Below are 57671 nucleotides of genomic sequence, written 5' to 3' on the forward strand. Positions count from 1 at the left end.
TAAAAACTTAAAAGCACATTTTGAGTTAGACCAAACGCTAACTGCCCCACTTGCTAAAGGCAGTACTGTAGGTACGCTATTCTTGCAACTAGACGGTGAAGATATTGCTGAATATCCACTCGTCACCCTTGAAGAAATTGAAGAAGGTAGTTTCTTCAGCCGCATTTACGACTACTTACGTTTACAGATCATGCAATAACCCTGTATCTAGTACGTATATAAAGCAACAGCGCCTCTATTTGAGGCGTTTTTTTTTGCCATAAAAATGATAGAATGCCGCCATTATTGAGGTAATGATGCCTAAGTGAAAACAATTCACATTACACAATCATTGCTTAGTATCTGTAGTGAGGAAACCGTCGTGGTAACACCTGTAAAAAACACTAAGTTTGATGAGTACTTAGAATTTCCCTGCCCGTTTACTTTTAAGGTCATGGGCTTGGCTAATGTTGATCTAACCGATCAGATTCTTACCAAAATGCAAGCCATTGCGCCTGGCGATTATGCGCCAAAGGTTAAACCGAGTAGCAAAGGCACATACGAATCTGTCACTTTGGTTGCAACAGTGACGTCAAAAGAGCACATTGAGCAGATATACACTGAGCTAGGTAGTATCGAAGCTGTTCGTTACGTACTGTAGTCAAGGAAGTCCATGAGCAACCATAACGTCATCATTCGCCACCTAGGGCGACAAAGTTACGAGCCTATTTGGCAAAAAATGCAGCACTTTACTGATCAGCGTGATGACTCAGCGGCCGACGAGATTTGGTTAGTTGAACACAGCCCTGTTTTTACGCAAGGGCAAGCTGGCAAAGCGGAGCACGTACTTGCACCGGGTGATATCCCTGTTGTTAAAGTTGACAGAGGCGGTCAGGTGACCTATCACGGACCTGGCCAGCAGATGATGTACGTTTTGTTCAATTTACGCCGCCTGAAAATTGGCGTAAGAGAACTGGTTACTTGGCTTGAAGAGACCATTATTGAATCATTGCAAGAGTACGATATCGATGCCTATGCTAAAGCTGATGCACCAGGTGTTTATGTCAATAATTGCAAAATAGCTTCTTTGGGCTTAAGAGTTAGACGAGGTTGCTCATTCCACGGACTTGCACTCAATGTCAACATGGACCTGAGTCCATTTTTGCGTATTAACCCATGCGGCTATGCAGGCATGGAGATGATACAAACTAGCGATTTAAATGGGCCTGCTACGCTTGAAGAAGCAGGTAACGGGCTTATTAAGCATATGCTTAAGCGTATTAACGCTGAGCATGTTGTTCACACTGAAGGGTTTGAGAACGAATGAGTAAACCAGTCAAAATGGAGCCGGGTGTAAAATTACGCGATGCCGAAAAAATGGCATTAATTCCGGTCAAAGTACTACCAACTGAGCGAGAGCAAATGCTCCGTAAGCCTGAGTGGCTTAAGATCCGCTTACCAAAATCAAGTGAGCGAATTGAAGGCATTAAAAGCGCAATGCGTAAGCATGGCTTACACTCAGTTTGTGAAGAAGCATCTTGCCCTAATTTATCTGAGTGCTTTAACCACGGTACAGCAACATTCATGATTTTAGGCGCTATTTGTACTCGTCGTTGCCCATTCTGTGATGTCGCACACGGTCGCCCATTAAAGCCTGATGCAGCTGAGCCAGAAAAGCTTGCACTGACAATTAAAGACATGAAACTTAAGTACGTGGTGATTACCTCAGTAGACCGCGATGACTTGCGTGATGGCGGCGCACAGCATTTTGCAGACTGTATCAGAGAGATCCGCAAACATAACCCGGGGATCACCATTGAAATCCTAGTCCCTGATTTCCGTGGCCGTATGGATAGAGCACTTGAGATCCTAACCGAAACGCCACCAGATGTGTTTAATCACAACTTGGAAACTGCGCCTAGACTATACAAATTAGCGCGTCCAGGTGCTGATTATAAATGGTCTCTAGAGTTACTTCGCCGCTTCAAAGAAGCACACCCAGAAGTTAAGACAAAATCTGGTTTAATGGTAGGATTAGGTGAAGAAATCTCTGAAATTGAAGAAGTCTTAAGAGACCTACGTGAACATAACGTAGACATGTTAACTGTTGGACAGTACTTGGCGCCTTCGAAGCACCACTTGGCAGTTAAGCGCTACGTGCCACCAGCAGAGTTTGACGCTCTGAAAGACTACGCTGATGAAATTGGCTTTTCACATGCAGCATGTGGCCCGTTTGTTCGCTCAAGTTACCACGCAGACCAACAAGCGGCAGGTAAAGAAGTTGTGAGTTACAACGTTAAGCGCGACTAAACAACGCTATTTTGTACTACAACGATATTTTGTACTGTAAGGAAGAGTAAAGATGTCGCAAGGAATACCTAAAATTAGTGAATTTCCTTGTGACGATCGTTATTGGAGGGTCGATTGGTTCGGCGCTATTGAGCGCAACCCAAACGTGCCCTCTGAGCCTTATTTACAAATCGTAATAAGCCCTCTCATTCAAAATGAAAGCATAGACTCCACAACCAAACATCTCGCTTCCACTCATATTACAAATTATGATGACCAAGCAGTTATAAAGATTGGTGTTGGACAGCTTCCATTTATATCTATCGGTTCGATCTGGTTCAATGGCCAGTGCCAAGCTACAAAGGCAGGTCAAACGAAACTTTTACATAATCTTCATATCGCCGAACACACCACTCAATCCATCCCTGGTAATCATAAAGTTGAGGATAAAAACCTCATTCCGTACGACTCTTATCGAACGGGAAAAGGGTTTATGGCTAACCTTATAGCCATTGAACATGATGAAGACCCCTTTGGAATACTGGTTCCTGTTATGGAGTTAATTCGTTTCTATTACGCCGTTTCGACAGACATGGCGCACATTGTTTTTTCTGGCGATTTAAAACATCAACCTCAGAATGTGATTAATACCGAAAAGTGTGGCTTTGATGAGGGAGAGAGACGCTGCATACTGCATCTAAGGCAACACCTGTCAGACGAAGATGGTTGGGTCATTGGAAGAGCACTCACATGTAAAGAAGCTTGGGAAGGCTTTACGCTGCCACATGACACTATAATGAAACACTCGTTGAATACAAAGTTTCTTCATCCCCAGAGTGCGTTTCCATTCTCAGGTTCAAGTAACCTAAAAGTCAGAGGTAAGTTCATTCCTGCTAAAGATGAACTATCAAAAAGTGGCTGGCGATATCTAGTATTGGCCATAGAGCACTGTAAAGCACCATTTCCTTTTGAGCATCTTACGGCTGATAGAGACAATAACAATAGTCAGGCTGAGGGAGAAAATAAAATCAATGATGGTGATAAGAAACCAGCGTTTCCTCAGCCTAAGCATAAAACATCAAATACTGATAAGCCTTTTCAAAGTCAAAATGAGCCAAATAAAAACAAAACCAATGAACATGTACTCTTACCAACCAACCGATTTGGCGCAATCATGGGCAAAAAAGTCGATAGGCCTAAAAAAGATCAATGTCGCTACATAAGCGCACTACGCTATGCGCCAAAAGAAGATGAACCAAAGCAGCTTGGCACTGGACAAGGTGATTCTGGTGATATAAAGACTGGCCGTGGACACGCAAAACCAATCCGCACACGTCGTCAAGCCCTTCCAGCCAGCTTTGAAACATTTGAAGAGGCGATCCAGCTACTCACTCAAGCCGAGGGCGTAAAAGCCCGTCTACGGCCCATAGAAGAAGCCATTGAGTTTATCCCGCTCACAAAACCTGCCAATAAAAGGCAATGGTCGTACTTAGACTCAAACTCATACTGCCGACGACAAGTAATTATTGCTGACATTCACTATCAAAACCGATGGTATACGCTGATTGAGTTTGAGATGCGTAACAAAGAAAATCGCAGTGTTGCATTAGTTAATGCCGAGAACTTCGAGTATTGCTCTAACCAGAGAATGAACAATTTACTGCATCAGCTTGCAATAAAAAAAGGGATCTGGTTAAACATCCCCTCAATTCCTAACATAACAATTAAAACCATGAAACATACATGGTCAACACCATTAGATTTTAAGAGCTCTATCTTTGATAGGCTTTGAATGTAGACGGGGAAAGAAAAACAGGACTGGCATAAATACACGAAACGTAAGTCAAGGCTGGCTATTATCCTAACCAGCCTGCACATCAGCTTTGATTAAAGCACACTAGCTTCATCTGAGTGATTCGGCTTTACTTCACAGATCACCATTGTCAGCAAAGTTCCACAGCAGAACGCCCATGCTTTTGAAAATAGGGCTATACTAGTCTTTGATTACTTTGTTTTTATATTTTGAGCCTGTACGAAATGATCTCACAATGCCTCGTAGTCCGTAGAAGGCCAATCCTTGCTTTTTAACCGATTCACACTTAGTTCTCCAGCAAAATGTAAGGCTTGACCGAAGCTCCTGACAAACTCCAAAAGCTCTATTATGAAGTCATCACTTAATTTTCATCCAATACAATGAAACAAATGATAATTTTGTGTAACATAAAGATGAATTTAATAATACAAGTGATCGTTATGGCAATTTTACTCCGTCAAGTTGTGATCCATGAGTTAGTCAAGGAGCAACATGAACCTATTCAACCTTCAAATGTGAAAAAGAAAACTCTACCTGCAGATAATCCAACTATCCAAAAGCTTGTGGAGGGCATTGTTGACCTTTACGGGAAAAAGAACAATAGTGCTCAATATGGTGTTTTTGAAACAGGAGATGCGCGTGGAAACTTTCCAGATGCATTTGAGGGTTACAAAGGTGCCGAAGAAAATGAAGATAATTTTATTGAAGCAACGAAAGTGGCGATGACGCAGCTTTATCTCAAGGCTGCTGACAAGCCAACAGCTAGCGGTGGTTATATTTTATTTGCCGACTATGTGCAGAATGATGTTCGTTACTTCTTGTCAGCGATGGTTAAGCAAAAACCAGGTTACAAAATAACCGGCGCACTGAAAGTTGAGGACTTAGAATATATTGATTTAAGTAGGTTACACCAGGCTGCCAAGGTAAATTTTGCTAAGTATGAAGAGTTTGCAGCAGCAGATGAAGTTGAACAGTTAGATATCAACTATTTGAGCTTTGTTAGCCCTCAAAACAATAAGGCGACAGCTGGTTACTTTATTACTGCGTTTGGGTGTAAGGCGGGCGCCCCTTCTGCCAAGGCAACTGAAGCCGTAGTGAAGGAAAGTGTAGCATTTTTTAATGCAAACGATACGCTGTCCGCGCATTCGGCTGAGCTGAGTAAGAAGTTGTATGAATACCTAGATAATAAGCAAGGGGAAAATCAACCTGCAAAATTATCAGAGATTGAGCATATTGCGCGGGAATTCTTTTCTGCAGATGAAGCCGATAACTTAGCTGAAGAGCTTGTGGCACACCTTAACAGTGATGAGATAGGTGTGCCAAGCGAGTTCTCGGTTAACAAGACGCGGCTACACAAGATGACGCACATAGTGTATAAAGGCGATGATTTTCAGCTGACACTAGATAAAGATGACATTGGTCAGGACGCTGGCTCCAGATTTTACTATGATGGTAATAGGCTGGTTATTAATGAGTTGCCTGATGAGTTTAAAGATATGTTAGACGAGCATTTTGGGTAGGAGAGATAACGTGACACTGGATAATGTGGTCGCCATATACAGGGCTTTGGGATGCCCTGACATACAAAAACGCCAGTTTTTTTCTGGGGAATTTGTGGCGACTGAAGAAACCAGTGTAGCCTTTGATGCACTGCTTAGCAATGAAGGGGGTGGGCCTGCTCGCGTAACTGAGGCAGATTGTGATGGCGTTAACTTAATACTTAACAAGTATGACATTACAGTCGGTTCAAAAATTACGGCTAAGATTAGGTTAGCGGGAAACAGCCTTGAAAAATTTTACGCCTCCTATGGTGACTTTTTATCTTCCTCTTCCATCAAGCAAGGTAAGGTACCTGCTAACTTTTATATAATTGAAGGCGATGACTTCTTCAGTCCCGAAGGTAATATAGATAATGAAGCGCGCTTAGAACAGTTTAATGCATTATGTGAGGTTATACGCGGCTTGCAGGAGCTTGCTCATTATCATGATAAAGATGTTGTTGATGCTCAAAACAAGCTGGTGTTCCTAAGCGCTGAAGAAAATAAATCATGTCCAGTGGTCTTAGATATTTGCTTAAGGGAAGAGATGTTGACTGCTGATTTATCGGATATCAGTGTTTTGACATCTTTATTGAGTGATGAAGCGAAGCTGGAAGCGCATTATGAGCCAAGAAAAAGTATTTTTTATTCTTCACTTGTTGAGTTTGTTGCAGGGTTCTCCCCCGAAGTCGCGTTTTGTAAGCTGGTTGAGAACTGGCCGGATTTTACTGACGTTTATCAAAAAAATCATAGCACTTACCTGAGTGGCTTTGCTTTTCATAAAGCAAAGAAAGAGGTCGCGGAATCTGAGATTAAGCTCGCAGAGCAGCTTTCTAAAGTAACAAGTGAGCTGACTGGAAAGCTATTTTCAATCCCAGTGTCGGTTGCAGCTATTGTTGCAATGTTTCATAAAGACAGCTCGCTGGTTACTAATATGCTTGTTGTATTAGGTTTGGTGCTGACTGCCATACTGATTGTAGGGGTAGTGATTAACCAAAGGAATCAGCTGGAATCTGTAAAGCAAGCTAAAGAGATTGTTGAGCAATCGATTGAAGGTAAGAAGAGCAGCTACCCTGATGAGTTAAATGACCATATTGATAAAATGTCTAGACGGTTAGGTGACAATATTGCAACTGCTGGGCGATGGTTGTTTGTATTTCGTACGTTGGCTTGGGTGCCAGCGTTAATTGCGGTGGTGGTGTTTTACGCACAATACTCTAACGGTGCATTGATTCAGAATACGATTCGTTCTTACGGGATTCTTAGCTCTATGGTGAAGACATTCTGGTCATGGGCTGTTTCTTTGCTGTGATTAGGAATATAGTTCATATTAAAACTCTAGGAGAGAAACTTATACATGGCATTTTTTGAATAAGGCATAGACTAATGTGTGTTATATTGCTTTTGAAAACGTAAACAACGATATTTTGGATCGTCAGTAGCCTGTAGTTATGTATTTTCAATACATAAACTGTATTTCTTCAGACAAGATCTGACGTTTCGATAAAATCACCGGCTACGCCAAGATGCTTGGAAAACATCTTCTTAGCTTTCCTTGTGGTAACTTTTTTGCGGCCCCTTTACCTAAACGGTGCGCTATTTTAACCAAATTGAAAAAAGCAAAACTCTTGTCTGGAATTCCTACGTTAAGGATGGCCTGCCTTAATTTACTGAAGAGGACAACTCTTTCTCTCGCTCAATTAGAGTATCTATCATTGTCATGGCTCCTTTGCTTAAAACGTATCGGCTTTGACTAATTCGAAAGGCAAAGCCTCTCTTTTTGATGAACTCAAGTGCATCAATTGGCGTTTTCAATTTTAAAGCTTTAAATATTGCACTTGTTGTTTCTTCGTCTGCCAACGCTGCAACATCATTACCTGTAATTCCCTGCACAGGTTGGCCCAAGAATTCAAGCGGTTGCCCTCGCTGTGTCATGATTCGACTAATGAGTGTTAAGATCGCAATGATTTTTAAAGACGTTTCATCAAACACAGCATCTTCACTTTCGCTCTCAGCTATCAATTTAATAGAAAAAAATTCGCCTTCTTCATCATGAATGAGTTCATACCCCAAATGTCGGTATAGCTGAATGTAATGGTTTTCATGCTGGCGAATTTCAAGATAAATCTTGGACTCCACAAATTGCGCTTGTGAGGTCATATATTCCTTTCGATTAATAACACTACCGGTGTAGAAGGCACGATAAATGGTCTGCGACAATTTCTCATCAACCTCTAAAAATGTATTACGATCCATACTCATTTAACTTCCGTCTGTTGATTGCTTAACGAAACCAGATGACGCACCCTGTACTGGAGTTCGTATACATCATCTACCATCTTTTGATATTCATTTCTCAACTCCAGCTGATAGTTAGGTGAGTTGATAAGTCTAGACTGTACTTCGAATAGATCTGGCAATTTAAAATCCGGCCATTCCTGACTTAGCTCTTTATGAGCCAAGGCAAGGAAGTCTTTGTTTAGCGGCCAGTCAAAATTATCAACCCATCGTGCCAAGCGTTGAGAATACTGCAATTTCTTAGCAGCCTCTTTACTGATGCTTTCGGATAAAAGTACTTTTTCACTGTTTTCAGGGGCATAACTTTGGACACGGGTAGCCAATTCATTGAAAGCGACGTCTAAAAATGAGGGAGATTTTTCTGTCCTGAACGGAGCTATCCTGCCAAGGGCTGGGCACTGAACTGACACTTCCAATGACTTTAAATCAGACATATCAATGAATTTGTTACGCAGATCGCCCCCAAGCGTATTTTCAAAGGCAGCAAGAACTACCGAATATGCACGATCGATCGCGCTGTGCTCATGTAATGATTGTTGTGTTTTTTGCAGGTAGATACTGACCTGATTTGCGACTTGCTTGATTGGTGAAAATAAATCCAAGTACTGTACTTCGTAGCTCAACATCAAATATGCGCGACTCGTATCGTTTATCGTCTGAAAAAAAGAACGAAAATATCCTAGGGTAAGAAAAATACCATCCCCTTCCTCATAACGTGTATGCTTGTCAAGAAACACCTTCAACGGATCTATTTCTCTCTGATATAACTTAGCTGCCATGTTATAAGATTCACGCTTCACTTCCAGTTGTGAATAACCCTGAGGATCTGCTATCGCGGATTTTTCAAATTCAACACCAACATTTTGGAGCTTTGCAATATTTGCTCGGATTTTTCCCAGTAAGTCGCTTACTCGATATACCAAATCGTCCACCCACTCTAGGTAGTCATCAGTTCCTGGTGTCGTACTCAGCTTGCCGCGCTTAACCTGTCGCATCAAAGACCACAACGGTGTCATGGCTGCATTTAACGATACTTTTGTTAATGGACGGTACAGACTTACTCGGCATAATCGAAATACCTCAAACACGCTAGTATTGAATAATAACTTCGTTACTCCATCAACATTGCGGCGGTCATTGATGATCCGCGACTGTAGCAGATTATCCACATCAAACACTAAACTCACTTCATTTGCCTGTTCATCAGAAAGTTGATCCTTCAACGCTATTACAAATGAGTAAAAAACAGTCTCCGGGATAGCACCAGCATGATTAATGTCTGCAAATTCGATGGTTTTGAACATCACTTCACGATAACGCAGCAATCGCTGAAGTGTCTCCAGTGTACTAAACTGTTTATTAGTTATACTGCCTGCCATTTACGCCCCCTCAAAGGCAAGTTGAGTTGAGAGCCTACGGATGAACTCTTGCTCAGGAGAAAAGCACGTTTTAACCCGTTTTGGATCATAAGGTTCTGCTGTACTCATCTCATCCATGAACAGGTATTGCCCGAATGCATCAATTAGATCCGCACTTTTTCCATGAGTAGTCGCACCGATCAGTGTGTGGCCTTTTTCATTGAGAATTCGTGTCAGCGGTGGAATTTGTTCAGCGCTGACGGTGCCCACTTCATCCAGGATAAGTGGAAACGAAATAGCACTGATATCATCGCATAGCCGCTGGATGAATATTTCTGCAAAGTGCATATTAATCAGGATCTGTGTGGAAGTTGACTGTGCCTTTTCATCCCACATTTCCCCCGGCTTTTTAGTCATATAGCTGGCTTGTTTGATAATATTTTCCATGCGTAATTTGCCGTCTAAGCTATTTACCGCGTCGGAATGTAAAAACTCTTGGAGTCTGGCATACCAGCTTGCGGGCAAAGTTACTGCTGTATTCAAATCATCAAATTCTCGCCAACTAAGCACCAAGTCATCAAAGGATCCATTGAGCACAACTTTAAGTTTGACTGCCTCTAAGTCATTTATTGTTGCATTAGCCAGTTCCTCATTAATGCGCTGAACTGTCTGTTCTATTTTGATCTTTGTTTTGTCTAACCGTTCTAAGCGGTTGCGCAAGTAGCTGTTATGCAGGGCTGTATCTTTTTCTAGTTGGCTTTGTGACTGGTCAAGCGTTTGGAATTTTATAGAGAGAGTATCAAAACTCTTGCTAATCGCGGCTTGTGAGCGATTGTTTTCCATGATTCCATGCTCATCTTTTATTATCCCTTTTATACAAAACTGCACTAGCTGGGTATAAACGCTTTCTCTGGCGTCTTTGCTTCGTTCTAGCTTTTGACCATAGGTTTGAAGCTCTTCCGGAAGCGGAAGCTGAATGTTTTCTGGAGAATCTGTGGGCTTTAAAGATACAGTAAGATGCTGTACTCGTGGAAAACGCAAACAGTCGCTCTTGATTCTGTCGTTCAACCGTGAAATTTGTAAGCATAGCTCAGCACCTGTTTTGCGCTCCAACTCAGCTTTTTCATAGGCTTGTTGTGAGTTTTCTAAATCTTTAAGATTTTTTTCTTCCTCAGCCTCCTTCACCACCTTGATTTTATTTAGTTTTTCTAATTCTTCCAGAACTTCTTTTTTTCGTTGAAATGACAATTCAAAGCTTTTTAGCGTGTCCAAATCTGATTTAGTCAGGGTTATTTCTTTTTCTACTTTAGATACTTCCGATGCGTTATGCAGCGTGGAATTATCGTTAAGGCGTAATAACTCCTTTTCTTCACTGATATGGCTAATCAGCTGTGCGTCACAGTCAGAAATTTGCTCACTAATAGAGCACTCTGCAGTGTAAGCCGAAAGAGGAATATTTTCGTCAAAAAATTTAAGATGTGCTGGTTTCAATGTAAATAGTTGAAGGAATTTTGAAATGACTTGGATTTCATCTTCATTGAGCAAGCGCCCTGGGTTTGCGTTAACCAAAAGCGGATTGATCGCATACAGTTTTCTGACTTCGCTTTCGGCCAATTGAACCTTGATTGCTAAGGCTTGGTTAGCCTCTCGTTCTTTTAGCTTTTTGAGGTTGCCAGTTTCCCTCTGGATCAGCTCCTTCAGTTCGTCTAGCCTGATTTGACGTGCGTTGGCATCTTGATACTGAGTTAACTTTTCCATCCTTTCTTGAAGGTGCTCTTCTAAAGCATCGAGTACTTCAGATGTAGAAAGGCCTGGGTATGGCTGACAAATAAGTTCGCATTTTTCTAATATTGACTCACGCCGTTTTAGCTCTCTTTCACAGTTACCAATATCGTGCCGGTTTATCTTGAGTGTCTCTTCGCCCTCCTTTAACACTTTATCTGCTTCTTCATAGGCCGATTTTAACGGCTCCACTTTCTGACAAAGTAAACCGTGCTTCTGCTCATGATACTGTCTCAACGCGTCAACATTTATCATTAGCTGAGCGTAATCCAGTTCGTGTGTTTGTTGTGCTTTTTGAATTTCAAACTCTTTGGTTAATGCTTCAAAAGCAGGAATATTGGCTTTTAGCTGATCCAACTCAACCCGTTCGTTCTCCAGCCTGTCGTGATCATTAATAAGCTGTTTTACATCTACTTCCAGAGTTTGCGAGCCTTGCTCCTGAGAATCAATGGCAGTCGCCGTCATTAGTTGTAGGGATTTTCCGTCTTGGTTAAAGAGTAACTTGACCAACGCACGCAGAGACTCAATTGAGTTTTTTGACAAATCATGCAGCGGGTAAATTACAAATGGACACTCATCCGGATGCAAAACATCGATATTATATAACTGTTTTTTGAGCTCATCTATATTGCGAATAAGCGCCGTTGTTTTGTTGACTTCTTTCAACGCGCTAAACAAATTTTCCCCAGGGGGGGAGTCTGGTCTTCCACCACTTGTTCCTTTTGATTTGTCCCAAAACAAATGCGCGATATCCTCAAATGGAGACGCTATAAAAAGTCGGTTAAGCTTGTAGTTGTTACCAGCAGAAATAATCTGACAATGACGCCGTATTCCCCCCCCAATAAGCTTGTGCTCCACCTCTAGGATTAGCTTGCTATGAACCGACTGGAAGTAATAGTTTTTCACCTCATCCTTAGTGTAATACTCTTGTTCGGTCGTGCTCTCGGGAGTTTTAAAGGCAAATTTTTTATCACAATCATTTAGGTTAAGCTCAGGAAGCAAGAAAAAGCGCACTGCATTTACGATGCTTGTTTTCCCCCAGTTGCCTTTAGCTAATAGGACGAGGTTGCTATCCAGTGGAACCTCGACATAAGCAAAAGAAGCAGAATCAACGGCGATTATTCGTTTTAAATTTACAGAGAACCTATTATTCATATTCTTCTCCTAAGAATATTTCTTGCTCAATAAAACCCAACCCTTTAGAAAACAAAGAAGCTAGTTCGGCAAATTTCCAATGATGTGCCTTATCCAGTGCCTTTATAAATTGCTTCTGCTTGTCAGGTTTCTGGCAATAGCCGTGGTAACAGGCAAGGTTTGAAGGCATTGTGAATATTATTCTGTCGCCGAGTTGCTTCTGCAATGTTTCAAATATCTCTAACCCGGCCAAGTCGTAGTCTGGACAGTAATACACTTTTTCAAATTGTGATAAAAACCGCTGTGTTTGCTTGTGAGTGATAGCGTTACCTGAAGAAAAAATAATTAGCGATTCCACGCCAATATCTTCAAGTTCCATAGCAACAAGGAAGTCTTCACTGAACGTAAAACAGTCACTGTTCTCAATAAGAATAACCGGCGTTAAGTGGTCAAAATTGGACATTTCTTCCGGCGCTTTCTCAGGGGAGCACTCAATGGCAATATGGGTTTGAGCTTTTAGACCAAATTTCGCTGTGAGGTATGCAGAGTGTGCGCTATGACGATGAGAGTTGCCTTGTTTAGCCGCGTGTATGCGTGAGCGACTGGGAGCATACTTTGCCAGTAACTTATCAAATAAATCATGGTTGGAAATGCGTATAAAATATCGTTCCGGTCGAACAAATTCAGCCACGCCCAGAGAATCAAAATTTACATGCTCATTATTGAGTAGCGTTATAAAACGAGTTGCGTTTATAGGCCTACCGGACTCAATCGCTTTCAAATAAGGATACAAGTTCATTTTATGCCTCAGGGAAAAAATATTCGTTGATGTCGTCTGAATTCAAGACAACCAAAGGAAAGGCTTTTCCGGAAACTTTCTCAGGATCTTTAGCTATTCTGTAATACTGAATAGTGTAATCAACCAAAGCCCCGCGAGTACGTATTTTAAATGGTTTGTCATAGCCAAAATCATTGAGTACCAAATTTTGTTCTTCTTGAGTCAGTTCGGGGTGTGGGCCTATTTCAATGTCGACAAAAGTAAACCAAATAATATCTTGCTGAAAGCTGATGCTGGACTTTCCTTTTAGGTCTACCCTCATAATTCGGCCTAGGTTAAAGTCAGCAAAGCATTCCCGAGAATGACAATAAGCTCGGCAATGCCAGCGCAAACCATCATTAGCAATTGCGAATGGCGTTACCAGGCGGTTTTTTCCGAGAGGATTGGTGCGACTGCGATAATCAATCATCACTTCTTTTCCCATCCGGATAGCTTTAAATAGCAGCCTTGTTACTTCTGGGTTAGGAGACTGAATAGGAGTTAGGCCTTTTGAGAATGCCGATGAACCATATGTCTCTGATACGTATTGATTAGCGTTATGAAATATAAAGTCCACGTAGTCAGACCATTTAGGCCGAGTAAACTTTGGAGTGAACTTAGCGGTCGGTATGAATACTTTTTCAGGATCCTTACCATCGAATACAAGATTGTCAGGGTGAGCTTGACGATACAAAAGAATAGCTTTTGAGATCACATTTACATGCACACCGAAAAAACGGGATAAGCGTGTGGCATTTGTCCCGCCCTCCCAGTAAAGCATATACTCTAAAGCTTTAAACCTTTCAGTTTGTTGATTCGTAAATTCCGTCTTTGTATCCATCATTATTGTGTACACATTTTTTGTGTATACGATTTTCCGTTTATTTTGCAAATTTGTAAAGCTCTTTTAAATACCTGCTCAACAGCATGTTATTTTCTTTGGACTTTGCCCTACCTCTGACGGTCATGGAAGATTAAATAACATTGAAAGAATTGCTGTTTGTTTAGCGTACAGCGCAAACAGCAAGAAGGCTTTTGTCGTTCAATTCAATATCTCTGTAAAGCCAATTTCTTCTTATTACTCTAACCCCAATAGCAAGCAATATCCGTCTGGGGTATTTGAGCAGTAACCATTTAGCAAGACTGATAACATAATGCCGTTCAGCTAACGACCTCTGCTCAAAGGCGATTTTAGTTTTAATTAGTTCCCGTTCAGGTTGACCACACAAGTTACATATATAACTCTGTAAGTCTGGCGCTAGGCTTTTAGAGACGATCAAACGACATAATTGATGTAGCAATATCAGCCTATCAAAATCAAACTTCCCGCAGTTAACAAATTGCCTGTCTATCACTCTTAATTGTGCTGCCCAGCGTTCAAAAAGCACTTTGTTCCAAAAGCGTACATGATGGTTTGGAGATTGCCGTAAATCAAAGCCACACTTCCAACAACAAGCCATGTTCGCGTCTTTGTATATCCCGGGCTTTCCAAGTTCGCAACGATGAAAGGAAACACTAGCGCCACATTCAATGCATCGGTCATGCATTATTATTTGGTGATAAGGACAAAAAGTATAAAAGCCGACTCGCCATGAAAGTCGATAGTATGGTTCAGCCCCTTCAGCCAAGCATTTCGGGCAAAACTGCATACCATAACCGTTGTGAAGTCTGTGTTTAATTACTAATGGGCAGAGCCATCTAAGCTGGCCCGATAATGTAAGTTCGGGAAACAGACGTCCTTCAAAAAGTGAAAGCATGTGCTTTTCTAACTCTTCGCAGCTCACGCTCACTTTTTCGCTTATTTTACCCAACAGCCACTGTGGTATATGCCTATCAATGTCTCTGTTCCACAGTTGATAATTTGAGCCAAATTCTAGTCGGCAAAACGTTTGAAGTTTTAATCCATTGCTATGGGCACACCTGACTAGCCAAGAAGAGAGGCACTCTCCATTATAAGGTTTAGGGTGGGCTGGCCATAACTTACCTGACAGCATTTACGATACGCCATCTAGTCTACGTTTCCTTGCTGAGGGCGTGATCCAATCTAAATCATCCAGCACTTTTAAAGTGATTTGTTCTATTTTATTTTCAATCGCATACACCGCAGCGTTATTCAATATTTTGCTTAGCTCTCCGATATACCCCTCTGACATGGCAAATAGACAAGATGCTAGTTTATGCTCGTGTAATACCGATGGCTTTTTGAGTGGCAACATCCTCTCAAAGCTCGCTAACAGCCTTAAATACTCATTATCAAATTCCCACCTAGAAAGCATTACGGGTTCAAACCGATTAGCTAATTGCGGATCTGTTTGCAGTGCTCTAAATGCATCCTTGGTTCCTACCCCAACTATTGTAATTTGAAGCTCATTGCCCAAATATTTGAGAACATTTAAAAAAGCCCGTTGGCGATTAGTATTCCCCGCTAGAATATGATGAATTTCGTCAATCACTAATATCTTTAACCCAACATATCTAAGCAGTTTAATGACTTGAAACTGCTTTTTATCGACTCGCTCACTCGGTTTATAAGGTGCAAATAGCAATTCTAAAATCGAGTTATAAAAGCGGCCTTCGTCAGGAACAGGCGGTGCTTGAACGAACATAACAGGTGCCAATACCCCATCACCTTCGGGGTTGTCTTCGGCTGGGTGGTTTCGACAAAACTTTTTCACCAACATAGTTTTGCCATTATTAGTATCACCCACGATGAGTAAGTTGGGCATTCTTTCTGTTCGAGGATGTACCAGCAAATCCTCAAGCTTGTTTAATATGTTTTTCGCTTTGGAATAACCAATCCAGCGGTCTGAACGTATTTTTTCAATCCTGTGAGCATCATCTAAAGAGAGCATTCCTTTGGCACTGTCATTTAAGTGACTAAAATCGCTCATGACCATTCATCCATATCATCAAAGGGTTCAATATCTAGAGTTGGAACTGCTAGTTCGCTTGGTTGCTCCTGAATTGCTGGCATTGGGTTAGGCTTTTCTGCTTGGGTATGATTCTTTCGTCTCTGCCGTGATCGCTTTGCAGCTTTAGTTTTGTTAACTGCTTCCTGTTCTAGCTCTCGCATTCGCTCGTATGCCTCAAAAATCGTGTGTTCATTGATTTTGCCACCGGATTCTTCAACGCGCTTAAGGGCTTCTCGTAACTCCCAAATACTTATTGCTGGATGAGAGGTATCTCGGTAAGGAATTTGGTAATAAGACTTGAGCTCTGGGTCAAAAAACCAAATTAGGCTAATATCTCTGGGATCACGACGCACCATAAACTTACGCTTTCTCTTTGCATCTTGCGGATCAATCGCATTTATCCAAGGTCTTAAAACATCGTGGTAATAATAAATTTTATCTATCACAATGCCGTAATCTTGCACTGTGCGCATTTCAAAAGGCATTAGATCCAACTTAAGCTTTTCTTCATCTATTATTTTTGCTGGCAAACCTCTGCCTGGCATTTCACTATCGCCCAATATTCCTTGCTTATATCGAGCGAGTGGTGCCATACCTAACATTGAATGCTTCTTTTGGTGATATACATTAACAATGTAATCCGCAAGCCACTTTTCAAATTCAGATAGCGTTAAAGCTGCTGCTTTTTCTGAGTCATAATCACCTTTCTCTTTTGGATTTGCGAATGTAGAACCGGGTAAAGCGTGAACTTCTTTCGATAATGTGCCTAAAGCTCTTTCAACATGGGCCCCATAATTAGGTCTTGCTACCGGCCTCCACTCCAAATCCATCGAGTACTGACTACAAGCTCGTTTTAGCATGTTGCCCCTGAACTCTTTTGCATTGTCCGCGTGAATTTTGTCTGGTAACCCCCAAACAGGCCATTCTCCACTAACACCGAGTTTTGCTAACCATCTTTCTTTTGGCAAAATTGAGTGTGCGAGACATAACCCCGTTGTCATTGCACTCGGGGGATCAAACGATATATAAAACCCAGTCACCAATCTACTAAACACATCAAATGATAAAGTGATCCAAGGTCTTCCTATCGGCGCTCGGTAGTGATCATCCACTAAAATGATGTCTAGCTTTGTGTGGTCTATTTGCACCACCGCAAGTGGCCAATCCGCGCCAGGGAATTTACCCTCTATAGGTTTAAAGTCATTGTCTGATTTTTTACGTCCATGTCGCTTTCTTGACACTAGCTCTAGTGGTAACGCTTTAACTCGGTTCCTAACTGTATTGTCATGAGGTGGCGTAAGCCCTCTTTTTAAACATTGGGCTTTTACGGCATCAATAACCTTTCGAACAATTTTCTTCTGTTTGGTGAGGTATTCTGTTGCTATTGCTTCTTTAATTATCTCTTCTACTATTTGGTCGCCTTTAGTCGCTCCTTTATCACTTCTGGTCTTTGGTAACAACGAGGTAAGTAACCCTGAATCTTCATACAAGCGAAGCCATAAGTATACTGTGTTCACATGTAAGTCATGCGCTTGAGCTCTTTCAATAACGTGGTTTCTCGTACGCCCACCTTTATTAACCAAAGGCTTGATGATCTTGTATCTTTTATTGGCAACTTGCCATGCTTCTTCTGAAATAAGCATGAGCTCTTCGTCGCATTTGCGAGGTTCGACTTCAAGCGGAGGCTGCAATGATTCAGCTTTAGTTTCTAACGTCTCACCCGTTGACTCATCCACTAATACCACTTTAGACAGATTAAACACTTCAGCAATACGGTAGTTTTTACCTTCCCTTGAGACCTTTTTCCCTGGTTCTAATGCTAACGACTTATTCACTTCATCAGCTCCAGATTTCTTGTATCATGGTGATCTTTTGATTCAGGTTCATGCCAATTTGACCCGTTCCAATCAGATACCACAAAGTTGGTAACAACCTGGCTTGATTCCAAGGATCAGAGTATATCTTTTCAAGTAGTCCTGTCGGAGTTGAACGCCCAAGCGTTTTTAAATTTCCAACTAGCAACGCCATATCTGCTTCTTCACTGGCACCTTGTCTTATAAAAGGAAGAAGGAACTTAACTGACTCCAGATAAGGCGTTCTAATTTCCTTTTCAGTGACTATTTTAAACTTCCACTGATTTTCCTTTGCATATTTAATTGCCATGCGGAACTTTGGCCGAAGCTTGCCCCAATTCTCCTTGAGTTCACTTCTATACTTTACTTCATATAAAGTGGGCTTTTCACCTTGTCTGAAAGCAAGTACATCAGGCGTATAACTACGTCGCTTGTCTTCATTATTTAGACAAATAATTTTAACTGGCTGAACCTCAAACCGGCTTACGTGTTTGTCGAATTCAAGAAGACTTATAAAGTCTCGCTCCAGTGTTGACTCAAACATTGCTTGCCCATCAGCTTTACTGTGCGCAGCTATTCCTGTGACATTGCGATAGTTTTTTGGGATGGTTCTTACAGGCATGCGAAGCCCTTTCTTTTATCAATTCTGCTGAACTCAAGTGCAAAACGATGTTCTGCTTTTTTAGCTTGAAAGATTAATACATGCTTCCACTGAGGCAGGCTAAGCATATCATATACTTTTGCTTTATCTTGTTCAGATGTTTTCAAACCGAATGAAACTGATTGAATTGATTGAGCGGAAATATCTTTTAAGCCAAACTCTTGTGATATTAGTCTAGTCTCACGTTCATATCTCCAGTACGAGTATTTCGTTGTTAAAAGAGGAGTAATGACAGCTTCGAGCAGGTTTCCAGAGTTCAACTTCATGCAATCTGGAATACTGTGTAAAGGATGTTTTGACTGATAAATGACGTCTTCAACTGAAACATTTGGTAAAGCACTCAACAAAACGTTCCTATTGAAGCCAATACAAATACCTTTATGGCTATTTGCATAATGAGACCACATAAGCTGGTTTTTCTTGGCTCTGCAAAAGCAACAGATGCCTATATTTGTTAACTTTTTCTTCAGCTGCTTACTCAATATGTCTGTTGAGGCCTTGTTAGCAACTCCTTTTTGCGATAGTACTTCATTTACAGTTCTTTCATATTCCATTTGGCAATCAAAGGGATCATTAAACTGTTCAGGTGTGGAAAAATGAATCTGCTGGTTCTTAAACTCACTTAAAAAGTGATTTTTCTCTGGATCAGAATAGCGAAACAACACATTCTTCAAAACATAAATCCTTCTCTATTACTCTGTTTTTTAATAACTATTTAAAATCACAATGCATTATTCCAGTACAAAATAGCAGTGTAATTATCGAACTTTTTTATACCTTACTCTCTAATAGTAGCCTATAGCGATGTAATTTCGACTCTAGATTGGAGTATTAGTACAAAAAAGCGATGGAACTCACAGAAGTAAAATAACTTTACGTCACGCATAAAAAAGCAAGCGCCTGAGCTTGCTTTTTTTGTGGCTATTCTTCTATTTTACAATTAGTTGGTCTTCCCACAGGTGGATGATATTAGGGTTAGTTAGGTTAAACACTTTAACAACCATTGTTTTTCCCGCCGCATTTTCACATTCAATAATTTGATACAAAACCTGGTGGGCAGGGTTTGTTAACACATCATTTTTAATAAATACATCTGAGTGAAATGGTCCTTTTCGATCTTCGCCATGAAACAGGCCTAATGACACGCCTCGATTCGCTACTGTTGAGCAATAAGATTGTGTGTTTTGATTATTCACACTTAAGCTACTGCGAATACGATATGCTGAGTGGTAGCCGTATGAATATGGCTGATAAATAAACTTACCTTCGGGCTCTAATGTTACCTGCCAATCCACAATTGGAGCGCCTGGCACATTGACCAACACGTTGTAATCGATGCCATCGCCATCAAGACAGTTAATATGCACCGTTTTGGAAGCCTGCAATGCATTTTCATCATGCAGATCTGCCTCTAACGTCAAGCTCTGCGTCGAATCCACGTCCACAGACAAGCTTAAATTAGCGAGGTTATTATGGGTTTCGTTAGAATAAACGTTGGCGTTATAGCAGCGGCTGAACTCATCTCTAAGCTGCACATTGAGCGTTAACTTGTGGGCATGTTCACTGGTGATCAGAACATGACTCACAGGGCCTTCAGTATAGCGTGTTAAACGTTCAAAGCCATCTTCGTCAGCAATATTTTGCGCAAGAGCAACCACATTCAAGCTCGTCATTAACGCACCAAATACAATCGAAAGTTTAGATAAAGACATGACAATTTCCTTTTCATTGAGAGAAATCGGTATAGTCTGTACTACATACTCAGCTATCTGATGACTACAACTTATCAGTCAGTTCCTTCTATTACAAAAAACATGATGGTGGTCGAAATCATTAAAAAAATTGAGAACTTATCTAACCTTTTTAGATGGTTAGGTAAGTCCCTTTTTAAGATAATTAGTTGATAAAAAGTATTTCATAACCCTTCATAATCACACACTAGCATTCCTATGAAACCCACTAGTAATCATCATCAATATTTTACAAATAACTAAGTGTAGCCACTTCATTTAGCCACAAAGTGCACCACCATTTAACAACTTATTATTACGCACCTACTCTAAGTGCGTCATATTTTACGCAACCAACTCAGGATCGTTTCTTACACCTTCAATCACTTGAGTGATGTCCATCAGGTAAACATCTTCAATCAATGAAATCACATCATTCCAACGAGGATTATATTCATTATTTTCCCACCGCCTTAAAGTTCGCTCTTCAATACCATAACAAGCCGCTGATTCAGCCTGCGTATATCCCCTGCACTTTCTTGCATATTTTAGTAACTGTGCACCTTTTGGCGTGCGGATTAACTTAGATGATTGAGGGCTTATATCAGCACTACTTTGAGCAGACACCAAGTGCTGAGATAAACGAGTTTTCATTTGGGTATTGAATGTAAGGTGTTTGGCCATGTTCACTTTCCTTATTTTTTTACGCAAGTGAGTACGTCTGCACCCAGAGGTGCCCTACTAACTGTTATAACTTACCGTAATTAATGCATACTGAACCATTAAAAGGCTCAGGTGCGTAATTTTTTAATAAGTATAGATTAAAATCCTACGCACCACAACCGTAATTGAATTTAATACTGCGTAAAAAATTGCATTGAGTTTACTTTTAAACCTCCCTATAATGTCTGACATGACGCTTAAACAAATGTGATATAGGAAATAAAACCCATTATGGACGGAGTAAGTTACCTCAATACCTTGGCTGAGAGAGTCGAGGAAGCGATTAAACCACATAGTATCAGGGCATTTGCGTCAAAAATTGATGTCTCTGAAGGCACACTGCGTCGTATTTTAAAAGGCGAAGATCCTAAACTGAGCATCATTGAACGAATAGCCAATGAAGCGCAAGTAAACCTGTTGTGGCTTATCACTGGCACAGAAAGCGGCGTCGAGGATGTGGAGTCATTACATCCAGTCGTAAAATTAGATGAATTTAATGACGCCTTTGCTTTAGTTCCTGGTTACCATGTATCTGTAAGCACAGGGCATGGTGCATTTAATGACCAAACTCAAGTTTCAAGGCATCTCGCATTTCGAAAAAAGTGGCTTGAATACAAAAATCTTGAAAAAAGTAAACTAGCCGTTGTTTTTGCCAAAGGTGACTCTATGGAGCCCACCATCCATAACAACAATACAATTTTGGTCGACTTAAGTGACAAAAAGCTCAGTGAAGGCCTAATTTATGTAGTTAGACTCGGAGAAGAGCTATACGCAAAGCGCCTACAACAGTATCTAGATGGGTCAGTAAGGCTTATTAGCGACAACAAAGAATATGTTGAACAAGTCGTGAAGCCTGATGAAATGGAGCAACTTGAAATCATTGGGAAGGTGGTATGGATAGGAAAAGATCTTACTTAAATCTTTTCCTGTGAGTTAATGTGTGGACTGTCAGCCCACACATATATTAATTAAAGTTTTTGCCATGCACTGCTTTTACCTGGCTCATCACCTTTGGTCCACCACAATGCTTTGTAACGTGCACATGAGTTAGCAGCATCACAATGATTCACTTCTGAACCTGCATTGTAAGCAACATCAATGTGCCATGGAAATTCAGCTTGACTGATCAAAGTCCATGCGTCAGCAAAACGCGTTGGCTCCACACCAGAAACCCAGTATTTAGCTTCCCAAACAAGTGTTTGCTTTACTTCTTGATCAAAATGACTCACTCGATCGCCGGTGTTATACACCGCTTGAGCATCATAAGCTGGATGACCACCGGCGCCTTTTGGTGTAACTGTAACGATTACTGTATCAGTATAGTTATCAACACCATTGTCAGATACACTTAACTGGAATACCAATTGCTCTGTTTGCGATACTTGAGGCGCTGCAAAACTAGCTTGATTGGTATCAGCGCCAGTCAGTACAACAGCTGTGCCTGAAACCTGAGACCATGTATATGTTAAAACATCACCATCAGCATCTGACGTTGCGCTACCATCTAACACGACACTCGCTGTTTCTGATTCAACTTGTTTGTCTGCCCCAGCATTCACCACAGGTGGTGTGTTTACAACACTGTCTCGAATCGTGATCACAACTTCGTCACTGGTATTTCCGCCTTTGCCATCGTTAGCACTAAAGCGTAAAGTGACCGTTGCTTCACCTACAACATCGGGCGCGACAAATTCTAGGTTCAATGCGCTAGTGACACCTAAAGTAACTGCAGGACCGGACACTTGCTGCCATTGATAGGTAAGTGCGTCATTATCTGCGTCATTCGCTGTCGCAGCCAGTTTAACCACAGAACCTGATAACACACTTTGATCTGCACCTGCATTAACAACAGGAGCACGATTAGAACCATCCACGAGGGGGTGACCAAGTGACTCATGCATCCAGTTCAAAATATCGCCATTGTCTGTATCGATCTCCCAACCAAACATACCAGCTAGGCCTTCTTGGAATACAAGCTCACCTTTTGCCTTAATAGACTTTTGATCATCGTAAGAGATCAGATCGCCCGTACTAGGTCGATAGATGTAGGGTGCTTGCGCAACCGTATCATAGTGATACTCCCAATCAGGATGTTTTGCCCACTGTGCGATATTGGCATACATCAAGGTACCAGGCTCTAACTTAAATGCATCTGCCGGTGCTGAAGGACCAGTTGCTTTACCTTGCATATGGTGTGTACCAGGCGTATGTTCAACACCAGTCCAACCACGACCATACATGGCAATACCTGCGATCAACTTATTGCCCGGCACGCCTTGTGCTTTAAGTAAATCAATACCAGTCTTAAGGTTGTATTGCGTGGTACGTACATCTGAAGGTTTAAAATCTGAGGGATATACTGCTGTTTGATGACCTAGGCCTTCTAAATCCCATGCGCCGAAGTAGTCGTAGGACATCATTAAAATGTAGTCCATATACTTAATCGCTTCGCCGTAATTCACTTTCTCTAGTTTATCAAAACCGACATTAATCGCCGAAGTAAGTTCATACTTACGGCCTGTGCGCGCTTCCTCTTCATCCAGCATCGCGCGAAGCTCTTTCATCAACTTAATATACGTCGCACCATCACTTGGAGACCCCAAGTTCGGGTTTGCTGCAGCGACGCCTGGGAATTCCCAATCGATATCAATACCATCCCAGAACTGCCATGTTCTTAAATACTGACGGCAAGATTCAACAAATGTTTTACGCTTGGCATCGTCAGCCATAAAATAGAAAGGATCGGAGAGCGTCCAACCACCGATAGATGGAATAATTTTCAGATCAGGATAACGCTGCTTGAGTGCCATCATCTGGCCATAGTTGCCTTTGATTGCATCTTGGTTTACTTGATCGCCAACAGGTTTCATATAAGCCGCCCAAGGATCAGGTGGCGCAAGCTCAAAATCGCTTAAACCAGCAGTAACACGTTGAAAAGTGTCATAACCTGTCGGGTTTTCCTTTTTGAACGACTCGTTAGGTCCTGCAATCGCAACAAACCCATAAAAAATATGCGTCAGATTTTCAGCAGGGATATTATCGATGTAATAATCCATCCCTTCAACACGATAAACAGACCATTCTGCAGCATATGCCGCGACCACTTTACCAGTTGTATTCACGTAAGATCGGTTGGTCATCTCGATTGGAAAACGCGGATCATTCACTTTCATCGGTAGAGGGTCTAAGTGACTGCCCGCAGTGTCCGCCACCACAAGCACTTTATTATTAGTGCTGTCGCTACAACCATCAATATTACAAAGTTGAACCGTTAAGTTGAACTTACCGCCTTTAGTAAATGTTAATGTTTCTACACCCGATTGTGAGCTGCCTACCTCAGTTAACACACGACTGTGGACTACCTGCCCATCAAGTAATACTTTGACTGTTTCACCAGCTTCCCCAGTCCATTTTGACCAAGGCACAGAAACATCAACACTTGGCGCAACCAAAACGTCTTTGTATGCAAGTGAATCTGTGATTGTAACTAAACTGTGTTTTTCAACCATCCATTCTACTTTTGGCGCACCAGGGGTTGCTGCAAGCGTAGAAAGAGAGGTGAAAAAACCAGAGAGAAGCAACGCGTGCTTAACCCGGTTTAATGCCCTTTTGTTTGATGTTTTCATTTTATATCCTTCAACATGTTTTTATTGTTACGCAGGTTTATCTACCTGCTTTTTTAAACTTCAGCGGACCCTTACTTCCCCCTGAAGCATATTCTCCTATCAAATACTGTCCGTCCTCGGACAGCGTCAACGTATGGACACCTTCTGTTGTCCATCCTGGAATTTGTTGCGTTACCTGAACCTTCACCGTGATAGTGTCTTTTTCACGTACACCATTACCATGCTCTACAAACGGTGTCCCTTTAAATTCTAAATAATGAGCAGTAAACACCTCACTCCCTTGCTGTGAAACAATTAAGTGGCCATTGGCAAAATTGCTGTTGTTAACGTCATGCCAAAGACCTGCAATACGTCGCTCAGAAACCTGTTCATTAACGTTTATCGAAGAAGAGACAGCGCTGTCATCAGCGTTAGAATAAAAAGCGCAATTTATTGTCAAAAGCACGCATATTGAACGAAAAGCTTTGTACATTGCTATAGGCCCTCAAATTTTAAGTTAACAAAATCATTAATGTTATTAACACCAATGTACCTAATATAAAGTAAAACACAACCCGCTTTAGGAACTAGAAAATACCAACTAAGCACAATTTAAGGCATAACCTCAGCCTACTTTCGCTTTTTATAAGCGCTATTAGGCTGAATTTATTACTTTTAAAAAAATCACATGAATTACACTCAATGTAATGAAATAGTAAAAATAATGGACTAAAGCGTTTTAGCTATCTGTATTATCATCCAAATACCTGCCGGATGAGCGATTAACTAGCTCCTTATACATAACAAAATCAACTAAAGTCCTTATGATCTGTGCATGTGACTCAACATTAATATTGATCAACTGAATTGAAAACGCACTGACCACGGTCCACATTAGAAGATTAAAACCAACGAATAAAAGGAAAGGTGATGACACAGACTACTTATACACCAGAACGAGTTTGGCAATGGCAAGCAGGTAACGGCGGAAAATTTGCCAATATAAATCGCCCAACAGCAGGGCACAGATTTGACAAGGCTCTGCCAACTGGCAAGCACCCGATCCAACTTTATTCTTTAGCGACCCCTAATGGCGTTAAGGTCACCATTTTACTCGAAGAGCTCCTTGAAAAAGGTATCGTAGGGGCGGAGTACAATGCCTTTTTAATTGATATTATGGAAGGAGATCAGTTCTCCTCTGGGTTTTGTGATATTAATCCCAATTCAAAAATCCCTGCACTCATTGATAACAGTCAAACGCCATCTATTCGAGTATTTGAATCTGGCGCAATCTTGCTCTATCTGGCAGAAAAATTCTCTGAGTTTATTCCTAACTCTCTCGCGCTTCGCACCGAGTGTCTTAACTGGTTATTCTGGCAAATGGGATCAGCACCTATTTTAGGTGGTGGATTTGGACACTTTTATGCTTATGCACCAGAAAAATACCCATACCCAATAGACCGATATACCATGGAAGTAAAGAGACAACTAGATGTGTTAAATAATCACCTACAGAACAATACTTATATGTGTGGCGATGAATACACCATTGCAGACATAGCTATTTGGCCTTGGTATGGGGTACTCGTTGAAGGCGGGCTGTATGAGGCTGCTGAGTTTTTAAATGTACAAGAATACGCTCACGTTCAACGTTGGGCTAAATCAATTTCAAAACGCCCTGCAGTCAAGCGCGGGCGAATGGTCAACCGTACATGGGGTGAGCCCAGTGAACAGCTTCACCAAAGACATGATAGCAGCGATTTTGAATTAAACACCCAAGACAAGCTTAACCAGTAATGCACGCACTGTTAGCCCCTTTTGTGGGGCTTCATTTGATGTTATCACTGCGCTTGCTGTTTAGAGATAAACTCGCTCATCCTCTCTTGTAACTCTGCTTCCGTTAAGTCTTCAATATGAGTTGCAATTGTCCAAACATGTCCAAACGGGTCTTCTAATGTGCCCGCCCTATCACCATAAAACTGATCTTCAACAGCTCTGAGCTCTTTTGCACCCATTGCCAAAGCTTGTGAGAACACAAAGTCGACATCTTCTACATAGTGCATCAAAGAAACCGAAGTGCCTCCCAATTGCTTTGGCCCCTTGAAATGCATATCCGGACATTCATCACTGATCATGATATGCGAGTCGCCAACTTTCAATTCAGCATGTGCGATTAATCCGTCTGGCATGTTTAGCTGCATAACCAATGACGCATTAAATACTTTTTGATAAAAATGAATGGCGTCAGCGCCACCTTGTACAATTAAATAAGGCGTGATCGCATGATACCCTTCGGGAATTCCCTTAACCGCCATGATTGTTGCTCCTAAGCCATGTATGTGAAACTAAAACTAGCCTAATATTTGCAAAGCACAACTTTACCCTGAGCTTCCCCCATGACACAGATTGAAATATGACGCTTTTCTTCCGTCAAAAAAACGCTAAACTATGCGTTTTTATCGCATTTCGGGGTCATTATGCAGCGCAAAAAATTAGTTAACCAACTCACAGAATTACTCAAACCTTTTCAAATAAGTGACTTTTGCCCCAATGGTTTGCAGGTTGAAGGTAAGTCAGAAATCAAAAAGATAATTACCGGTGTTACCGCCAGCCAAGCGCTAATAGATGTTGCGATAGAAAAACAAGCCGATGCCATCTTAGTGCACCATGGTTACTTTTGGAAAGGTGAAGACCAGCCAATTACAGGCATGAAAAAGCGTCGCATCCAAAGTTTACTTGCACACGACATTAATTTGCTGGCTTATCACCTGCCTCTTGATGTGCACCCAGAACTTGGCAACAATGCGCAACTTGGTGAGCTCCTAGATCTGATTGTAGAGCGCCCATTGGAGCCGTGGAATAAGAACAGTGTCGCTGTTAAAGGGAAGCTAAAAACCCCAATGACAGTCGGTGAGTTTGCGCAATTAATAGAACAAAAATTAGATAGACCACCACTGGTAAATCAAGCTGGTGAGCACAAGATTGAAACGATTGCGTGGTGCACAGGCGGCGGTCAAAGCTTTATTGATCTAGCGGCAAGTCAAGGCATTGATGCCTACCTAACAGGTGAAGCATCAGAGCAAACCATCCATAGTTCTAATGAGCAAGGCATCCACTTTTTTGCTGCTGGACACCATGCAACTGAACGTTACGGTGTTAAAGCCTTAGGGGAATATTTGGCTGACAAATACGACCTTGATGTTGAGTTTGTCGATATTAATAACCCGGTTTAAGCCCACATGGCGAAAAAGCAACATAAACCTAGTCCAAAAGATCGTCACTTTTGTGATATCGCTGGCAAGTTTAAGAATAATATCTACGGTACAGCCAAAGGAAAAATTCGTGAAGCCGTGCTCAAGCGAGATTTAGACGAGCTATTGAGCCAGCACTTTACAGACAAAGCGCTCAGGATACTGGATGTTGGTGGAGGTCAAGGCCAACTTGCGCTTTACCTTGCCAAGCGAGGCCATCATGTGACTTTACTGGATGTATCAGAGCCTATGTTAGAACTTGCTAAAGAACGCGCTCAAAATGAAAACCTTATCAATGAGATGAGCTTCATCCATGCTCAGTTACAAGATATCCCAACACTTGAGCTTGGGCAGTTTGATTTAGTGCTTTGTCATGCCGTTTTAGAATGGATAGTTGAGCAGCAACACGCACTAGCCATATTAAAAAATTGCTTAAAGCCTGAAGGCGTATTATCTCTGATGTACTTCAATAAGGCAGCGCAGCGTTTAGCCAACATGGTTTATGGTAACTTCGATTACGTAGCGAGCGGATTGAAAGTTAAACAAAAAGTGGGACTTAGTCCAAACCAGCCACTAGAAAGTGAGCAAGTTGAATATTGGTTAGACGAGCTTTCTTTCAAAACGATGAGTAAAACGGGCGTGCGATGTTTTCACGATTATTTACGCGAGCTGCAAAAAGCAGAAGACCAATTTGACGCGCTTTTAGCGCTTGAATTGCAGTACAACAGAGCAGAACCATATGCATCAATAGGAAGATATACACATCTGCTTTTGCATGCATAAAAGAAAACGGCCTTAACATCTGCAGCACCCACCACGGTACTAATGTTAAGGCCAAGACATTTGCTGTAAGAGAGCAGCAACTAAACGTTGACATAGTTGCATGAATTTGTCCCTTGAATCGCTTTGAAATAAGTTGAAAAGTATATAAATCAAATAATTAATATTTTTCATTAAATTTTTTCATCACTAAAATGCAGCAATACATAATTGTAAAGCTCTTGCTTTTTAGTGGCGACACCCTGGCCACCTGCCGATATGATCACTTCTTTTTGCTTATCAGACTCAACCCAGGTATAGACATAAAATGGGGTTTCATCTCCCACAGCACGCATCGCTCTGAGCAGTTTCAATCCAGCTAAAGGTTCACCATCACGTCCCATATCTGAAATAACGACCGAATATTCGTACATGCTCAATAATAGCAGTGCCTCTTGTGTTGAGGTCGTATTGTAAACGCCTATCTTTTTCTTAAGAAAATACCCTTGCTCTTTTGTATTGTTTTTAGGGTTATCATCGACCCACAGTATTCTCCCTTTAGCATCAACGGGTTCACTGGCCTTAAAACTCGTATTTTGTTCATGCACAAACCCGTGGTTAATCACTAGCCATATGCATACGCAACACATCAACAAAGTGACACCTATCCAAAACTTTAGATGCGCTCCATCAGAATTATGCTCTGCGCGCAGGATTGCTAACTCAAGCTGAGCGGTGCCATTTGCACTGCGAATTGTGACTTCAGGATTAAACTTGTAGCCCTGCCCTCGCACAGTAAAAATCACATCTTGTTTTACACCTAATCTTCGTAACAAACTTCTCGTATCTGAGATTAAGCGAGGCAATGACCATGGGGAAACAACGGAGTCAGGCCATAAGTAGGCGACCAACTCCTCTTGAGAACAAACTTTAGGGTGGGTATCAATTAAATAAGCAAGTAACTTAAAAGTGCGATCTTCAAGTACCGCCTTTTTCCCATCTACTTCGAAGCTTTGACTTCGAGTGTTTAACACTGCATTAGAAAACTGATATTCCATATCTTCATGATTTCCAATTAATTAACTAATAATCATAAGAATTCATAGACTATACCAAAGTCTTCAACAGAGCTAGTCTTTCGAGCTAGTAATAATGTCTAATGGAATGTACCTAAATACGCACTTTCTTTGCCTGATTAGCTGAACACATTTAGTCCATTTATCATACATAAACAGTGTGCACACAGGCTTCCAATGAGGCTGTTAGCGGCAAACATCATGTATTAATTGGTTAGCTAGACTCGCTATGATACTCGCGTCCTTTTGAGCTTGAGAAAATGTCCTAAGTCCATAAATACCAACAATTAAACTTTGTGCACGCTGCTCAGGTAATCGCTCACCAGTTATAACACCTTCTTGTTCTGCTTGCATAAAAATGTCTTTCATAAAACTTTGCCACATGACGCACTGCTGGCTCAAAACAGCCTGTGCCTGCGCATCTGTTTGTGCAATTTCATTAATGGCCTTTTGGCTTAAACAAGATTGAGTGGGATCGCCACTAATACACTCAGCAACAATACTATCTAAGTATGCTTGTAAACCACTTAATGCGCCGTTTTGCTCATGAAAAATAGCACGTAACTCTTCGCTTCTATCCAAGTTGTACTGTTCTAACGACGCAAGTAATAATCCTTTTTTATTCTCAAATGCACAGTAAATCGAACCTGGATGCAGCCCTGTAGCACGCTTTAAATCTTGCATACTGGTTTTATTGTAGCCTTTTTCCATAAATGCATTCATAGCGGCTCTTAGAACAGCTTCTCTATCAAACTCTGCGCTTCTCATTGATAACTCCACGTGGGGATTTAAAGGTATATTAAACAATTTTGAACAAATGTTCAAAAACACTCTTGAATGATCGTTCAAATAAAGCTATCTTGAATAAACATTCAAAATAAAGAGAACCACAACCCATGACAGATATCTTATTTCAGCCCTATAAATTAAACGCCGCAATCTCGTTAAAAAACCGCGTATTAATGGCGCCTTTAACACGCTGTATGGCAGACGACGCACTCGTCCCTACGGATGATATGGCAGCATATTATGCAAGACGAGCTGATGCTGGATTGATTATTTCTGAAGCGACTATTATCCGACCGGATGGCCAAGGGTATCCAAATACGCCAGGGTTATTTACTCCTGAGCAAATCAATGGATGGCGAAAGGTCACTGATGCTGTGCACAATAATGGTGGTAAGATTTTTGCGCAGCTATGGCACACAGGCCGCACGGCACACCCCTACTTTTATGATGGAGACACTGTCATAGCGCCCAGTGCTCAAGGTCTTGAGGGAACAGTCCCGCGTATGAGAGAGCTCAGTTATCAAGTGCCAACTCCTGCTACCGTTGAGCAAATCAAGCAACTGGTTGATGACTACGCTCAGGCAGCTGCCAACGCGATAGATGCTGGCTTTGATGGTGTTGAGATCCATGGTGCTAATGGTTATCTCATCGACCAATTTTTGCATTATGATAGCAATACCCGAACTGACCAATACGGCGAAACTCCAGAAAATATGAGCCGATTTGCTTTGGAAGTCGTCGATGCTATTGCAGCACGTATCGGTCATGAAAAAACAGCCTTACGCCTATCTCCAGGTGCATATTTCAACATGGCTGCAGACGCACGAGACAAAGCTGTGTTTGACTATTTATTACCTGAATTGGAAAAACGCAATTTAGCCTTTTTACATATTGGTATATTCGATGACGAAATGACGTTCGAGCACCTTGGTGGCCGAGCTTCTGATTATGTTAGAGCAAGATATCAAAAAACATTGGTCGGTGTGGGTGGATTTACCCCAGAAACAGGGGCTACAGCAATAGAGACCGACCGTTTTGACTTACTCGCAATTGGCAGGCCATTTATTGCCAACCCAGATTACATGTCCAAAGTGAAAAACCAGCAACCTTTAACCGAATACAATGAAGAGATGCTAACAACTCTCGAATAATGCTTTGACTATCAGGGTTACTACTTTACCAGTGGTAGCCCTTGCGACTTCCAGCCCAAAATGTCTCCCTCTAGGTGGAACAATTTAAAGCCGCGTTTAAATAAAGCGCTTTCAAAAATTTGCGCCCTCCTGCCAGAGCGGCAATAGACCACTAATGTTTGATCTTTTAGCTCATTAAGAAGAAATGACTGCGCTTCAATTTGGTCATAAGGAATATTGATTGCGCCTTTAATATGGCCATCAGCGTATTCTTCAACAGTACGCACATCGATAATCGTATATGGAGTATCTGACATTTGATTAATTAGCAACTCTGTTGCTTTGACAGCTTGAACATTAGCACTGACCACCGCACTAACACACAATGAAGAAACCAACATTATTTTTATTAAAAATGCCTCAAAAAACCGTCTAGAACTCAACATCAACAAACTCCTTACTAAAGTTTTGAAAAAACGCATTACCAAAATAGCCTATCTTAGAAATCATTGAAAGACGATTTATGTACCAATGAACAAATCTTTTTTTAAAAAAAACACCAGCCTAATAAGACACTAAACACCTAATTTTTAAAATAAAATAAAACTCTGATTGAATTAATTAGCGTCTACTATCCTTTAGTCTAATACCGAAAATCCCAATACCTACTATTACTTACTGCACGCGCGATTGGACAATTGGTTAGACAACTCAACTTGTTAAATTTTGAGTTTTTAGTCTAATCTAAAATTGGATATTGAGCAGTATGGCAGAGATTTAAGTAATACGTGCCTAAATCAAATACAAAATCATGAGTATTTGTCTTTTATATTAAACAAATTGGTTATTAATTCGTCACATTAGACATGAACAATAACGTTAGTTTTAACCCGTCACTGAATACAACCACTTCAGTGATACGTGGCTTAGTTGTGCAGTTGTTTTGCCACTTAATGTTCGGAACAGCACATTATGGAAAATAAAAAAATAGCAGTAGTAACAGGCGCTTTAGGTGGAATCGGTACAGCCATTACCCAAAAGCTGGTAGAAAATAATTACTTTGTTATTGCAGTCGCAAGCCCAAGACGTAACGAGGCAGACTTTGATACTTGGTGCAATGAATCAAATATCAACCCGAAATATGTTTCACCATTATTTTTAGATGTAACTGACGCACAAGCATGCACTGATAGCCTTGAGTCAGTTATTGATAATCACGGTAAAATTGACGTTTTAGTTAATAATGCAGGTATTACTCGTGATGCTTCATTTAAAAAAATGAATGCGCAGCAATGGCACGATGTCATTGATACAAATTTAAATTCTATGTTCAATATGACTCAACCACTTTTTGCACACATGTGCAGTAATAAGTCAGGTCGTATTATCAATATCTCTAGCGTCAATGGTCAAAAAGGACAATTTGGCCAAGCAAACTACGCAGCAGCCAAAGCAGGTATGATTGGCTTTAGTAAATCTCTTGCCTATGAAGGCGCGCGAGCGGGTGTAACCGTGAATGTTGTTGCACCTGGTTATACAGAAACCCCTATGGTTGCAAAAATGCGTGAAGACGTATTAGAAAGCATCAAGGCGCAAGTGCCGATGCAACGACTTGCAACACCATTAGAAGTTGCAGAAACAGTGAGCTTTTTAGCCTCTGATGGTGCAGCGTATATTACTGGTGAAACGCTTGCCTTAAACGGCGGCCTTTATATGAACTAAGAACTCAACGATACCATTTAGAAAAGGCAACTTTTCTGTAGTAGATGGGTATTGCATTTTTAAACGGATTATCTCTCAATAGGAAGCAAGCCATGTACAACGACTTTTTTAAATCAATCACTGATCAAAGCGAAAAATTCTTCTCACCTGCAATTCAGTTCAACCAGCTAGTTGCAAAAAATATCGAGCAACTAGCAAAAATTCAGCTAGACGCTGCGCATTCATTCACAGAGACATCTGTAGAACAACTTAAAACTGCCGCTGAAGTAAAAGACGTTAAGTCTTTCATTGACTTCAATGCAAGCCAACTAAGTGCAGTGAATAAGCTAAGCCAGCAACTTATCGAAGACGGTCAAAAATTAACTCAATTAGGTCAGGAGTTTAAAGATAACCTAGAGACTATCTCGAACGAGACTGTTAAAGCGGCAAAAGTATAATGCGTTAATATCAGCCTAGTGGAATTCAATTTTGCTAGGCTGATCTACCTTATTCACATGCAATACCACTGACAAGCTTATATTTGGTCATCACGATCTGTGAGTATGAGTATTAGAGAATATATGTGCCAATAAACAACGTCGACTCACACTCTCGTTAAAAAGTTTGTACAGCACATGCAGCGCATCTTTTAAAGCAATAACTCGTCTGTCACATCTCCGACTAGGAAGCATAAAATGGATACCGACAATAAAGATTTTACTCAGACCATGACCGCTTGGTGGCAGTATAATCAAGATCTCTACAGTATTTTTTCGCAAAACCTTTTTAATAACAGCCCAGTTCAAAAAGCGCTAAATGAACAAAGCGCAGAAGACTTTGGCCAATGGGCAAAAGAAATTACTAAGCAACCAGAGCTATTCGCAAAACAACAAATTAACTGGTGGCAAGAGCAGCTAAAAATTGTTCAACAAACTTGGGAACAAAGTCTCAATGCATCAAGCGAAGAGGTGATCTCAACTGAGCGCGGTGACAAAAGGTTTCTTGCTGACGAATGGCAAGATAACCCTTGGTTTAGCTATATCAAGCAAAGTTATTTACTCTTTGGCCAGTCCTTACTTGACTCGATTCGACAAACTCCTGGCTTAGATGAAAAATTAAAAGAAAGACTCGAGTTCTTTGCAAGACAAGTCATAAACTCTATTTCTCCGAGTAATTTTATTACGACTAATCCAGAGCTTTTAAAATTAACCATTGAGTCTGAAGGTCAAAACCTGATAAATGGACTTGAACTATTTAAAAAAGACATGGCTAAAAGCGGTGATATGCTGAGGATCAGCATGACCAATGAAAACGCTTATGAGCTGGGAAAAGATCTGGCCACAACACCTGGTAGAGTCGTTTTTCAAAACCATTTATTTGAATTAATTCAATACACTGCGACAACTAAGCAAGTGCACAAAACACCATTGCTTTTTGTACCGCCCTACGTCAACAAATACTATATTTTAGATTTAAAAGAAGAAAACTCATACGTTAAATGGGCCGTTGATAACGGCCATACCGTGTTTATGATTTCTTGGAAAAACCCAGATCCAAGCATGGCAGAGGTTGGATTTGAAGATTATGTCGTCGATGGTGTGATTGCCGCTTTGGATGAAATAGAAAAGCAAACTGGTGAAGCTTATGTCAATGCCATAGGATATTGCATCGCTGGTACGCTGGTGGCAACAGCCATGGCATACTTTACATCTAAACGCATGAAGCAAAAAATTAAGAGCGCGACTTTGCTAACAACCCTACTAGACTTCTCACAACCTGGTGAGCTAGGTGTCTTTGTTAATGAAGGAACTATATCTGCGCTAGAGGCCTACAACCTGCAAAATGGTGTTATGCATGGTCACCTGTTAGGCGTCTCGTTTAGCATGTTAAGAGAAAATAGCCTGTATTGGAATTATTATGTGAATAATTACCTCAAAGGCCAGCCACCAATGGACTTAGATCTGCTGTACTGGAATGGAGATAGCACCAACCTCACAGCTAAGTGTCACAACTTTATGCTGCGAGATTTATATTTAGAAAATAGATTAATCGCCACAAAAGAAGTTGAAGTGCGAGGCACAAAGATTGATTTAGCCAAGGTCAAACAACCTATCTACGCGTTATCAACCCGAGATGACCATATTGCACTGTGGCAAGCAACGTTCAAAGGCTTTCAATACACCAGTTCAAAAACAACTTTTGTACTTGGCGAATCTGGCCATATTGCCGGTGTTATTAACCCACCAAAGGCCAATAAATATGGTTTTTGGTCAGGCCCTGCGCCACAGGGGGATGCCAATGCTTGGCTTGAAAAAGCGGACCATACTAAAGGCTCCTGGTGGAGTCATTGGGGTAAATGGATAACCCAATTTACTGATGAAAAAGTTCCGGCACGCGCTGTAAAAACGAAGGCAAACCCTGGTATTTACGACGCCCCAGGAGAATATGTGAAAGCTAGGCTTTAACCATACTTGTAGGTAAAGACGCGGGTCTTTACCTACCTCACAGCTACCTGCTTTGTATAACGATTTAGTATCTTAATAATCTGATTTTCTGAAATATATGGAAAATCCCGTCTCGATTTATAGCGCTTATAAAGCGGTATAAATACGCTATTCTTGGTTAGCATATCAAAATATGACAGGAACACAGTGCCGCTTTGACTGACTTTTATGGCTTTATTATCCCGGCAACAGGTCTGGTAACGCGCTAGCAATTGAACAATATTGCAATCGGCACACTTGGATTGTAATTTAAGTTCAGCTTCAATAAAAAAAGCAACACCACTCCAATATACACGCTGATATGCTTTCAACTGCCACATGTTATTGGATATCTGCGATAATTGTCCAGCAAACTGCTTAGTCGCAAGCTCACCACGGTCAAGCCCTGCTTTAATTCTTTCGACAAACTCACGATTTGAAATAATCCCCCCTTTGAGCATAATCACATTTTGTAAGTAAGTGGCAAGTCCCTCAGCCAGCCAACTATCTTGATCATCTAACCGTGGATGATATAAATGCGCTAATTCATGATATAAGGTCCAATCAGCTATTAGAGATCTAAGTGAAGCATGTTCATCAATGTACAAGGTGATACCATCTGGTTCGCCACGCAATACCTCCCCCCAAGGGACAGGCTCTTTCGCATATTTCATGTAATATACAGATACAGGAATAACGTTGCTAGGAAGCTCCCCAAGTGCTGATACCGTCTTATCAAGACCGTCATAGATCCACTTCGGCACTGCTTCAACATGGGGGGCTGTGGGCGTAGTATTACGCCACGTGATCTCGGCAGAATTGCCCAAAGCGAACAAACTTGAGCTAAAAAAACAGGCTAACCACGCAGCAAAGTGCATAGACACTCATTAGAAATAAGTAAATTTGAACTCCAATTATAGCGCTGGTTGCAGTCCAGCATAGGATGCCTCGGTGTGCGAGCCTTTCTTAATAGTAAAATGCTTGCCACCGAACCTGACACGACCACGTTTGCGCTCAATGATCTGCTCAGCAAGGCTTTTATCATTAACTAAGTCAACAAACTGTTTGCGAGCACGGTGGATCTGTATATTGATATGGCTTTCACTAATACCTAAATCTTTAGACAGCTGTGAAACACTGACCCAGCCGCGTTCATTCTCTTCTTCGACTGCATCCTCATCCCTTGCTTTATAACGGGCTAATAAAGCGGTTAAGTAGTGATGTGTCCTCACATCAAAATCAAGTGACGCGCCGTTATGATTGACTTTTAGCTCTGTTATTTCTTCATCTAGGCTAATGTCAAATACAAACTCTAAACTGGACTGCTGCGCCTTATCAATTGGCATTGTCGCTTCTTGAGAAGCTGCTTCAACTTGAAATAGGTACCAAAGCTCATTAGCGACACATAGATTATCACTGTCAGTCAAAAGGACAATTTTGCCCGTAGCCAAATGCTCATAACACCAACATAACTTTTCATTGTCGTAAAAAACAACCAACTCAGGGTCAGTTTCTGATGGTAAGAAGTGGTATTTCTCCAGCGGGATCACTTCATCTGGTTGCTCATTACATGACGGAATTAACAAATCTTTTGGCGGTGCAATAGAATCGACGACAAATGTTTGAGGGTGCATCTCAGAAAAAGTAATTTCATCATCCACTTTAAGGTGCATCGCTTGGTTGTAAGCTATACGCTGACCATTTAGCCACACGCCATTCTTACTGAGATCCCGGAGCTCCCAGTCCTCACCATTATGCTCTATAACAGCGTGGATACGAGAAATTTCTACACCACTAACATGAGTATCCACAGAATAAGTCAACCTACCAAAGCGATGGAACGCCTTTAAATAGATCACATCTGAACAATCCTTTACTTTAAGCTTAGCCATGGGTTCACCTATTCCTCTGTAAATACTCTATATTGCAAGGACAAGTATGCGCTTTATCACTGCGCTTTTCCTTCCCTATAGTGTAACCCTAAAGCAAAAACAAATAAATTACGCTTCATTACAGCATTGTAGCTGCGTGTAAAATCAGGCTTTTCCCTGTAATCGGCTAACCATTCCCACTGGTAATATCGACCATAGTTGCCTAAAGTTATCAATGACTGCCTTCAATTTAACTATTACACTATTTATGATGCGTCCCATGCTTTTCCTGCTTGTTGTTGTGCTTACGGTCTGTGGTGCGCTTTTGCCTTTAAATGCACATGCCAGTATCAAGCCGCGTGTAACAATATTAGTTGACGATAGCTACCCACCCTATTCTTATGAAAGCAATGGTTATTTATATGGCATTTATATTGAGCAAGTCAGACTCGCGGCGAGGCGATTATCCGATCATTATCAAGTGATATTGGAGCCTATACCATGGAAGCGTGGCGTTGCGGCTATGGAGAATGGTGAAGCCTTTGCAATTTTACCACCTTATATTCATAAAGATAAGAGGCCTTATATCTGGCCCTATTCAGTACCGCTTGGAGAAGAAGCCGTTGTTGCTTTTTGCAACCCTGGGGTAACACTCAATAATATACTGAGCAGATCCACTCAAAAACCACCGATCAATATTGGCATCAATGCTGGTTTTTTAATCCTCGATGAAGAGCTCGCATTAGCAAGAGAAAAAGGCTTAATTAAAATATGGGAAAACAAAGATACCCTGACGAATATCAAAAAGTTATCTAAGCTTCGTTTAGATTGCTATGTCAATGACAGATTATCGACATTAATGGGCTTTGAATCCGTCAAAAAAGAACGAGACGACATAAATGTTAGACAGTTTAGCGAACATAGGGTCGTTTTAAGCCGCACTGCACATATTGGCTATACGAGGGGCAATGGTAATAAATACCCGTTTAAATATGACTTTATAAAAAAAATGGATGAAGCACTGCTTAATGTCCAGAAACAAATGCGCAAATAGCGCAGTAAATAATGAAGTAAAAGTGCCAAGAGTTCACTTGCTCAACTTGGCACTAATCTCTGCGTTTAATAGCTTTAGCGCATCCACACTTTAATTTCAGCTAAGCCATTAGACTGAAGTAGTTGTAATTGAGATTCTACATTCTGGCTTTGCTCAAATTCAAACGCATCCAATTCATCATCAAAAGCCACAGTTGCTGCACCATCACCACCGCTGCGCTTAACTTGATGCAACGCGATATCCGCAAGATTGACCGATGCTTCCCATCCAATAACGTGTCCGCCTAACATTTGCAACGGGTAGAACGACCAACCAACAGACACTGTCATTTTTGTTGATTTACCATTGGGTAAAGTAAAATCAAACTCACCAATTGCCTTGCAAAGATCTTTAACATACTGGTCCACATCTGAGCATTGAAAATCCCGAAGTAACAGTAAAAACTCATCACCACTCCAACGCGCAACATAATCAGAGCCTTGAGTACGAGTATTAAGTAAAGTCGCTAATTGTTGTAAGCAACTATCCCCACCAATCGGCCCATTTGCATCGTTAATTTTGCTAAACTTATCAATATTCAAAATCATCAATACAAGACTTTTACCTTGCTCTTTTAATGAATGCGCATTGCGCTGATAATGTTCAATGTCTTTAGGCAATTGGTCAAATAAAAATCGCCTGCTTTTCAAACCAGTAAGTTCATCTGAATGGCTCACTAGCTTTAATTGCGTGTTCACTTTATTGAGCTTTTCGTTCGCTTTTCTGAGCTCTGTGGTACGTTCCGTGACCAGTTCCTCTAGAGCCGCTTGCTTTCGTCTTTCCTGTGCTCTAAATACCCAAAATACAAGATAGAACAAGAATATAAAGCCGCAAGTAATAATAAGCCTAAAAAACACGGTTTCATCAAAACGGCGCGGTAGCGTCATTTTGACCGATTTAGAATGAGCTTCTTGCCAATCTTCACCACGGCGTTTTACTTCTAACCTAAACGTAAACTCGCCTGGTGGTAAATTCGTGTAAATGGCTTCACGTCTAGCAAGTGCATCTCGCCACTGATCATCATGCCCTTCAAGCCTATATCTAAACTCAATACTTTGCGGCGCATAGAAGTCAATGGCTGTATATCGAATGGTTAAATCTCGCTCATTAGTGTCCAAAACGATACTTTCTACAATTTTGTTTGGCGTCAGCTCTCTAATTGGTGTGGTGATCCCTTCAAAGCGAGGTTCAAGTTCACTGTCGCTGAACAGCTTCACGCTTTTCGGAATTCTAACTACACCCTGTAAACTTGGATACAATAATACGTCATCAACTTCAACCACAGAGTCATGCCCGAGTCCAGTGCAGCATTGACTGGGCATCCCATCTAATTGCCTATCAAACGGGTTGATAACTTGTTCAACTTTCAAGTTTTCAATCTCTTGGGTAAATTGCTCTATAGACATCCGATAAACACCTTTCATAGAGCTTACCCAGATAAAGTTTTGCTCTTTGTCATAGTGCAAAGACAAAATAGGGCCATAAGGCAAGCCATGAGAGGCATCTAGTTGAAACCAATCTCCAGACTCGGTGCGATAATATAATCCATCGTAGAATGACCCCACCAAAGTGGTGTAGTTTTCAACATGTAAAATACTGGTCACATAGGCAGTTTCTAACGACGTTTGCCCACCTATTTTTTCAATGCCGCGTTCATTGTATTTATACGCACCTTTATCAGTACCGATAAAACCATAGCGAGGAAAATCAACAATATAAGTTACAAATTGACTCCCCAAAAACGCATTATATGTAAACGGCGTTAATCCATTATAATCAAGACGATACAAGCCACGACCTGTACCTATCCACAGTCCACCTTGATTGGATGGACTAATTGTAAATACCTGAGTTTGACGAAATTCACGGTTTGGAATGGCAAGTAATTCGCCATTATCATAGATCACAACACCACGGCCAGTCCCTAAATACAATCGGCCATCCAAGAACTCCATGTCATGTACCTCTACACCCTTCAACTGCACGGGTGTAATGATAGGCTGGTAATTATCATCTTTATCCAGCATACCGACACCTTCTCGGGTAGCGACCCAAACGTTTCCTCTTGGTCCCATCGTCATAGCAGAAATAGCCTGCTTGCCCCGAAGACCCGCTTGAAAACGCTCAACCCGACCTGAGTGAGCAAGCCATAAGCCTTCATTAATACTCGCCAGCCAAACGTTATTGCTCTTGTCTATGAATAAGTCGGTGAACCAAATACCCTGATCAAGTTGCACTAAATCGACTGATTGCCACTCACCACCGCTTTCTTTATACAATAAACGACCATAAGTAGAGACCCACATACCACCTTGTTCATCGCTTAAGAACTTGTAAACTGCACTATTGCCAATTTCATCAAAGCGTCTTAAAACTTCATCAAAATCTAAGAAAAATGCACCAAGTTGCGATGCGAGAAAGAGTTTGCCATCAACCCAAGCTAAATCATGGATATTGGTTTGCGCAAGCTGACGTGGCAAAGAAATTTTGCTCGAAAGCTCTAACCTCATACCACTAGAGCCGACAAACTGTGATTCGCCGATACGTAAAAGATGACGTTCATTGACAACCCAAATTCCGTCTGGTGATGGTGCCATTTTTGTCACGGAACCAACAATCTGACTAATATGGGTAAGTGATAATTTGCTATCGTCTAAGTTGTTTTTGTCCAACATTAAACGCTTTGCAGAAATATAATATAGTCCATTTGCAGCGACCCAGATATTACCATTATTATCTTCGATAATATCTTTGACATCGGCTTGAATTTTGAATTTCTGCGCCTTCATAGTTTGAGGGTCTATGCGCAATACGCCTCGGCGTGTGCCCACCCAAAGCATACCAAAGCGATCAACAACCAATTTATTGATCGCATTACTGACTAAAAAGTTGGTGTTTTGAGTGTTAAAATTGACAAATTGATGCCCATCAAATCGACTCAGGCCAAATTGCGTACCTAGCCAAATATAACCTTGTTGATCTTGCACCACACTTTTGATGCTTTGTGATGGTAAGTCATTTTGCATGTTCCACTGTTTTACGACGTAATCGTTAATAGCGGCATTCACGTTGAATGTCACTAGCATAATTAACAGTAGAAAAAATGTGTGCATAGATTCCCTCTTTTTCAACTTTGAGTTAGCCGCCTAGGACCCCTGTTTTAAACAAAGCTTGGATACAAATCAATGAAAAAATACCCGCCAAAACATCATCAGCCATAATTCCACGCCCACCGTGCAGCTTTTTATCTAGCATTCTAATGGGTCCAGGTTTAGCTATATCGAAAAAGCGAAACAAAACAAAGCCCACAATCAACGATTGCCAACTAATAGCAGCACCAATCATAGTAATATAAAAGCCAACCACTTCATCCCAAACAATCGCAGGATGGTCATGCACCTTTACATCTCTCGCTGTTTTACCACATACCCAAATACCAAATATCGTCATCAAAACAGCAAGGCTAACCTGAAACCAAACGGGCAATGTCATTGTGGCAAAAATAAACGGCAATGCTGCTAATGTTCCAACTGTGCCAGGTGCTTTGGGCGCAAGGCCCGTACCAAACCCCAACGCAAACAATTGGTGTGGGCGTTTGAGGTTGAATTTTAACGACTTATCCAAGCTCGCTCCTAATTAAAGTGTTCATAGCCAGCTTGCTCTGAGATAGAGTATTTCTCGCCATCTTTATAAAGTTCTACAACGCCCGTTGTGTTTGTGATCTGTCCAATACAGATTGCCTGGACGCCATACTGGACTAGCCTCGCTTCAACAGCACTTCTATTATTATCATTAACAGTAAACAGTAGTTGATAGTCATCGCCATAAGACAAACTCAGCATTTCTCGAAGGTTTTCGTTATCTAGTGCACGTAAATCATCAGAAATAGGGACTTTGTTTACATCAACTTCAGCACCTACCATTGAGCGGTCAACAATATGCTGGAGATCCGCAAGTAAGCCATCAGAGATATCGATACAAGAAGTTGCAAGGCCTCTCAAAACCTGTCCTGCAGCAACATGAGGCTTTGGATAGTGCAATTTTTCGGTTACACGCTTTTCTTGGTCTGGATTTAATGCAATGCCGCGCTTGCGAGATTCAATCGCCAAAGCCGCATCACCAACAGGACCTGTAATATAGAGCCAATCACCCACATTTGCGCCCGATCGCGTTAAGGCTTTGCCTTTGGGCACGATACCTTTAGCACAAATGGTAATTGTCAGCGGACCTTGTGTTGTGTCACCACCAATCAACTGTACATTATAGTATTCGGCGATTTCATGCAGGCCCTCAGTAAACTCCTCAAGCCATGCCATATCAACTGCAGGTAGTGTTAAACCGATGGAGATCCAAGTCGGTTCAGCGCCCATGGCTGCCAAATCACTTAAGTTAACGGCTAAAACACGATGTCCTAATGCCCTTGCGGGAATATCAGGAAAGAAGTGCACACCCTCTACTAAGGTGTCTGTGGTAACTGCAAGTTGACAATTTTCAGGAATATCAACTACAGCACAATCATCACCAATTCCAACGGCAACATCACGGCGAGTTATGCCTCTGCCTTTGAAGTAATGATTAATTAACTCAAATTCCTTCATACATTAAAAAAGCCGGCCAACGCCGGCTCTCCTCATGATTCTGATTACTTGCGGATTTTCTTAACTGCTTTGTCCAACACGCCATTTACGAATTTATGGCTGTCTTCTGCACCAAATATTTTGGCCAGTTCAATCCCTTCGTTGATAGCCACTTTATATGGCACATCTTCACGGAACTTAAGCTCATACGCGCTTACGCGTAAAGTCGCTAATTCAACCATGTCTAAATCGTCAAATGGACGAGACAGGTGAGGCTGAATCGCTTCATCCAACTGTTTATGGTTTACTGCAACACCACGTGCTAAATCTTTGAAGTATTCCACATCGACTTTCGATACGTCGTTCTCAATTAGCATTTGCTGCTCAATATCAGCAATTGGGTTGCCACTTAACTGCCATGAGTAGACAGCTTGCAATGCAAGCACACGCGCTTTACGTCTAGCTGCTGGTTTCACTTAGATTCCTCTTAAATTTGCTCAAGTACGTTAACCATTTCTAGTGCACCAAGTGCAGCTTCGCCACCCTTGTTACCCATTTTAGTTCCCGCACGTTCAATAGCTTGCTCAATACTTTCTGTCGTCAATACACCAAAAGCAACTGGAATATCGTAGTCTAATGAAACGCATGCAAGTCCTTTATTTGATTCGTTAGCAACCAAATCAAAGTGTGGCGTACCGCCACGGATAATAACGCCTAGCGCGATAATAGCATCATGCTCTTTTTTCATTGCAACACGTTTAGCTGCAAGAGGTAACTCAACTGCACCTGGTACATAAACCACTGTGATGTCTTCATCTTTCACGCCACCTGTGCGCTTAAGCTCATCTACTGCACCTTCTAATAAGCTGCTGCCGATGAAATCGTTAAAACGAGAAATGACAATGGCAAATTTTTTACCTGGTGCGAACTTGTTACCTTCAATTATTTTCATTAGATGATTCCTGATCAGTATTAGCAATAGCCAAATTGACGCGCATAATAGCACATCTTAAAGAAAAACACCTACTGTCCAACCAGACAGTAGGTGCAAAAAGTGAAGAGCGCGACTATTTCGGCTCTACGTAATCGACAACTTCTAAGTGGAAACCAGAAAGTGCATGATATTTCTTCGGCAAACTCATCAGACGCATTTTCTGAATGCCCAAATCTGCCAAAATTTGAGAACCTACACCAACTGTGCGAGATGTACCTTGAAACTTACGGTAGTTGATTTTCTCGCCTTGATCTTCAGCAGCAAAGGCTTTAACCAATTGCTCTAAGTCTTCAGTCTGTTCATTTTTACCAAGAATGACCAATGCGCCTTCATGCTCTGCAATGTATTCCATTGCACCATGTAAAGTCCAGCTGCGATCTGCACTTCTATCAGACAGGAGAATATCATTGAATGTGCTTTGTAAATGAACACGTACTAGTGTCGGCTCATCTTCTTTAACTTCGCCTTTAAGCAACACGTAGTGTAGTTGATTATCAATGGTATCTTTGTAAGTAACTAGGTCAAATTCACCGTACTCAGTTGGCAGCTTACACTGGGCCACTTTTTCGATTGTAGTTTCATTCAGGTTACGGTATTCGATTAAATCAGCAATGGTGCCAATTTTAATATCATGTTCTTTTGCGAACACTTCCAGCTCTGGACGCCTTGCCATAGTGCCGTCTGGGTTCAGAATTTCAACAATTACTGACGACGGTTCTAGTCCAGCCAAACGTGCTAAATCACAACCCGCTTCCGTGTGCCCTGCACGCGTTAAAACACCACCAGGTTGTGCCATAATAGGGAAAATATGACCAGGCTGAACGATATCTTCTGGAACAGCGCCTTTAGCAACAGCCGCTTGTACTGTACGGGCTCTATCTGCAGCAGAAATACCTGTTGTCACCCCTTTAGCCGCTTCAATCGACATCGTAAAATTAGTAGAAAACTGCGCGCCGTTGTTTCGCACCATAAGTGGCAGGTCGAGTTGTTGACATCTTTCTTGTGTCATCGTTAGGCAAATCAAACCTCGGCCATAGGTCGCCATAAAGTTAATCGCTTCAGGCGTAATATGTTCTGCCGCGATGATCAGGTCACCTTCATTTTCTCGATCTTCATCGTCCATCAAAATAACCATTTTACCGGCTTTAATGTCTTCGATGATTTCTTTTGCGCTGTTTAAGCTCATAGTTTTCCCATTAATTACTTTGTTTGAATGGCCAATTACTTAATAAAGCCAGCTTGTGCCAACAAACTGGTTGTGAGAGTCGATTCACTTGAAGTCGTTTGAGTACCTTGAATTAAGCGCTCCAAGTATCTAGCAATTTGATCAACTTCTAGATTCACCACAGTACCGACTTTAAAATCCGCTATTGTTGTTTCTTGTGCCGTATGTGGCACTATGGTGAGTTTAAATTTATTTCCTTCAACAGCATTGACTGTCAAGCTTATTCCGTCGATAGCAACAGAGCCTTTATAAGGAATATATTTTATCAGACTATCAGGCGCCGATAGCCAATAATCCGTAGCGCGAGCATTCGCTTCAACTGCCACAATGGTTGCAACGCCATCAACATGGCCAGACACTAAATGACCGCCAAGACGCGAAATCGGCTGTAACGCTTTTTCCAAATTGACCTTTTGTCCAACTTGATAATCGCCAAACCGTGTAAGCGACAAGGTTTCATTTGATACGTCCGCTTTAAAACCATTACTGTATTTTTCAACTACGGTCAGACAAACGCCATTAGTGGCGATACTATCGCCGAGCGCCACATCAGTCATATCTAAATTGTGAGATTGCACTTTTACACTCAAATCACCTTGCTTCAAAGTAAGTTCAGTGAGTGTACCCGTTGCTTCAATGATGCCTGTAAACATATGTACTCTTATTTAGTGGTCGCACTTATGCGAATGTCTGTGCCAACTTGGACACATTCTGTAATTTTAACTTCTGGTATTTGGGCCATCTCTGTCAAAACAGAACTGTTAAATAGACCCCTGCCACCTTCACCGATAATTTTTGGCGCCATATAGATGATATATTCATCAATTAGCTTTTGCTCGTGCATAACACCGCATAAAGTTGCGCCGGCTTCGAGCCATACTTGATTAATATTTTGCGTCGCCAAATAGTCAATTGCAGCATGTAAATCTAGCTTACCTTTGGTTTCAGCTAAGCACACTTGCTCTACAAAATGAGGCCATTGATGCTGTTTATCAAGCTTGGTACGTAAAATAATAATTTTAGACTCTTGGCTAAATAAGCTTAGGTTAGGGTGCAAGCGGTTTTGAGTATCGATGATCACACGAATTGGTTGACGTAATTGTGCTAGGTTATCCACCAATTCATAGTCTTTAAATTCACTGGCGCGCACATTGAGTTTGGCATCATCAATCAATACCGTGTCCGCACCTGACAAAACGGCACAGCTTTGAGCTCTAAAGCTTTGTACATCTTGTCTTGCGATGGGTCCAGTTATCCACTTACTTTGGCCATTTTGTAGCGCTGTTTTACCATCTAAACTTGCGGCGAGTTTTGCAATCACATAGGGCTTTCCAGTTTCCATTTTTTTTAGAAAGCCTTTATTTAAAGCTCGCGCTTCTTGCTCCAGTAAGCCAAATGCAGTTTCTATTCCCGCATGCTCTAACATTTTTATGCCATTGCCAGCCACTTGCGGATTTGGGTCAACCATGGCGCAAATCACTTTTTTCACGCCCGCATCAATTAACCCTTTAGCACAAGGCGGAGTTCGGCCATAGTGACTGCAAGGTTCTAGAGTCACATACGCTGTAGCACCTTGTGTCTTCCCTTCTGCTTCTCTTAAAGCATGCACCTCGGCATGAGGGCCACCAGCCTGAATGTGAAAGCCTTGCCCTATTATTTTTTCGTTCTTAACAAGGACACAGCCAACGTTTGGGTTTGGCGTTGTGGTGTACTGACCCTGCTTAGCAAGTTCAATGGCCAGTGCCATATACTCATGATCAGCTTGTGTAAAATGCATCAGTCTCCCAACCTCGCGATTTCCTCACCAAACTCTTTGATGTCTTCAAAACTGCGATACACTGACGCAAAACGAACATAAGCGACTTTGTCGAGTTTTTTCAGGGCTTCCATAATGCATTCGCCGATCATTTTGCTGTTAACTTCTCTTTCTCCAGTTGCTCGGATCTGAGATTTGATTTGATGTACGACTTCTTCAATTTGCTCAGTACTAACTGGGCGCTTTTCTAATGCGCGATGCAAACCATTTAGCAATTTATCTTCATTGAAAGGTTCCCGTGTACCATCTTGCTTAATCACTCGGGGCATTAATAATTCCGCGCCTTCAAACGTCGTAAAGCGCTCATGACAAACTATACATTCACGGCGGCGTCTTACTTGGTGCCCAGACGCCACCAAGCGCGAATCAATCACTTTAGTATCTTTTGCCGTACAAAAAGGACAATGCATAAATTCTCACTGTTGGGTAGTATTTTTAATGCGGCGTATAAATATGCTCAGTTTCTGCTTAACAAGTGCCTTTGTGTAGCACACCAAGCGAATAGATAATAAAAAGGCCGCATAAATGCGGCCTTTATAATATCAAATATAACGCAAATTGTGACTCTAATTATGCGTAAACAGGTAATTTAGCACAGATGGCTTTTACCTTTTCTTTTACTTGTGCCTGTACTGATTCATCATTGATGTTATCTAATACATCACAGATCCAACCTGCCAATTCACCAGCTTCTGCTTCTTTAAAGCCACGACGTGTGATAGCCGGAGAACCAATACGAAGACCAGATGTCACAAATGGTGAACGAGGGTCATTTGGTACAGAATTTTTATTTACTGTAATGTTTGCACGGCCCAGTGCAGCATCAGCATCTTTACCAGTGATGTCTTTATCGATAAGGTCAAGTAGGAATAGGTGGTTATCTGTTTTACCCGAAACAACTTTATAACCACGATCTTGAAGAACAGCTACCATCGCTTGAGCATTCTTAACAACTTGTGTTTGGTAAGTTTTGAACTCAGGCTCTAATGCTTCTTTGAATGCAACCGCTTTTGCCGCGATCACGTGACATAAAGGACCACCTTGACCACCTGGGAATACTGCACTGTTCAGTTTTTTGTAAACATCTTCGTCACCACATGCAGAAACAATCAATCCACCACGAGGACCAGCCAATGTTTTGTGTGTTGTTGTAGTCACAACGTGTGCATGAGGTACAGGGTTAGGGTAAACACCCGCAGCTACAAGACCAGCAACGTGTGCCATGTCTACAAGTAAATATGCGCCAACTTTGTCTGCAATTTCGCGGAATTTAGCCCAATCAACAATACCAGAGTAGGCAGAGAAACCGCCAATGATCATTTTTGGTTTGTGCTCAAGTGCTAACGCTTCTACTTGTGCGTAGTCAATTTCGCCAGTCTCTTCATTAAGGCCATACTGGATTGCATTGTATGTTTTACCTGAGAAGTTTACGTGAGAACCGTGCGTTAAGTGACCACCGTGAGCAAGGCTCATACCTAATACAGTGTCGTGTGGCTGAAGTAGGGCTTGAAAAACTGCAGCATTTGCTTGAGAACCAGCATGCGGCTGAACGTTTGCGTAGTCTGCACCAAATAGTTCACAGGCGCGGTCAATTGCCAGCTGCTCAACCACATCTACGTGCTCACAACCGCCGTAATAACGCTTACCAGGGTAACCTTCTGCGTACTTATTTGTAAGTTGTGACCCTTGAGCCTCTAAAACACGCGGGCTACAGTAGTTTTCAGATGCGATAAGCTCAATGTGCTCTTCTTGACGAGTCGTTTCAGACTGGATCGCGTTAAATAATTCAGGGTCAAAATCTGCAATATTCATGTTACGTTCTAACATGGTTTCTCCTAGGTGCACGTATGATTAAATTTACCGAATGCAATTGTACGCAATTTACATCCAATTGCCTACGAAATCTGCGTGGCTCTATTTAAGCAGGGATTGAATTTATTTCACAGTGTTTCGGGGATGATATTTTTTTATTTAAATATAAAAAATATTTATGTGGATTAGAACATTCATTAAAAAATAAAATGTGCATACATTCACCCTTTGTTGATTTATGTATGCACAGGTCAATGTAGTACGTACGTTTACGACCCTAGCTTTTCAAACAAGCGTGACTTAAGTGCACCATAATCAGCGTAGATAACCTCTGCTAAACACGGCTTAGCTAAAGCTTCTGCAAGCACTTGTGGCATATCAAGTTGTTGTTCTAACACACCTTCAACAGAGTCTTTAAATTTAGCCGGGTGTGCTGTCGCCAAAAATATCCCTGTTTCATTATCGGATTTATTAATTTGCAAACCTTCATAAGCGATCGCGGTATGTGGTTCTGCAACATAGCCAAGCTTGTTGATGTGCTTCATCACTTCTTGAGTACGAGATTCACCCACCGAACATGAATAAAAATCATCTTTGTTGAATATTGCTGCGTTAAGCATGCTTTCAACACGAGGCCAGTTATTAGGTTTACTCACATCCATTGCATTAGATAGCGACTCTAAAGTCGCATTGGGAGACCAATTTCCTGTTTCAATATAACGCGGTACAGTGTCATTTTGATTTGTCGTCGCACTGAGTTTATTGACAGGCAATCCAATTGCCGCCGCTATCATCGCAGCACACACATTACCGAAATTTCCACTGGGCACAGAGATGTGTAATTGCTGACGTTGAGGCTCAGGTAATTGTGCAACTGCTTCAAAGTAATAACACACTTGAGCTAACAAACGACTGATATTGATTGAGTTTGCTGAATTTAACCCGAGCTTAGACTTTACTTCCTCATCCAAAAACGCCTGTTTTACCAGCGCTTGACAGTCATCAAAGCTCCCTTCTACCGCATAGCAATGAATGTTTTTACCCAGCGTTGTGAATAATTTTTGTTGTGCCAGCGAAATTTTGCCTTGCGGGTATAGAATAACTACGTCTACGTTTTCTTTGCCGTAAAATGCATGGGCAACCGCCGCGCCAGTATCTCCACTGGTCGCTGTTAAAATCGTGACCCGCTCGCCTTGATTAAATAAGCCGATGCACTCAGACATAAAGCGCCCGCCGAAATCTTTAAATGCTAGTGTCGGACCATGAAATAACTCTAAGCAATACGTATTCTTTTCTACCTCAACAATGGGCGCAGGAAAATTAAAGGCACTATTCACCATTTCATCAAGTGTATCACTTGGTAACTCATCACCGATTAAATGCTGTAAGATTTTACTACTGCGAGCCTTAAATGGCATCGCTAACAGCGCATCAACATTTTCAATTGCCGCTAATTTGTCAGGAAAAAAAACGCCTTGATTACGCCCTAGACCAATTTTCACTGCTTCTGTAAATGAAACCTGCTGCTGAGGATCCATAAGATTAACTAAATTCATTTTTAATTCCTTAAACCAATTCTCTGGTGCCCATGCTGTCTATTTTACAGATGTGACTAAACCCTTGCTCGTTCAGGTAGTGTGGCTGCAGCCAATTTTGACACTTTTGAGCAATCTCTAATGAATCGCACAGCGCAAATAGTGTTGGTCCAGCGCCAGATATACTCACTACACTGGCGCCCAACTCAGGTAAACTCAATTTTGCTTCTTTGAACCCTTCAATAAGTGGCGAACGACTGGGCTCTGCCACATTGTCTTGCATCAGCGCAACTGCCTCATCAAATCGGTTTAACTGCAGCAAAGTACAAAATGAGGACATTCTTTGGGCAAAGTCAACACTTTCACTTAATGTGAGCGCCGTAGGTAATACCGATCTCGCTTTAGATGTATTCAATGCAAATCCAGGATATGCCACAACAATATACCAGTTCGGATCAACGGGTAATGCCAGTGCTCTGTCTGGTACTAATTCCGCAGTAAGCTGCAACCCACCCAGATAACATGGCGTAATATTGTCATAATGACGTGCGCCACTCACTTTAGCCTCAAAGTCTGCCATTAGTTCAATCATTTGGGATTGTGACAGCTCAGTGCCAGCAAACGCATTCAATGCAGCAAAAGTTGCAACAACAGAGCAAGCACTCGACCCTAAACCAGAGCCAACCGGTAATTTTTTCTCAAGTTTCAAAGAGACACTTGGCATATCAGATTTCACATGCGCTCTAAAATGAGTCAAACATTGAAATGCCAAATTCTCTTTTGGATCTGTTGGGAGCTTATGTGCATACTCACCAATACACTCAAACCTATCATCATTGGCCTGCTCAATATAAACAACGTCGCCCAAGAGCTCCCCATCTATCGGCGCGAGTGACGCACCGAGAGAATCAAACCCCACGCAAAAATTACCGATAGAAGCAGGTGCATAAAATTTTCTCATCGTGCACTCCTAGCGAGACAGTGTTTTTAAAATATCGGCGAAAACACCCGCAGCGGTAACTTCTGCGCCTGCACCGTATCCTCTAATCACAAAAGGCTTCGGCTGATAATACTGGCTTAAAATTGCCAACGCGTTCTCACCGTCACGAATATCATATAGCGCATGTTCTGAATCGACCGCTTCAATGCCAACGCGACAAATACCCTCTTTTATACTGCCAACATAACGTAACTTCTTGCCCTCACTCGCCGCACTTTGCACGCGATCTGCAAAAGCTGCGTCCAGTTCAGGCAACTGCGCCATAAAATCATCAACGCTAGTATCAGCCGCAAATTGCTCAGGCACAACTGGTTCGACTTCAATATCACTTAATTCAAGTTCCAAGCCTGATTCACGTGCAATAATTAATAGCTTTCTAGCCACATCGGTACCAGATAAATCATCTCTTGGATCTGGTTCTGTAAAGCCGTTTCGCTTCGCTTGTGCAGTTGCTTCAGATAAGTTTAACCCATCTTCAATGGCACCAAACATATATGATAAAGAACCAGATAAGATCCCACTAAAGGACAGTAACTCATCCCCTGCACCAAATAGAAGCTGTAAATTATCGAGTACCGGTAATCCTGCACCGACGTTTGTTTCATATAAAAACTTGCGCCCTGATGACTGAGCAGCTTGTTGCAATGCTCGATAATAGGCCATGTCACCTGTATTGGCTTTTTTGTTCGCAGCAACCACGTGAAAGCCTGCTTTGAGAAAGTCAGCGTATTGATCAGCCAATCGTTCAGACGAACTACAATCAACAATAACTGGGTTGATTAGATGATTGCGCTTTACAAATTGTTCAAGTTCATTGAGGTCAAAGCCGTTATTAACCTGCTTTAACTGGCTTTCCCATTGATCAAAATCAACGCCTTCATGACTCAGCAAGCATTGCCTTGAGTTTGCCACGCCGTACAGGTTTAATTTGATATTGCGATTTGCAAGCCAGGCTTGTTGTTTTTCTAGCTGCTTAATTAACTCTTTGCCCACTAAACCACAGCCAAGTAAAAAGACATCTATTGACGGAACATGGGTGAAAAAGTTTTCATGGCACACCTTCATCGCATCTTTGCATAAGTCACCCGACACAACCGCAGATATTGCGCTTTCTGTAGAATCTTGCGCAATGGCCACGACATTAACTTGAGCTTGCGATAAAGATGCAAAAAATTTCGCCGCTAAGCCCTTATGAGACTTCATGTTGTCACCAACTAGGGTCACAATTGCAAGATCTTTACGAACTTCAACAGGTTCAATTAGGCCGGCTTGTGTTTCCAATTCAAATGCCGACTCTAAGGCGCTTAAAGCCAGAGATAAGTCGTGTTCATAAACGCAAAAGCTAATGCTAAATTCACATGAAGATTGTGTGATTAGGACAATTGAAACGTTGTCATTGGCTAACGCACCAAATACCCTCGCAGCCATACCCACTTTGCCTTTCATACCTGGCCCTGAAACAGTCAACATAGCCAGTTTATCCAAACTTGATAAGGCCTTTACAGGTTCATCACCACCGCCTTGGGAAGAAATGAGCGAGCCGGGCACGTCTGGATCATGCGTATTTTTGATTTCACAAGGTACATTTGTTTTCGCACACGGTAAGATGGTTTTAGGGTGTAGCACTTTAGCGCCAAAATAGGCGAGCTCCATGGCTTCTTTATAAGATAAGCGTTCAACTTTTGTCGCTTTTTTTATGAGTCTTGGATCTGCACTATACACACCGTCGACATCAGTCCATATCTGACAAATATCTGCATTTAAACTTGCGGCCATAACCGCTGCCGAGTAATCAGAGCCATTTCGGCCTAAGGTTGTTAACTCGCCTTCGATATTGCTGCCAGTAAAGCCTGCCATAACGAAGATGCCATCACCCTTATCATTAATATGCTGGCGAACTTCAACTTTTGTTTTGTCTAAATCTACTTCTGAGTCAAGATGCTCTGGGTTCGTTTTTATACATGCTGCAGCGTCTAACGCTTTAGCATTATGTGTTTTTAACATAGAGACCATCAAGGCAACGCTAATCCGCTCACCAAAACTAATGACATATGCATTAACCGCCGCAGGGCACTGCTTAAGCAGCTTAACACCCTCCAACTTCTCACGAAGCTGATCCAACTGAGGCCAACCTAATACTTCACCATACTCAGATTCAACTTCCTGCCTCAAACCTTCGCTGCGCGCGACAAATTCATTCCACTTAGCTGCGTATTGTTCACCTTTTTCGGCGCTTTGTGCCAAAGACACCAAACTGTCGGTCATACCGCCTGGTGCTGATAAGACAACTACAGCCTTATCACCACCGTAATTAAGAATTAAAGATCTGACCCGCTTCAAACAAGCCATATCGGCAAGTGATGAGCCTCCGAATTTTAAAACTCGCATAATCAATTTTCCTCATTCCAAAACCAAAAAAGGCCTGTGCTCTCAGTGAGCACAGGCCTTTTTCAAATATGCACGGACCTATGCCACTATCCAGTGTGGATGGTGGTCGTAATAATAATTGTCACGTTACATAAAATTGGGTTCATGGTTTTTTGTTAACCTAACTAAAATTTGTTTATAAAATGTCTTCGTGATTTAGATTGCCCGATTTACAGTCAACCTGTCAAGACGATAAATGAAAATTAAATATGCAAAATGTTCAAGATACGTACAGGGATGTGAAAAGCTTATCTAACGAATGCCGTATTCACTGAGTAAAGAAAGTAATTGCTCTGGCTTTACTGGTTTTTCAAGAAATTTAAGTGCGCCTAATTGAGCAACTCTCACTTTCATCTTATCTTGAATATCTGCAGATATAACCACCACATAAGTTTCTATTTTATTCGCTTTAATCGCTTCAAGGACACCAATACCATCCAGGATCGGCATAGTTAGGTCTAAACACAGCAAATCTATTTGCGAATTTTGCAATATTTCAACAGCCTCTTGGCCGTTTTTTGCCTGACTGATCTCAACATCAAGGTTGGAGCTCAAGCAACGCATAACTTGCTTACGTGCGACAGTAGAGTCGTCACACACTAACACGGAGTAGCTCATAAGAAGGTAAATCTTTATTGTTCTAGTAACAAATAAACGTTATTGTTGTCCTAATCTTATAACACAATAATCAACATCCAGTAAGTTTTTTATATACTCTTATATGTTGTAAAGATAGCAAGATAAACATTTATTTTTAGCCATTTATTGGCTAACTTTAAGTTTAACACGTGTGCTATAACATGGTCGTCAGGAGCTAAGAACTCTCCATGCTACAGAAAAGTCTGTCCAAAAAACTACTAACAAACGTTCTGTCAGTTTACTTTCTACTAACGTTCGTCGTCACTTGTGGACAAGTGGTTGCAGAATATGTCAATACCAAAGACTACATTCGTAACGAACTGACTATGTTACAGAAAACATTCAGCCGCAGCCTTACTCGTGCGATATGGGAATTAAACACAAAGCAAACGGTCACCACCGCAGAGGGCTTGCTTGCAATACCCATGATTGAAGGGATCATCGTGCGTGATGACAGTGGTGAAATCATCTCGCAACTTGGCCGCTCCTTGAACATTCATGAGCTCTACAGCCAACAACTTGTACAAGAAGAAGCCCTCATTGAAGATACGCCTTCAGGGCTGTTTGGTTACACCTTTCCACTCATTTTCGAATTCTCTGGCCGTGCCACGCAAGTCGGCGACGTCACGCTATTTTCAAGCCGAGAAGTAGTCTTTAGCCGGATCATGATCTCTATCTATTTCTTGATAGGGAATGCCATGGTCAAAACAACCTTCTTAATTATTCTATTTTTGTTAGCGTTTAGAAAACTGCTCACCGAGCCGCTAACGGATTTGACTGAGCAAATTGAAGATTTTGAAGTAGATAATGTGGATGGCCACAAGATTGACATCGATACCACCGAGCGAAATGAGCTGAAAGTCATGGAAGAGGCATTCAACAAGCTCATAGATAAAGTGGCTGAATATCGAAAGCAATTGGACCAAACCCAAAAAGAGCTCATCATTAGTAATGAAAAGTTAGATCAACATAATATTCAACTTGAACAAGAAGTCGCGAGGAAAACCTCCAATCTCAGCCAAGCGATGATGGACCTCCAACAACAAAAATATGAATTAGAAAAACAAAAACTGACATTAACCGAAGAAATTGATCTCAGACGTCAAACAGAAGAAGAACTACTGACTAAGCAAAATGAATTGGAAAAATATGTCGACGAGCTCAATATGGCCCAAGAGCGCTTAGTTGGCTCTGAAAAAATGGCAGCACTTGGCGGGCTTGTAGCAGGTATAACACATGACATTAATACACCAGTCGGTATTGGCGTAACCGCAACGTCTTTCTTGCAAGAACGCTTAGACCAACTAGAGGCCGCTTACAAAGAAAAAACGCTATCACCTAAAGCGTTAGAAGAATTTATGCATGAAGCGAAGCAAAGTGCGAGCTTACTCACCAACAACTTAGCACGCGCTTCTGAGCTTGTGGCCAGCTTTAAACAAATTGCCGTCGACCAAGCAAGTGAAGCCGTTCGAACCATTAATTTTCAGCAATATTTGGAAGAAGTGTTGCGCTCATTGCACCCCAAGCTGAAAAAAACAGCACACGAAGTTAACATAGACTGCCCTGCTGATCTTACCCTCAACTTACCAGCGGGTGCTATCAGCCAAATATTTACCAACTTGATAATGAACTCTTTAATCCACGGGTTTGAAGGGGTCAATAAAGGCACCATTGATATTCAAATCACAGATGACAACGATGATGTAAAAATCGTATACAAAGACAATGGTAAAGGTGTATCTGCAGCACAACTAGAAAAACTGTTTGATCCATTCTTTACCACTAAACGAGATCAAGGAGGTAGTGGTTTGGGAACTCACATCACATTCAATCTTGTGAAGCAAACTCTCAATGGCGATATCGAAGTCAGTTCAGAAGAGGGAGAAGGTCTTACCTACCACATTCGTTTTCCAAAAGAAATGAAAGCACAGCAGGCTATGTTTAGCTAACCTCACGCTCTTAGGGCGTGAGTAAAGCACTTTTTTCACGCCCAAATAACCTGTCGCTTTTTAAAATAACCAGCTCGATAATTTTCGTTTTGCCCAGCCCAATAGGTTTGCTATGATGCAAGTCGATTTTTAACTTGGATATTTGAATATATGTGGTTCAGCAACCTAATCTGTTACCGTTTTAAACAAGATGTTTCGTACACACAAGAAGACTTTGAAAAAGCACTAGAGCAAGACATATTTCGCGCTTGTGGTAGCCAAGATATGAGCACCTTTGGTTGGGTAAACGCATTAGGGAAACACGGTCAAACCCTGTCTCACTTTTCACAAAACAGCATTCTTTTGTGTGCTAAACGCGAAGAAAAAGTCCTTCCTGCTGCCGTTATTAATGACATGGTTGCAGAAAAAGTAGAGCAAATTGAGCGTGAAGAAAACCGCCCAGTTAAGAAAAAAGAAAAAGACGAGCTCAAAGAAAATATCTTAGCAACATTGCTCCCTCAAGCATTTAAAAAGTCGAGCTTACAATTTGCTTTTATCGACCAAGAAAGTGGTTGGGTGATTGTAAATAGCGCGAGCTTTAACAAAGCCGAAGAGATGATGGCCTTGTTGCGTAAATCTTTGGGTACCTTGCCTATCGTGCCAGCATTTGCAAACTACGACCTAGATGTATTTTTAACTGACTGGTTGACTAAATTTGAGGCACCTGAAGGATTTGCCATTGGTAATGACGCTGAATTGCAAGATGCTGCCGATGAAGGCGCACAGGTTAAACTAAAACAACATGACCTAGCTAGCGACGAAATTAAGCTTCACTTAGAAAATGGTAAGCGTGTTACCAAGCTTGCATTGGATTGGAAAGAGCGTGTTCAATTCTTATTGCAAAATGATGGCTCAATCAAACGTGTTAGCTACAACGACGCACTCAAAGAGCAAAACGCGGATATTCCAAAAGAAGACTTGGCAATCAAACTAGACGCTGACTTTATCCTCGTTTCTGAAGAGGTCAAAGAGTTGCTCGAAGACCTCACCAAAGAGCTTGGTGAAAAAGACGA

52 protein-coding genes (2 of these 52 running past the window's edge) are annotated in these 57671 nt (G+C 41.5%); 18 read left to right on the forward strand and 34 right to left on the reverse strand.

Annotated features, from left to right (window positions below):
* The 7 genes from N477_RS07160 to N477_RS07190 all read left to right on the forward strand — a co-directional run.
* On the forward strand, nt 1–199 hold the 3' portion of the coding sequence (locus N477_RS07160; protein ID WP_063361824.1) for a serine hydrolase. Its footprint begins 965 nt before the window's first position; only the last 199 of its 1164 coding nucleotides appear in the window; its start codon lies beyond the left edge, outside the window; the stop codon is at nt 197–199.
* Between the two features lie 162 nt (nt 200–361).
* Nucleotides 362–640: a DUF493 family protein YbeD gene (gene ybeD, locus N477_RS07165; RefSeq protein WP_039611602.1), complete on the forward strand. Its 279-nt coding sequence runs from the start codon at nt 362–364 to the stop codon at nt 638–640.
* Between the two features lie 12 nt (nt 641–652).
* Nucleotides 653–1306, forward strand: a complete 654-nt coding sequence (gene lipB / locus N477_RS07170; protein ID WP_063361825.1) for a lipoyl(octanoyl) transferase LipB — start codon at nt 653–655, stop codon at nt 1304–1306.
* On the forward strand, nt 1303–2289 hold the full coding sequence (gene lipA, locus N477_RS07175) for a lipoyl synthase (RefSeq protein ID WP_063361826.1): 987 nt from the start codon (nt 1303–1305) through the stop codon (nt 2287–2289). The genes lipB and lipA overlap by 4 nt, the downstream gene beginning before the upstream one ends.
* A 52-nt stretch (nt 2290–2341) precedes the next feature.
* Nucleotides 2342–4060 carry a hypothetical protein gene (locus tag N477_RS07180; RefSeq protein ID WP_063361827.1) on the forward strand — a complete coding sequence of 573 codons (1719 nt, stop codon included), beginning with the start codon at nt 2342–2344 and terminating at the stop codon, nt 4058–4060.
* Between the two features lie 461 nt (nt 4061–4521).
* Nucleotides 4522–5601: a nucleoid-associated protein gene (locus N477_RS07185; RefSeq protein ID WP_196760596.1), complete on the forward strand. Its 1080-nt coding sequence runs from the start codon at nt 4522–4524 to the stop codon at nt 5599–5601.
* A gap of 10 nt (nt 5602–5611) precedes the next feature.
* Nucleotides 5612–6931 carry a hypothetical protein gene (locus N477_RS07190; RefSeq protein WP_063361829.1) on the forward strand — a complete coding sequence of 440 codons (1320 nt, stop codon included), beginning with the start codon at nt 5612–5614 and terminating at the stop codon, nt 6929–6931.
* Between the two features lie 350 nt (nt 6932–7281).
* Here the strand turns inward: N477_RS07190 and N477_RS07195 are convergent, their stop codons facing one another.
* The 12 genes from N477_RS07195 to N477_RS07250 form a co-directional block, all read right to left on the reverse strand.
* Nucleotides 7282–7881, reverse strand: coding sequence for a condensin complex protein MksE (locus N477_RS07195; protein WP_063361830.1), 600 nt, complete (start codon nt 7879–7881; stop codon nt 7282–7284).
* Entirely contained in the window at nt 7878–9296 is a 1419-nt protein-coding gene (locus tag N477_RS07200; protein WP_063361831.1) for a hypothetical protein, read from the reverse strand. Before N477_RS07200 ends, N477_RS07195 begins: the two co-directional genes overlap by 4 nt.
* Complete coding sequence (locus tag N477_RS07205; protein ID WP_063361832.1) at nt 9297–12212, reverse strand: hypothetical protein; 2916 nt, start codon at nt 12210–12212, stop codon at nt 9297–9299.
* Nucleotides 12205–12990, reverse strand: a complete 786-nt coding sequence (locus N477_RS07210; RefSeq protein WP_063361833.1) for a Wadjet anti-phage system protein JetD domain-containing protein — start codon at nt 12988–12990, stop codon at nt 12205–12207. Before N477_RS07210 ends, N477_RS07205 begins: the two co-directional genes overlap by 8 nt.
* 1 nt (nt 12991) lies before the next feature.
* Complete coding sequence (locus tag N477_RS07215; RefSeq protein WP_063361834.1) at nt 12992–13852, reverse strand: WYL domain-containing protein; 861 nt, start codon at nt 13850–13852, stop codon at nt 12992–12994.
* A 160-nt stretch (nt 13853–14012) separates the two neighbouring features.
* Complete coding sequence (locus N477_RS07220; RefSeq protein WP_063361835.1) at nt 14013–15002, reverse strand: TniQ family protein; 990 nt, start codon at nt 15000–15002, stop codon at nt 14013–14015.
* Complete coding sequence (locus N477_RS07225) at nt 15003–15899, reverse strand: TniB family NTP-binding protein (RefSeq protein WP_081216449.1); 897 nt, start codon at nt 15897–15899, stop codon at nt 15003–15005.
* A complete protein-coding gene (locus N477_RS07230) occupies nt 15896–17755 on the reverse strand; it encodes a Mu transposase C-terminal domain-containing protein (protein WP_063361836.1) in 1860 nt (619 codons plus the stop codon). The genes N477_RS07225 and N477_RS07230 overlap by 4 nt, the downstream gene beginning before the upstream one ends.
* 4 nt (nt 17756–17759) lie before the next feature.
* Complete coding sequence (locus N477_RS07235; RefSeq protein WP_063361837.1) at nt 17760–18395, reverse strand: heteromeric transposase endonuclease subunit TnsA; 636 nt, start codon at nt 18393–18395, stop codon at nt 17760–17762.
* Nucleotides 18386–19099 carry a DUF2971 domain-containing protein gene (locus tag N477_RS07240; protein ID WP_231098103.1) on the reverse strand — a complete coding sequence of 238 codons (714 nt, stop codon included), beginning with the start codon at nt 19097–19099 and terminating at the stop codon, nt 18386–18388. Before N477_RS07240 ends, N477_RS07235 begins: the two co-directional genes overlap by 10 nt.
* 264 nt (nt 19100–19363) lie before the next feature.
* Nucleotides 19364–20146 carry a hypothetical protein gene (locus tag N477_RS07245; protein ID WP_063361839.1) on the reverse strand — a complete coding sequence of 261 codons (783 nt, stop codon included), beginning with the start codon at nt 20144–20146 and terminating at the stop codon, nt 19364–19366.
* A gap of 363 nt (nt 20147–20509) precedes the next feature.
* Nucleotides 20510–20848 carry a helix-turn-helix transcriptional regulator gene (locus tag N477_RS07250; protein ID WP_231098100.1) on the reverse strand — a complete coding sequence of 113 codons (339 nt, stop codon included), beginning with the start codon at nt 20846–20848 and terminating at the stop codon, nt 20510–20512.
* A gap of 270 nt (nt 20849–21118) precedes the next feature.
* Between N477_RS07250 and N477_RS07255 the strand changes: the two genes are divergently transcribed.
* Entirely contained in the window at nt 21119–21805 is a 687-nt protein-coding gene (locus tag N477_RS07255; RefSeq protein WP_063361840.1) for an XRE family transcriptional regulator, read from the forward strand.
* Between the two features lie 50 nt (nt 21806–21855).
* Here the strand turns inward: N477_RS07255 and N477_RS07260 are convergent, their stop codons facing one another.
* Both N477_RS07260 and N477_RS07265 read right to left on the reverse strand, forming a co-directional pair.
* Nucleotides 21856–24513: a glycosyl hydrolase family 18 protein gene (locus tag N477_RS07260; protein ID WP_063361841.1), complete on the reverse strand. Its 2658-nt coding sequence runs from the start codon at nt 24511–24513 to the stop codon at nt 21856–21858.
* A 37-nt stretch (nt 24514–24550) separates the two neighbouring features.
* Nucleotides 24551–24952, reverse strand: a complete 402-nt coding sequence (locus N477_RS07265; protein ID WP_155731835.1) for a hypothetical protein — start codon at nt 24950–24952, stop codon at nt 24551–24553.
* 470 nt (nt 24953–25422) lie between these two features.
* On the opposite strand from N477_RS07265, the gene yghU reads away from it, so the two are divergent.
* Entirely contained in the window at nt 25423–26289 is an 867-nt protein-coding gene (gene yghU / locus N477_RS07270) for a glutathione-dependent disulfide-bond oxidoreductase (protein WP_063361843.1), read from the forward strand.
* A 44-nt stretch (nt 26290–26333) separates the two neighbouring features.
* On the opposite strand, the gene N477_RS07275 is transcribed toward yghU, so the two are convergent.
* Nucleotides 26334–26807 (reverse strand): VOC family protein, encoded by a 474-nt coding sequence (locus tag N477_RS07275; RefSeq protein ID WP_063361844.1) that lies wholly within the window; start codon nt 26805–26807, stop codon nt 26334–26336.
* Between the two features lie 162 nt (nt 26808–26969).
* Between N477_RS07275 and N477_RS07280 the strand changes: the two genes are divergently transcribed.
* Nucleotides 26970–27725 (forward strand): Nif3-like dinuclear metal center hexameric protein, encoded by a 756-nt coding sequence (locus N477_RS07280; RefSeq protein WP_063361845.1) that lies wholly within the window; start codon nt 26970–26972, stop codon nt 27723–27725.
* 6 nt (nt 27726–27731) lie between these two features.
* Nucleotides 27732–28526 (forward strand): methyltransferase domain-containing protein, encoded by a 795-nt coding sequence (locus N477_RS07285; RefSeq protein ID WP_063361846.1) that lies wholly within the window; start codon nt 27732–27734, stop codon nt 28524–28526.
* Nucleotides 28527–28696: 170 nt separating this feature from the next.
* Here the strand turns inward: N477_RS07285 and N477_RS07290 are convergent, their stop codons facing one another.
* Entirely contained in the window at nt 28697–29560 is an 864-nt protein-coding gene (locus N477_RS07290; RefSeq protein WP_063361847.1) for a winged helix-turn-helix domain-containing protein, read from the reverse strand.
* A 204-nt stretch (nt 29561–29764) separates the two neighbouring features.
* Nucleotides 29765–30346 carry a TetR/AcrR family transcriptional regulator gene (locus tag N477_RS07295; protein WP_063361848.1) on the reverse strand — a complete coding sequence of 194 codons (582 nt, stop codon included), beginning with the start codon at nt 30344–30346 and terminating at the stop codon, nt 29765–29767.
* Between the two features lie 128 nt (nt 30347–30474).
* Between N477_RS07295 and N477_RS07300 the strand changes: the two genes are divergently transcribed.
* Nucleotides 30475–31518 carry an alkene reductase gene (locus N477_RS07300; protein ID WP_063361849.1) on the forward strand — a complete coding sequence of 348 codons (1044 nt, stop codon included), beginning with the start codon at nt 30475–30477 and terminating at the stop codon, nt 31516–31518.
* 20 nt (nt 31519–31538) lie between these two features.
* On the opposite strand, the gene N477_RS07305 is transcribed toward N477_RS07300, so the two are convergent.
* Nucleotides 31539–31943 carry a rhodanese-like domain-containing protein gene (locus N477_RS07305; RefSeq protein ID WP_063361850.1) on the reverse strand — a complete coding sequence of 135 codons (405 nt, stop codon included), beginning with the start codon at nt 31941–31943 and terminating at the stop codon, nt 31539–31541.
* Nucleotides 31944–32469: 526 nt separating this feature from the next.
* Here N477_RS07305 and N477_RS07310 point away from each other — a divergent pair.
* The 3 genes from N477_RS07310 (at nt 32470) to phaC (ending at nt 35663) form a co-directional block, all read left to right on the forward strand.
* A complete protein-coding gene (locus tag N477_RS07310) occupies nt 32470–33219 on the forward strand; it encodes an SDR family oxidoreductase (protein ID WP_063361851.1) in 750 nt (249 codons plus the stop codon).
* Between the two features lie 92 nt (nt 33220–33311).
* Entirely contained in the window at nt 33312–33656 is a 345-nt protein-coding gene (locus N477_RS07315) for a phasin family protein (protein ID WP_063361852.1), read from the forward strand.
* A gap of 237 nt (nt 33657–33893) precedes the next feature.
* On the forward strand, nt 33894–35663 hold the full coding sequence (phaC, locus tag N477_RS07320) for a class I poly(R)-hydroxyalkanoic acid synthase (protein ID WP_063361853.1): 1770 nt from the start codon (nt 33894–33896) through the stop codon (nt 35661–35663).
* A gap of 32 nt (nt 35664–35695) precedes the next feature.
* Here phaC and N477_RS07325 read toward each other — a convergent pair whose 3' ends face one another.
* The gene (locus N477_RS07325; RefSeq protein ID WP_063361854.1) at nt 35696–36559 is read right to left on the reverse strand and encodes a hypothetical protein; all 864 of its coding nucleotides are present in this window, start codon (nt 36557–36559) and stop codon (nt 35696–35698) included.
* Nucleotides 36560–36595: 36 nt separating this feature from the next.
* Nucleotides 36596–37573, reverse strand: coding sequence for an FHA domain-containing protein (locus N477_RS07330; RefSeq protein WP_063361855.1), 978 nt, complete (start codon nt 37571–37573; stop codon nt 36596–36598).
* Between the two features lie 259 nt (nt 37574–37832).
* On the opposite strand from N477_RS07330, the gene N477_RS07335 reads away from it, so the two are divergent.
* Entirely contained in the window at nt 37833–38606 is a 774-nt protein-coding gene (locus N477_RS07335) for a substrate-binding periplasmic protein (RefSeq protein ID WP_063361906.1), read from the forward strand.
* Between the two features lie 74 nt (nt 38607–38680).
* Here N477_RS07335 and N477_RS07340 read toward each other — a convergent pair whose 3' ends face one another.
* From N477_RS07340 to N477_RS07405, 14 genes are all read right to left on the reverse strand, one after another.
* A complete protein-coding gene (locus N477_RS07340; protein WP_063361856.1) occupies nt 38681–41758 on the reverse strand; it encodes a ligand-binding sensor domain-containing diguanylate cyclase in 3078 nt (1025 codons plus the stop codon).
* A 25-nt stretch (nt 41759–41783) separates the two neighbouring features.
* Nucleotides 41784–42269: a phosphatidylglycerophosphatase A gene (locus N477_RS07345; RefSeq protein ID WP_063361857.1), complete on the reverse strand. Its 486-nt coding sequence runs from the start codon at nt 42267–42269 to the stop codon at nt 41784–41786.
* A gap of 8 nt (nt 42270–42277) precedes the next feature.
* Nucleotides 42278–43243, reverse strand: coding sequence for a thiamine-phosphate kinase (gene thiL, locus N477_RS07350; protein ID WP_063361858.1), 966 nt, complete (start codon nt 43241–43243; stop codon nt 42278–42280).
* Between the two features lie 44 nt (nt 43244–43287).
* Nucleotides 43288–43698, reverse strand: coding sequence for a transcription antitermination factor NusB (gene nusB, locus N477_RS07355; RefSeq protein ID WP_023398524.1), 411 nt, complete (start codon nt 43696–43698; stop codon nt 43288–43290).
* Between the two features lie 11 nt (nt 43699–43709).
* On the reverse strand, nt 43710–44174 hold the full coding sequence (ribE, locus tag N477_RS07360; RefSeq protein ID WP_039611622.1) for a 6,7-dimethyl-8-ribityllumazine synthase: 465 nt from the start codon (nt 44172–44174) through the stop codon (nt 43710–43712).
* 115 nt (nt 44175–44289) lie between these two features.
* On the reverse strand, nt 44290–45402 hold the full coding sequence (gene ribBA, locus N477_RS07365; RefSeq protein ID WP_063361859.1) for a bifunctional 3,4-dihydroxy-2-butanone-4-phosphate synthase/GTP cyclohydrolase II: 1113 nt from the start codon (nt 45400–45402) through the stop codon (nt 44290–44292).
* A 35-nt stretch (nt 45403–45437) separates the two neighbouring features.
* Nucleotides 45438–46094 (reverse strand): riboflavin synthase, encoded by a 657-nt coding sequence (locus N477_RS07370; protein ID WP_063361860.1) that lies wholly within the window; start codon nt 46092–46094, stop codon nt 45438–45440.
* Between the two features lie 8 nt (nt 46095–46102).
* Nucleotides 46103–47218: a bifunctional diaminohydroxyphosphoribosylaminopyrimidine deaminase/5-amino-6-(5-phosphoribosylamino)uracil reductase RibD gene (gene ribD / locus N477_RS07375; protein WP_063361861.1), complete on the reverse strand. Its 1116-nt coding sequence runs from the start codon at nt 47216–47218 to the stop codon at nt 46103–46105.
* Nucleotides 47218–47667, reverse strand: coding sequence for a transcriptional regulator NrdR (gene nrdR / locus N477_RS07380; protein WP_023398519.1), 450 nt, complete (start codon nt 47665–47667; stop codon nt 47218–47220). Before nrdR ends, ribD begins: the two co-directional genes overlap by 1 nt.
* A gap of 160 nt (nt 47668–47827) precedes the next feature.
* A complete protein-coding gene (gene glyA / locus N477_RS07385) occupies nt 47828–49084 on the reverse strand; it encodes a serine hydroxymethyltransferase (RefSeq protein WP_063361862.1) in 1257 nt (418 codons plus the stop codon).
* Nucleotides 49085–49338: 254 nt separating this feature from the next.
* Nucleotides 49339–50625, reverse strand: a complete 1287-nt coding sequence (thrC, locus tag N477_RS07390) for a threonine synthase (protein WP_063361863.1) — start codon at nt 50623–50625, stop codon at nt 49339–49341.
* Between the two features lie 10 nt (nt 50626–50635).
* Nucleotides 50636–51565, reverse strand: a complete 930-nt coding sequence (thrB, locus tag N477_RS07395; protein ID WP_063361864.1) for a homoserine kinase — start codon at nt 51563–51565, stop codon at nt 50636–50638.
* Between the two features lie 9 nt (nt 51566–51574).
* Nucleotides 51575–53992: a bifunctional aspartate kinase/homoserine dehydrogenase I gene (thrA, locus tag N477_RS07400; protein ID WP_063361865.1), complete on the reverse strand. Its 2418-nt coding sequence runs from the start codon at nt 53990–53992 to the stop codon at nt 51575–51577.
* A 291-nt stretch (nt 53993–54283) separates the two neighbouring features.
* Entirely contained in the window at nt 54284–54649 is a 366-nt protein-coding gene (locus N477_RS07405) for a response regulator (RefSeq protein WP_063361866.1), read from the reverse strand.
* A gap of 209 nt (nt 54650–54858) precedes the next feature.
* Between N477_RS07405 and N477_RS07410 the strand changes: the two genes are divergently transcribed.
* Together N477_RS07410 and rdgC are read left to right on the forward strand one after the other, a co-directional pair.
* Entirely contained in the window at nt 54859–56619 is a 1761-nt protein-coding gene (locus N477_RS07410; RefSeq protein WP_063361867.1) for a sensor histidine kinase, read from the forward strand.
* A gap of 150 nt (nt 56620–56769) precedes the next feature.
* Nucleotides 56770–57671, forward strand: partial view of a recombination-associated protein RdgC gene (gene rdgC / locus N477_RS07415; protein WP_063361868.1) — the 5' portion only. The gene runs 7 nt beyond the window's last position; only the first 902 of its 909 coding nucleotides appear in the window; its start codon is at nt 56770–56772; its stop codon lies off the right edge, out of view.

Origin of the sequence: Pseudoalteromonas luteoviolacea H33-S (assembly GCF_001625695.1) — a bacterium.
In the GTDB taxonomy this organism is placed as follows: Bacteria; Pseudomonadota; Gammaproteobacteria; order Enterobacterales; family Alteromonadaceae; genus Pseudoalteromonas; species Pseudoalteromonas luteoviolacea_B.

Bases quoted from the DNA above. Each gene is read 5' to 3' on its own strand.
- N477_RS07215 (WP_063361834.1), bottom strand. From the start codon at position 13,852: ATGATGGATACAAAGACGGAATTTACGAATCAACAAACTGAAAGGTTT.
- N477_RS07340 (WP_063361856.1), bottom strand. From the start codon at position 41,758: ATGCACACATTTTTTCTACTGTTAATTATGCTAGTGACATTCAACGTG.
- lipB (WP_063361825.1), top strand. From the start codon at position 653: ATGAGCAACCATAACGTCATCATTCGCCACCTAGGGCGACAAAGTTAC.
- N477_RS07315 (WP_063361852.1), top strand. From the start codon at position 33,312: ATGTACAACGACTTTTTTAAATCAATCACTGATCAAAGCGAAAAATTC.
- N477_RS07185 (WP_196760596.1), top strand. From the start codon at position 4,522: ATGGCAATTTTACTCCGTCAAGTTGTGATCCATGAGTTAGTCAAGGAG.
- N477_RS07225 (WP_081216449.1), bottom strand. From the start codon at position 15,899: ATGAGCGATTTTAGTCACTTAAATGACAGTGCCAAAGGAATGCTCTCT.
- N477_RS07235 (WP_063361837.1), bottom strand. From the start codon at position 18,395: ATGCCTGTAAGAACCATCCCAAAAAACTATCGCAATGTCACAGGAATA.
- N477_RS07330 (WP_063361855.1), bottom strand. From the start codon at position 37,573: ATGGCTAAGCTTAAAGTAAAGGATTGTTCAGATGTGATCTATTTAAAG.
- thrB (WP_063361864.1), bottom strand. From the start codon at position 51,565: ATGAGAAAATTTTATGCACCTGCTTCTATCGGTAATTTTTGCGTGGGG.
- N477_RS07405 (WP_063361866.1), bottom strand. From the start codon at position 54,649: ATGAGCTACTCCGTGTTAGTGTGTGACGACTCTACTGTCGCACGTAAG.
- nrdR (WP_023398519.1), bottom strand. From the start codon at position 47,667: ATGCATTGTCCTTTTTGTACGGCAAAAGATACTAAAGTGATTGATTCG.
- N477_RS07410 (WP_063361867.1), top strand. From the start codon at position 54,859: ATGCTACAGAAAAGTCTGTCCAAAAAACTACTAACAAACGTTCTGTCA.
- N477_RS07290 (WP_063361847.1), bottom strand. From the start codon at position 29,560: ATGGAATATCAGTTTTCTAATGCAGTGTTAAACACTCGAAGTCAAAGC.
- phaC (WP_063361853.1), top strand. From the start codon at position 33,894: ATGGATACCGACAATAAAGATTTTACTCAGACCATGACCGCTTGGTGG.
- N477_RS07220 (WP_063361835.1), bottom strand. From the start codon at position 15,002: ATGCTGTCAGGTAAGTTATGGCCAGCCCACCCTAAACCTTATAATGGA.
- N477_RS07195 (WP_063361830.1), bottom strand. From the start codon at position 7,881: ATGAGTATGGATCGTAATACATTTTTAGAGGTTGATGAGAAATTGTCG.
- N477_RS07210 (WP_063361833.1), bottom strand. From the start codon at position 12,990: ATGAACTTGTATCCTTATTTGAAAGCGATTGAGTCCGGTAGGCCTATA.
- thrA (WP_063361865.1), bottom strand. From the start codon at position 53,992: ATGCGAGTTTTAAAATTCGGAGGCTCATCACTTGCCGATATGGCTTGT.
- N477_RS07205 (WP_063361832.1), bottom strand. From the start codon at position 12,212: ATGAATAATAGGTTCTCTGTAAATTTAAAACGAATAATCGCCGTTGAT.
- N477_RS07285 (WP_063361846.1), top strand. From the start codon at position 27,732: ATGGCGAAAAAGCAACATAAACCTAGTCCAAAAGATCGTCACTTTTGT.
- yghU (WP_063361843.1), top strand. From the start codon at position 25,423: ATGACACAGACTACTTATACACCAGAACGAGTTTGGCAATGGCAAGCA.
- N477_RS07250 (WP_231098100.1), bottom strand. From the start codon at position 20,848: ATGGCCAAACACCTTACATTCAATACCCAAATGAAAACTCGTTTATCT.
- N477_RS07335 (WP_063361906.1), top strand. From the start codon at position 37,833: ATGCTTTTCCTGCTTGTTGTTGTGCTTACGGTCTGTGGTGCGCTTTTG.
- glyA (WP_063361862.1), bottom strand. From the start codon at position 49,084: ATGTTAGAACGTAACATGAATATTGCAGATTTTGACCCTGAATTATTT.
- N477_RS07200 (WP_063361831.1), bottom strand. From the start codon at position 9,296: ATGGCAGGCAGTATAACTAATAAACAGTTTAGTACACTGGAGACACTT.
- N477_RS07325 (WP_063361854.1), bottom strand. From the start codon at position 36,559: ATGCACTTTGCTGCGTGGTTAGCCTGTTTTTTTAGCTCAAGTTTGTTC.
- N477_RS07295 (WP_063361848.1), bottom strand. From the start codon at position 30,346: ATGAGAAGCGCAGAGTTTGATAGAGAAGCTGTTCTAAGAGCCGCTATG.
- ribD (WP_063361861.1), bottom strand. From the start codon at position 47,218: ATGCATTTTACACAAGCTGATCATGAGTATATGGCACTGGCCATTGAA.
- lipA (WP_063361826.1), top strand. From the start codon at position 1,303: ATGAGTAAACCAGTCAAAATGGAGCCGGGTGTAAAATTACGCGATGCC.
- N477_RS07300 (WP_063361849.1), top strand. From the start codon at position 30,475: ATGACAGATATCTTATTTCAGCCCTATAAATTAAACGCCGCAATCTCG.
- N477_RS07275 (WP_063361844.1), bottom strand. From the start codon at position 26,807: ATGGCGGTTAAGGGAATTCCCGAAGGGTATCATGCGATCACGCCTTAT.
- N477_RS07255 (WP_063361840.1), top strand. From the start codon at position 21,119: ATGGACGGAGTAAGTTACCTCAATACCTTGGCTGAGAGAGTCGAGGAA.
- N477_RS07310 (WP_063361851.1), top strand. From the start codon at position 32,470: ATGGAAAATAAAAAAATAGCAGTAGTAACAGGCGCTTTAGGTGGAATC.
- thiL (WP_063361858.1), bottom strand. From the start codon at position 43,243: ATGAAGGAATTTGAGTTAATTAATCATTACTTCAAAGGCAGAGGCATA.
- N477_RS07370 (WP_063361860.1), bottom strand. From the start codon at position 46,094: ATGTTTACAGGCATCATTGAAGCAACGGGTACACTCACTGAACTTACT.
- N477_RS07260 (WP_063361841.1), bottom strand. From the start codon at position 24,513: ATGAAAACATCAAACAAAAGGGCATTAAACCGGGTTAAGCACGCGTTG.
- N477_RS07245 (WP_063361839.1), bottom strand. From the start codon at position 20,146: ATGTCTTTATCTAAACTTTCGATTGTATTTGGTGCGTTAATGACGAGC.
- ribE (WP_039611622.1), bottom strand. From the start codon at position 44,174: ATGAAAATAATTGAAGGTAACAAGTTCGCACCAGGTAAAAAATTTGCC.
- N477_RS07305 (WP_063361850.1), bottom strand. From the start codon at position 31,943: ATGTTGAGTTCTAGACGGTTTTTTGAGGCATTTTTAATAAAAATAATG.
- thrC (WP_063361863.1), bottom strand. From the start codon at position 50,625: ATGAATTTAGTTAATCTTATGGATCCTCAGCAGCAGGTTTCATTTACA.
- ribBA (WP_063361859.1), bottom strand. From the start codon at position 45,402: ATGAGCTTAAACAGCGCAAAAGAAATCATCGAAGACATTAAAGCCGGT.
- N477_RS07280 (WP_063361845.1), top strand. From the start codon at position 26,970: ATGCAGCGCAAAAAATTAGTTAACCAACTCACAGAATTACTCAAACCT.
- N477_RS07180 (WP_063361827.1), top strand. From the start codon at position 2,342: ATGTCGCAAGGAATACCTAAAATTAGTGAATTTCCTTGTGACGATCGT.